General features: G+C 59.2%; 59 protein-coding genes, 1 tRNA gene and 1 riboswitch (1 of these 61 only partly in view). Of the genes, 28 read left to right on the plus strand and 32 right to left on the minus strand.

The features are described 5' to 3' along the window. Positions 1 to 14: 14 nt before the first annotated feature. The 3 genes from ACIPL2_RS23060 to dapA are packed head-to-tail and all read right to left on the minus strand — an operon-like array spanning position 15 to position 2,791. Complete coding sequence (locus tag ACIPL2_RS23060) at positions 15 to 773, minus strand: MBL fold metallo-hydrolase (RefSeq protein WP_401360089.1); 759 nt, start codon at positions 771 to 773, stop codon at positions 15 to 17. A 6-nt stretch (positions 774 to 779) separates the two neighbouring features. Continuing rightward, positions 780 to 1,895: an outer membrane protein assembly factor BamC gene (gene bamC, locus ACIPL2_RS23065; protein WP_401360092.1), complete on the minus strand. Its 1,116-nt coding sequence runs from the start codon at positions 1,893 to 1,895 to the stop codon at positions 780 to 782. A 17-nt stretch (positions 1,896 to 1,912) separates the two neighbouring features. Further along, the gene (gene dapA / locus ACIPL2_RS23070; protein WP_401360095.1) at positions 1,913 to 2,791 is read right to left on the minus strand and encodes a 4-hydroxy-tetrahydrodipicolinate synthase; all 879 of its coding nucleotides are present in this window, start codon (positions 2,789 to 2,791) and stop codon (positions 1,913 to 1,915) included. A gap of 329 nt (positions 2,792 to 3,120) precedes the next feature. Here dapA and ACIPL2_RS23075 point away from each other — a divergent pair, with 329 nt between their 5' ends. Next, positions 3,121 to 3,681, plus strand: a complete 561-nt coding sequence (locus tag ACIPL2_RS23075; protein ID WP_401360097.1) for a glycine cleavage system protein R — start codon at positions 3,121 to 3,123, stop codon at positions 3,679 to 3,681. 10 nt (positions 3,682 to 3,691) lie between these two features. Beyond that, a complete protein-coding gene (locus tag ACIPL2_RS23080) occupies positions 3,692 to 4,165 on the plus strand; it encodes a peroxiredoxin (protein ID WP_401360100.1) in 474 nt (157 codons plus the stop codon). A gap of 146 nt (positions 4,166 to 4,311) precedes the next feature. Here the strand turns inward: ACIPL2_RS23080 and ACIPL2_RS23085 are convergent, their stop codons facing one another. Both ACIPL2_RS23085 and ACIPL2_RS23090 read right to left on the minus strand, forming a co-directional pair. Next, a complete protein-coding gene (locus tag ACIPL2_RS23085; protein WP_401360103.1) occupies positions 4,312 to 5,382 on the minus strand; it encodes an AI-2E family transporter in 1,071 nt (356 codons plus the stop codon). A gap of 31 nt (positions 5,383 to 5,413) precedes the next feature. Next, on the minus strand, positions 5,414 to 5,653 hold the full coding sequence (locus ACIPL2_RS23090; protein WP_401360105.1) for a sulfurtransferase TusA family protein: 240 nt from the start codon (positions 5,651 to 5,653) through the stop codon (positions 5,414 to 5,416). 98 nt (positions 5,654 to 5,751) lie between these two features. Here ACIPL2_RS23090 and ACIPL2_RS23095 point away from each other — a divergent pair, with 98 nt between their 5' ends. Next, positions 5,752 to 7,185 (plus strand): M48 family metalloprotease, encoded by a 1,434-nt coding sequence (locus ACIPL2_RS23095; protein WP_401360108.1) that lies wholly within the window; start codon positions 5,752 to 5,754, stop codon positions 7,183 to 7,185. Between the two features lie 66 nt (positions 7,186 to 7,251). Here ACIPL2_RS23095 and ACIPL2_RS23100 read toward each other — a convergent pair whose 3' ends face one another. The 4 genes from ACIPL2_RS23100 to rpoE all read right to left on the minus strand — a co-directional run bounded on the left by ACIPL2_RS23100 (position 7,252) and on the right by rpoE (position 11,025). Beyond that, positions 7,252 to 8,679: a DegQ family serine endoprotease gene (locus ACIPL2_RS23100; protein WP_401360111.1), complete on the minus strand. Its 1,428-nt coding sequence runs from the start codon at positions 8,677 to 8,679 to the stop codon at positions 7,252 to 7,254. A gap of 181 nt (positions 8,680 to 8,860) precedes the next feature. After that, on the minus strand, positions 8,861 to 9,817 hold the full coding sequence (locus tag ACIPL2_RS23105; RefSeq protein WP_401360114.1) for a MucB/RseB C-terminal domain-containing protein: 957 nt from the start codon (positions 9,815 to 9,817) through the stop codon (positions 8,861 to 8,863). 8 nt (positions 9,818 to 9,825) lie between these two features. Next, positions 9,826 to 10,413 (minus strand): sigma-E factor negative regulatory protein, encoded by a 588-nt coding sequence (locus ACIPL2_RS23110; protein WP_401360117.1) that lies wholly within the window; start codon positions 10,411 to 10,413, stop codon positions 9,826 to 9,828. A gap of 30 nt (positions 10,414 to 10,443) precedes the next feature. Further along, a complete protein-coding gene (gene rpoE, locus ACIPL2_RS23115; RefSeq protein WP_007944079.1) occupies positions 10,444 to 11,025 on the minus strand; it encodes an RNA polymerase sigma factor RpoE in 582 nt (193 codons plus the stop codon). Between the two features lie 556 nt (positions 11,026 to 11,581). Between rpoE and nadB the strand changes: the two genes are divergently transcribed. Next, positions 11,582 to 13,198 (plus strand): L-aspartate oxidase, encoded by a 1,617-nt coding sequence (gene nadB, locus ACIPL2_RS23120; protein ID WP_401360120.1) that lies wholly within the window; start codon positions 11,582 to 11,584, stop codon positions 13,196 to 13,198. Here nadB and ACIPL2_RS23125 read toward each other — a convergent pair. Then, the gene (locus tag ACIPL2_RS23125) at positions 13,167 to 13,619 is read right to left on the minus strand and encodes a protein YgfX (RefSeq protein WP_401360123.1); all 453 of its coding nucleotides are present in this window, start codon (positions 13,617 to 13,619) and stop codon (positions 13,167 to 13,169) included. The two genes, nadB and ACIPL2_RS23125, sit on opposite strands and share 32 nt — an antisense overlap. Beyond that, entirely contained in the window at positions 13,603 to 13,857 is a 255-nt protein-coding gene (locus ACIPL2_RS23130; RefSeq protein ID WP_007944081.1) for a succinate dehydrogenase assembly factor 2, read from the minus strand. Before ACIPL2_RS23130 ends, ACIPL2_RS23125 begins: the two co-directional genes overlap by 17 nt. Before the next feature lie 149 nt (positions 13,858 to 14,006). Between ACIPL2_RS23130 and ACIPL2_RS23135 the strand changes: the two genes are divergently transcribed. After that, entirely contained in the window at positions 14,007 to 14,948 is a 942-nt protein-coding gene (locus ACIPL2_RS23135) for a YgfZ/GcvT domain-containing protein (protein ID WP_401360126.1), read from the plus strand. Between the two features lie 35 nt (positions 14,949 to 14,983). Beyond that, positions 14,984 to 15,805: an HDOD domain-containing protein gene (locus ACIPL2_RS23140; RefSeq protein ID WP_401360129.1), complete on the plus strand. Its 822-nt coding sequence runs from the start codon at positions 14,984 to 14,986 to the stop codon at positions 15,803 to 15,805. A gap of 126 nt (positions 15,806 to 15,931) precedes the next feature. On the opposite strand, the gene ACIPL2_RS23145 is transcribed toward ACIPL2_RS23140, so the two are convergent. Next, a complete protein-coding gene (locus ACIPL2_RS23145; protein WP_401360132.1) occupies positions 15,932 to 17,317 on the minus strand; it encodes a sensor histidine kinase in 1,386 nt (461 codons plus the stop codon). After that, positions 17,310 to 17,981 carry a response regulator gene (locus ACIPL2_RS23150; RefSeq protein WP_401360134.1) on the minus strand — a complete coding sequence of 224 codons (672 nt, stop codon included), beginning with the start codon at positions 17,979 to 17,981 and terminating at the stop codon, positions 17,310 to 17,312. The genes ACIPL2_RS23145 and ACIPL2_RS23150 overlap by 8 nt, the downstream gene beginning before the upstream one ends. A 390-nt stretch (positions 17,982 to 18,371) precedes the next feature. Between ACIPL2_RS23150 and ACIPL2_RS23155 the strand changes: the two genes are divergently transcribed. From ACIPL2_RS23155 to ACIPL2_RS23170, 4 genes are read left to right on the plus strand one after another with little or no spacing between them, the layout of a single operon-like run. After that, complete coding sequence (locus ACIPL2_RS23155) at positions 18,372 to 19,349, plus strand: Bug family tripartite tricarboxylate transporter substrate binding protein (protein ID WP_401360137.1); 978 nt, start codon at positions 18,372 to 18,374, stop codon at positions 19,347 to 19,349. 59 nt (positions 19,350 to 19,408) lie between these two features. Next, positions 19,409 to 19,867, plus strand: a complete 459-nt coding sequence (locus ACIPL2_RS23160) for a tripartite tricarboxylate transporter TctB family protein (protein WP_059406687.1) — start codon at positions 19,409 to 19,411, stop codon at positions 19,865 to 19,867. A gap of 1 nt (position 19,868) precedes the next feature. Next, positions 19,869 to 21,383, plus strand: coding sequence for a tripartite tricarboxylate transporter permease (locus ACIPL2_RS23165; RefSeq protein WP_059406688.1), 1,515 nt, complete (start codon positions 19,869 to 19,871; stop codon positions 21,381 to 21,383). Beyond that, positions 21,376 to 22,416, plus strand: a complete 1,041-nt coding sequence (locus ACIPL2_RS23170; RefSeq protein ID WP_401360141.1) for an AbrB family transcriptional regulator — start codon at positions 21,376 to 21,378, stop codon at positions 22,414 to 22,416. Before ACIPL2_RS23165 ends, ACIPL2_RS23170 begins: the two co-directional genes overlap by 8 nt. 119 nt (positions 22,417 to 22,535) lie before the next feature. Here the strand turns inward: ACIPL2_RS23170 and ung are convergent, their stop codons facing one another. Beyond that, entirely contained in the window at positions 22,536 to 23,228 is a 693-nt protein-coding gene (ung, locus tag ACIPL2_RS23175) for a uracil-DNA glycosylase (protein ID WP_401360144.1), read from the minus strand. Between the two features lie 132 nt (positions 23,229 to 23,360). Here ung and ACIPL2_RS23180 point away from each other — a divergent pair, with 132 nt between their 5' ends. Then, complete coding sequence (locus ACIPL2_RS23180; protein ID WP_401360146.1) at positions 23,361 to 24,464, plus strand: enoyl-CoA hydratase/isomerase family protein; 1,104 nt, start codon at positions 23,361 to 23,363, stop codon at positions 24,462 to 24,464. A gap of 128 nt (positions 24,465 to 24,592) precedes the next feature. On the opposite strand, the gene ACIPL2_RS23185 is transcribed toward ACIPL2_RS23180, so the two are convergent. Beyond that, a complete protein-coding gene (locus ACIPL2_RS23185) occupies positions 24,593 to 25,030 on the minus strand; it encodes a hypothetical protein (RefSeq protein WP_401360149.1) in 438 nt (145 codons plus the stop codon). 167 nt (positions 25,031 to 25,197) lie between these two features. Then, positions 25,198 to 25,443, minus strand: a complete 246-nt coding sequence (locus ACIPL2_RS23190) for a hypothetical protein (protein WP_401360151.1) — start codon at positions 25,441 to 25,443, stop codon at positions 25,198 to 25,200. 278 nt (positions 25,444 to 25,721) lie between these two features. Beyond that, positions 25,722 to 25,822, plus strand: a riboswitch (guanidine-I (ykkC/yxkD leader). A 62-nt stretch (positions 25,823 to 25,884) separates the two neighbouring features. Here ACIPL2_RS23190 and ACIPL2_RS23195 point away from each other — a divergent pair. From ACIPL2_RS23195 to ACIPL2_RS23275, 17 genes are all read left to right on the plus strand, one after another. Further along, the gene (locus tag ACIPL2_RS23195; RefSeq protein ID WP_401360153.1) at positions 25,885 to 26,952 is read left to right on the plus strand and encodes a putative urea ABC transporter substrate-binding protein; all 1,068 of its coding nucleotides are present in this window, start codon (positions 25,885 to 25,887) and stop codon (positions 26,950 to 26,952) included. Between the two features lie 15 nt (positions 26,953 to 26,967). Then, entirely contained in the window at positions 26,968 to 27,783 is an 816-nt protein-coding gene (locus tag ACIPL2_RS23200) for an ABC transporter permease (protein WP_033054095.1), read from the plus strand. Then, complete coding sequence (locus ACIPL2_RS23205; protein WP_401360155.1) at positions 27,780 to 28,568, plus strand: ABC transporter ATP-binding protein; 789 nt, start codon at positions 27,780 to 27,782, stop codon at positions 28,566 to 28,568. The genes ACIPL2_RS23200 and ACIPL2_RS23205 overlap by 4 nt, the downstream gene beginning before the upstream one ends. A 13-nt stretch (positions 28,569 to 28,581) precedes the next feature. Continuing rightward, the gene (locus ACIPL2_RS23210; RefSeq protein ID WP_401360157.1) at positions 28,582 to 29,307 is read left to right on the plus strand and encodes an urea amidolyase associated protein UAAP1; all 726 of its coding nucleotides are present in this window, start codon (positions 28,582 to 28,584) and stop codon (positions 29,305 to 29,307) included. An 11-nt stretch (positions 29,308 to 29,318) separates the two neighbouring features. Next, complete coding sequence (locus ACIPL2_RS23215) at positions 29,319 to 29,960, plus strand: urea amidolyase associated protein UAAP2 (RefSeq protein ID WP_401360159.1); 642 nt, start codon at positions 29,319 to 29,321, stop codon at positions 29,958 to 29,960. A 307-nt stretch (positions 29,961 to 30,267) separates the two neighbouring features. Then, positions 30,268 to 33,900 (plus strand): urea carboxylase, encoded by a 3,633-nt coding sequence (gene uca, locus ACIPL2_RS23220; protein WP_401360161.1) that lies wholly within the window; start codon positions 30,268 to 30,270, stop codon positions 33,898 to 33,900. A 26-nt stretch (positions 33,901 to 33,926) separates the two neighbouring features. Further along, a complete protein-coding gene (gene atzF, locus ACIPL2_RS23225; RefSeq protein WP_401360164.1) occupies positions 33,927 to 35,693 on the plus strand; it encodes an allophanate hydrolase in 1,767 nt (588 codons plus the stop codon). Positions 35,694 to 36,016: 323 nt separating this feature from the next. Continuing rightward, positions 36,017 to 36,235 (plus strand): cysteine-rich CWC family protein, encoded by a 219-nt coding sequence (locus ACIPL2_RS23230; protein ID WP_401360167.1) that lies wholly within the window; start codon positions 36,017 to 36,019, stop codon positions 36,233 to 36,235. Between the two features lie 33 nt (positions 36,236 to 36,268). Further along, positions 36,269 to 36,961: a pseudouridine synthase gene (locus ACIPL2_RS23235; protein WP_401360169.1), complete on the plus strand. Its 693-nt coding sequence runs from the start codon at positions 36,269 to 36,271 to the stop codon at positions 36,959 to 36,961. Positions 36,962 to 37,273: 312 nt separating this feature from the next. After that, positions 37,274 to 38,158 (plus strand): alpha/beta fold hydrolase, encoded by an 885-nt coding sequence (locus ACIPL2_RS23240; protein ID WP_401360171.1) that lies wholly within the window; start codon positions 37,274 to 37,276, stop codon positions 38,156 to 38,158. A gap of 181 nt (positions 38,159 to 38,339) precedes the next feature. Then, positions 38,340 to 38,413, plus strand: a tRNA-Gly gene (locus tag ACIPL2_RS23245). A gap of 560 nt (positions 38,414 to 38,973) precedes the next feature. Next, complete coding sequence (locus ACIPL2_RS23250) at positions 38,974 to 39,378, plus strand: response regulator (protein ID WP_401360173.1); 405 nt, start codon at positions 38,974 to 38,976, stop codon at positions 39,376 to 39,378. A 671-nt stretch (positions 39,379 to 40,049) separates the two neighbouring features. Beyond that, entirely contained in the window at positions 40,050 to 40,301 is a 252-nt protein-coding gene (locus ACIPL2_RS23255) for a hypothetical protein (RefSeq protein ID WP_401360176.1), read from the plus strand. A 12-nt stretch (positions 40,302 to 40,313) separates the two neighbouring features. Beyond that, entirely contained in the window at positions 40,314 to 40,610 is a 297-nt protein-coding gene (locus ACIPL2_RS23260) for a hypothetical protein (protein ID WP_401360179.1), read from the plus strand. 54 nt (positions 40,611 to 40,664) lie between these two features. Then, positions 40,665 to 41,702 (plus strand): hypothetical protein, encoded by a 1,038-nt coding sequence (locus ACIPL2_RS23265; protein WP_401360182.1) that lies wholly within the window; start codon positions 40,665 to 40,667, stop codon positions 41,700 to 41,702. An 82-nt stretch (positions 41,703 to 41,784) separates the two neighbouring features. Beyond that, on the plus strand, positions 41,785 to 42,477 hold the full coding sequence (locus ACIPL2_RS23270) for a hypothetical protein (protein WP_401360185.1): 693 nt from the start codon (positions 41,785 to 41,787) through the stop codon (positions 42,475 to 42,477). Positions 42,478 to 42,583: 106 nt separating this feature from the next. After that, entirely contained in the window at positions 42,584 to 43,618 is a 1,035-nt protein-coding gene (locus ACIPL2_RS23275) for a hypothetical protein (protein ID WP_401360188.1), read from the plus strand. A 34-nt stretch (positions 43,619 to 43,652) separates the two neighbouring features. Here ACIPL2_RS23275 and ACIPL2_RS23280 read toward each other — a convergent pair whose 3' ends face one another. The 16 genes in view from ACIPL2_RS23280 to ACIPL2_RS23355 are tightly spaced (at most 20 nt apart) and all read right to left on the minus strand, a layout consistent with a single transcriptional unit that may run on beyond the window. Next, positions 43,653 to 44,633, minus strand: a complete 981-nt coding sequence (locus tag ACIPL2_RS23280; RefSeq protein ID WP_401360191.1) for a hypothetical protein — start codon at positions 44,631 to 44,633, stop codon at positions 43,653 to 43,655. After that, the gene (locus ACIPL2_RS23285) at positions 44,606 to 45,316 is read right to left on the minus strand and encodes a hypothetical protein (RefSeq protein ID WP_401360194.1); all 711 of its coding nucleotides are present in this window, start codon (positions 45,314 to 45,316) and stop codon (positions 44,606 to 44,608) included. Before ACIPL2_RS23285 ends, ACIPL2_RS23280 begins: the two co-directional genes overlap by 28 nt. Then, positions 45,313 to 45,861, minus strand: a complete 549-nt coding sequence (locus ACIPL2_RS23290) for a DNA-binding protein (protein WP_401360197.1) — start codon at positions 45,859 to 45,861, stop codon at positions 45,313 to 45,315. The genes ACIPL2_RS23285 and ACIPL2_RS23290 overlap by 4 nt, the downstream gene beginning before the upstream one ends. Next, the gene (locus ACIPL2_RS23295; RefSeq protein WP_401360200.1) at positions 45,858 to 46,781 is read right to left on the minus strand and encodes a hypothetical protein; all 924 of its coding nucleotides are present in this window, start codon (positions 46,779 to 46,781) and stop codon (positions 45,858 to 45,860) included. The genes ACIPL2_RS23290 and ACIPL2_RS23295 overlap by 4 nt, the downstream gene beginning before the upstream one ends. Further along, complete coding sequence (locus ACIPL2_RS23300) at positions 46,778 to 47,470, minus strand: hypothetical protein (RefSeq protein ID WP_401360202.1); 693 nt, start codon at positions 47,468 to 47,470, stop codon at positions 46,778 to 46,780. Before ACIPL2_RS23300 ends, ACIPL2_RS23295 begins: the two co-directional genes overlap by 4 nt. A gap of 11 nt (positions 47,471 to 47,481) precedes the next feature. Beyond that, entirely contained in the window at positions 47,482 to 49,377 is a 1,896-nt protein-coding gene (locus ACIPL2_RS23305) for a phage tail protein (RefSeq protein ID WP_401360205.1), read from the minus strand. A gap of 8 nt (positions 49,378 to 49,385) precedes the next feature. Continuing rightward, positions 49,386 to 49,910, minus strand: a complete 525-nt coding sequence (locus ACIPL2_RS23310) for a phage tail protein (RefSeq protein WP_401360207.1) — start codon at positions 49,908 to 49,910, stop codon at positions 49,386 to 49,388. Next, the gene (locus ACIPL2_RS23315; RefSeq protein ID WP_401360210.1) at positions 49,903 to 51,078 is read right to left on the minus strand and encodes a baseplate J/gp47 family protein; all 1,176 of its coding nucleotides are present in this window, start codon (positions 51,076 to 51,078) and stop codon (positions 49,903 to 49,905) included. Before ACIPL2_RS23315 ends, ACIPL2_RS23310 begins: the two co-directional genes overlap by 8 nt. Next, on the minus strand, positions 51,075 to 51,392 hold the full coding sequence (locus ACIPL2_RS23320) for a DUF2590 family protein (RefSeq protein ID WP_401360213.1): 318 nt from the start codon (positions 51,390 to 51,392) through the stop codon (positions 51,075 to 51,077). Before ACIPL2_RS23320 ends, ACIPL2_RS23315 begins: the two co-directional genes overlap by 4 nt. Beyond that, positions 51,389 to 53,374 carry a phage tail tape measure protein gene (locus ACIPL2_RS23325; protein ID WP_401360216.1) on the minus strand — a complete coding sequence of 662 codons (1,986 nt, stop codon included), beginning with the start codon at positions 53,372 to 53,374 and terminating at the stop codon, positions 51,389 to 51,391. The genes ACIPL2_RS23320 and ACIPL2_RS23325 overlap by 4 nt, the downstream gene beginning before the upstream one ends. A 6-nt stretch (positions 53,375 to 53,380) precedes the next feature. Beyond that, positions 53,381 to 53,524, minus strand: a complete 144-nt coding sequence (locus tag ACIPL2_RS23330) for a DUF6890 family protein (protein ID WP_401360284.1) — start codon at positions 53,522 to 53,524, stop codon at positions 53,381 to 53,383. Positions 53,525 to 53,544: 20 nt separating this feature from the next. Further along, entirely contained in the window at positions 53,545 to 53,832 is a 288-nt protein-coding gene (locus tag ACIPL2_RS23335) for a putative phage tail assembly chaperone (protein ID WP_401360219.1), read from the minus strand. Next, positions 53,829 to 54,071: a hypothetical protein gene (locus ACIPL2_RS23340; protein WP_401360222.1), complete on the minus strand. Its 243-nt coding sequence runs from the start codon at positions 54,069 to 54,071 to the stop codon at positions 53,829 to 53,831. Before ACIPL2_RS23340 ends, ACIPL2_RS23335 begins: the two co-directional genes overlap by 4 nt. Positions 54,072 to 54,087: 16 nt before the next feature. Beyond that, complete coding sequence (locus ACIPL2_RS23345) at positions 54,088 to 54,450, minus strand: DUF1353 domain-containing protein (protein ID WP_401360225.1); 363 nt, start codon at positions 54,448 to 54,450, stop codon at positions 54,088 to 54,090. After that, entirely contained in the window at positions 54,440 to 54,670 is a 231-nt protein-coding gene (locus ACIPL2_RS23350) for a hypothetical protein (protein ID WP_401360227.1), read from the minus strand. Before ACIPL2_RS23350 ends, ACIPL2_RS23345 begins: the two co-directional genes overlap by 11 nt. Continuing rightward, positions 54,671 to 54,795 carry the end of a D-Ala-D-Ala carboxypeptidase family metallohydrolase gene (locus ACIPL2_RS23355; protein ID WP_401360229.1) on the minus strand. The gene runs 268 nt beyond the window's last position, so the window shows 125 of its 393 coding nt (coding positions 269-393); the start codon falls outside the window, past its right edge; its stop codon occupies positions 54,671 to 54,673.

The following is a 54,795-nucleotide window of genomic DNA, read 5'->3' on the forward strand; positions in this document are numbered from 1 at the left end:
GCTTAGTAGGTGGGCTAGGCGATGTGTCGCCAGACGAGCCCTGAATCTTGATCGGCCAGTTGCAGCCAGTCCGGGTCGCACCCGAGGGTGTCGACAAAACATTGCCGGGCCAGCTGCGGCAGGTTGTTCTTGCTGCTCAGATGGGCCAGGACCAGGTGTTGCAGGCCTTGCCAGCCCAACTCGGACACCAGGAATGCCGCCTGGTGGTTGTTCAAATGTCCCAGTTCACCGCCCACCCGCTGCTTGAGAAAGTACGGGTAGTGACCGCGAGCCAGCATGTCACGGCAATGGTTGGACTCGATCATCAACGCATCGAGGTCCCGATAGCCGTCCAGCACCTTGTTGCAATACGAACCCAGGTCGGTCAACAGGCCGAAGCGCCGTTCACCGTCACTGAAGACATATTGCGTCGGCTCCTGAGCATCGTGGGCCACGGCAATGACACCGATGTTCAAATCGCCGATCTGCAGTTGCTCGCCGCCGGCCAGAAAGCCCGCGGGTTCAATCGGTTTGCGCATCCCGCGCAGGGTGCCGCGACTGAGGTAGACAGGCAGATTGTAGCGCCGAGACAGCAAACCCACGCCATGCACGTGGTCGGCATGTTCGTGGGTCACGAGTATCGCGCTCAACTGCGCAGGGTTTACACCCAGGCGCAGCAGGCGTTTTTCGGTTTCCCGCAGGGAGAAACCACAATCCACCAGCACATACGTATCAGCGCTGGCTATCAGCGTGCCGTTCCCTTGGCTACCGCTGCCGAGAACGGCAAAACGCATGTGTGATCAGCCCAGGTTGTCTTGAATCACGCTCAACACTTTGCGCGCCACGTCAGCTGGCGCCACGGTATTGATGTTTTTCTCGACGGTAACCTGCACGTTATCACCCACTTTGCTCAGGCGAACCTGATAACGCTCGGCGCGGGCTTCGATTTCTTCCTTGTTCGGCGCGCTGCCGAACAGGCTGCTGAAGAAGCCCGGCTTCTCGTCTTTCTTCTCGGCTTTCTCAGCCAGGTTGATGTAGTACAGGCCCAGGCTGCGGTTGATGTCTTCAACGCGCCATTCGCCCTGCTCCAGCGCACGACCGACGCTCGACCAGGCACGATCCAGGTCCGTACCGACGTTCAGTACCGGGTTGCCGCTGCCGTCTTCGCTCAGGCTGACACGATTGGGCGTATCGGAATCACGCGAAGCCAGCATGGAGACCGAACCGCCCTTCTCCGAAATGCGGCTCATGCTCGCGAGCATGTCGTCGACCAGTGCCGCGTCCAGGCCGGTGTTGACCGAACGGTTGGTGAAGGCCACGTCGGACGTACTGCCGGCAGGACGCTCGGCGGTGACCACATAGACTTCGCTGGTGTTGCGCTGCACACCCGGCTCGATACGGACACGCGCGCGGACTTCGTTGTCCGCACTCACACCGGCGGCGCTCAGGCGCTTGGCCATCGCTGCCGACAGTTCGTCGGAATGTTGCCAGGTGGTGGTGAATTCGCCGGTTTGCGGACGCTGTTCGTCCAGACGGAAACCGTTGTCCTGGAAGAACTGCACCGCCACTGGCCAGACTTCGGCGGGCGGGTTCTGCGCGACGATCCAGCGTGTATCACCGCTCTTTTGCAGCGAGTACGAGCTGATGTCGGCAGCCGCCGACAGCGGTTGCGGACGCGGCACGACGTATTCGCCCTTGACGGTGTCATCGGCCACGTTGCGCGGGATCGGCAGCAGCGGATCCAGACGTTTGGCGGTGCTGACATCGGTCGGCAGTTGCATCGGTGCAGTCTGTTGCGCTTCCAGGTAATCGCTACCACGGTCACGGAAATAACCTTCCGGGCCCCAGACCCATCCACAGCCACTGGTGCTGGAGATAATCAAGGCAAGTGCGGAAAGTCCGGCCATTCGCTTCATGCGTTGTACTTCCTCAATTAAACCAGGACGCCGGACTGGCGCATGGCCTGCCGCAGCGGTTCGTGACAGGCAGCGCTGAGCCAGGTGAGCGGCAGACGGATACCGTCCGGCATCAAGCCCATTTCATGCAGTGCCCATTTCACGGGAATAGGGTTGGATTCGATAAACAGGGTTTTATTGAGTGGCATCAGCTTTTCGTGGATGGCGCGGGCCGTGACGGCGTCGCCTTTCAGAGCAGCGTTGCACAGGTCGGCCATGTCACGCGGGGCAACGTTGGCGGTCACCGAGATGTTGCCCTTGCCGCCGAGCAGGATCAGCTCGACCGCGGTGGCGTCGTCACCGGAGATCACCAGGAAGTCTTTGCTGACGCCGTCGATGATGGCTTTGGCACGAGACAGGTCGCCAGTGGCTTCCTTGATACCGATGATGTTTTTAACGGTCGACAGGCGGATCACGGTGTCGGCCAGCATGTCGCACGCGGTGCGGCCAGGCACGTTATAAAGGATCTGCGGGATGTCGACGGCTTCGGCGATGGCCTTGAAGTGCTGGTACAAGCCTTCCTGGGTCGGCTTGTTGTAGTACGGCGTCACCAACAGGCAGGCGTCGGCGCCGGCGGTCTTCGCATTGGAGGTCAGCTCGATCGCTTCGCGTGTCGAGTTGGCGCCGGTACCGGCGATCACCGGGATGCGCCCTGCCACTTGCTTGACCACGTAACGAATCACTTCGATGTGTTCGTTCACGTCGAGGGTGGCCGATTCACCTGTAGTGCCGACCGCCACGATGGCGTGGGTGCCGTTTTGCAGGTGAAAGTCCACCAGTTTGCTCAAGCTGTCCCAGTCGAGACGACCTTGTGCATCCATGGGTGTGACCAGTGCCACCATACTGCCCGCAATCATGCAACCGCTCCTGCCGGAAAAAGAGAGCCGTAATGGTACTGGCGCCAAGATGCTTGTACAAGCGAAGTACTGCGCTGCTGCCATTCCCCTTGGCGCTGCTTTTCGCTACCCTTCAGACTTTGATCGGTACTGACAAGCTCGTACGCCGGGTTCCAGCCTCCATTTTCGGCATCACAAGCCCCGATCCAGCGTTGCCACCCTTCGCTCCCGCCACTCTGGAGCACGTTGCAACCTTGCGGCTCGGGCTTTCTGAATTCGCATCCGCAGGCTCGTTACCGGTAAAAAAAGCCCGTCGACGTATCGACCGCTCATCGCTTTAGGAATGCTGCATGTCCACCCCCACAGTTCGCGAACAATTCCTTGTCATCAGTGCCCTCGGCGCCAACCCCATGGAGCTGACTAACGTCCTGTGCCGCGCCAGCCATGAAAACCGCTGCGCCGTGGTCACCTCTCGCCTGACGCGTCATGGCGAGTGCAGTGCGTTGGTCCTCGAGATCTCCGGTAGCTGGGACGCCCTGGCGCGCCTGGAAGGCAGTCTGCCGGGCCTCGCCAAGAAGCACGCCTTCACGGTCAACGTGGTGCGCAGCGCAGCCCTGGAGAACCGTCCCCAGGCCCTGCCTTACGTCGCCTACGTCAGCTCGGCCTACCGCTCGGACATCATCAACGAGTTGTGCCAGTTCTTCATGGACCACAACGTCGAGCTGGAAAACCTGACCTGCGACACCTATCAGGCTCCGCAAACCGGCGGCACCATGCTCAATGCCACGTTCACCGTGACCTTGCCGGCCGGCGTGCAGATCAGCTGGTTGCGCGATCAGTTCCTGGACTTCGCCGACGCGCTGAACCTGGATGCGCTGATCGAACCGTGGCGCCCACAAAACCCAATGTAAGGAAGCTTTCATGGCCGTTGCCATCGACCAACCGGTTGCCGACTTCGAAGCACCCGCCACCAGCGGACAGACCGTCAATCTCGCTAGCCTCAAAGGCAAGCAAGTGGTGATCTACTTCTATCCGAAGGACAGCACACCGGGCTGCACCACTCAGGGCCAGGGGTTTCGTGATCAGCTTGAGGCGTTTAAAGCGGCCAACACCGAAGTGTTCGGTGTGTCCCGCGACAGCCTGAAATCCCATGAAAACTTCAAGGCCAAGCAGGCGTTCACCTTCGAGCTGATCAGCGACAAGGAAGAAGCGCTTTGCCAGTTGTTTGATGTGATCAAGCTGAAGAAGCTGTATGGCAAGGAGTACATGGGCGTTGATCGCAGCACGTTCCTGATTGATAAGGACGGTGTGCTGCGTCAGGAATGGCGTGGCGTGAAAGTGCCGGGGCATGTGGATGCTGTTCTGGCGGCTGCCCAGGCGTTGAACAAGGCCTGATTATTTTGGCGTCTGTTTGGACGCCTTCGCGAGCAAGCCCGCTCCCACATTCGACCGAGTTCTTCCAGAAAGAATGCGGTCGAATGTGGGAGCGGGCTTGCTCGCGAATGGGCCATCAGCCTCACTAAAAATATCAGGGCTGCCCGTTAAAGCAGCGGCGCCACCACCGGTTCCTTGCGCGGCCACGCATCCAGCACCGCCTTGAACAGCGTCGCCAGGGGTATCGCAAAGAACACCCCCCAAAAGCCCCACAACCCGCCAAACAACAGCACCGCACAGATGATCGCCACCGGGTGCAGGTTGACCGCTTCCGAGAACAACAGTGGCACCAGCACGTTGCCATCCAGGACCTGGATGATTCCGTAGACCGCCATCAGATAGATGAACTGATCGCTCCAGCCCCACTGGAACAGCGCAATCAGCAGCACCGGCACGGTCACCACCACCGCCCCGACGTAGGGCACCACCACCGACACGCCGACCAGCAATGCCAGCAGCGCCGCGTAGTTGAGGCCCAACACGACGAAACCGATGTAGGTCGCGCCACCACAGATAAAGATTTCGATGACCTTGCCGCGAATGTAGTTGGCGATCTGCCGGTTCATCTCGTGCGCGACGCGGGTGATCAGCGCCCGCTCACGCGGCAGGTAACCACTCACCCACTGGCCGATCATCTCCCGATCCTTGAGGAAGAAGAACACCAGGATCGGCACCAGCACCAGGTAGATCATGATGTTCACCAACAGCGGCAGACTCGACAGCGAGAAGGTCAGCGCCCACTGGCCAAACTTGCCGATCTCGCCCCGCGCCACTTCGATGGCTTGCAGCACCTGCTCGTCCGACACCAGATGCGGGTAGCGCTCCGGCAGCAGCAACAGCAGTGACTGCCATTTGGCGAGCATGCCCGGCAGCTCGTTGAACAGCGTGATCAACTGATGCCAGAGCAACGGCACCAACACCACGATGAACACCAGCAACACGCCCATGAACAACGCGAAGACCAACCCCACCGCGGCCCCGCCCGGTACACGCAGGCGTTCGAGAGTGACCACCAGCCCCTGCATCAGATACGCCAGTACCATCCCGGCGAGCACGGGCGCGAGCATGCCGCCCAGCGTCAGTACGGCGGTAAACGCCAGAAACAGCAAAACCGCCAGCACCACAGCTTCTTCGTCGGAAAAGTAGCGCTGAATCCAGTCGCGTAACACCTTGAACATCAATAATCCTTAGAAACGAACGCAGCAGGTTTCAGGCTTTTTTCAACCAATAGCGGTAAACACCCGCTTCATCTTCTTCACGAAGCAGCGTATGACCAGCCAAACGAGCAAAGGTGCGGAAGTCGCGCTGTGAGCCCGCGTCGGTGGCGATGACCTTGAGTACCGCGCCGCTGGCCATCTTGTTGAGTTCCATCTTGGCCTTGAGCAGCGGCAACGGACAATTCAGACCGCTGGCGTCCAACTCCAGGTCATGGGCTACAGCATCGGTCATCGGGTCACTCCGGATCAGGTGGTTGAGCGGCTTAGAATATCTGGTCCCAAGCTTACTGTCCGGCTACAGTAAGGTCTTTGTCGACTAAGGCTTTGTGCATGACTTTTTTGCGCCCTACCCTGCTGACGCTCGCTTGCCTGCTCGCCTCACCGGGCTTCGCCGACGACCTGCCGTCACTCGGCGACGCCAGTTCTGCCATCGTCTCGCCGCAACAGGAGTACCAGTTGGGCCGCGCCTGGCTGGCGTTGTTGCGCAGCCAGGTTTCCCAGCTCAATGATCCGCAGCTCAAGGACTACGTCGAATCCAGCGTCTACCGACTGGTCGAGACCAGCCAGGTCAATGACCGGCGCCTGGAGTTCATCCTGATCAACAGCCCGCAGCTCAACGCCTTCGCGGCACCGGGCGGGATTGTCGGGGTCAACGGCGGTTTGTTCCTCAATGCCCAGACCGAAGGCGAATATGCCTCGGTACTCGCTCACGAATTGGCTCACTTGTCGCAGCGCCACTTCGCCCGTGGCGTTGAAGCCCAGCAGCGCATGCAAGTCCCGATGATGGCTGCCTTGCTGGCCGGGATCGTGATTGCCGCCGCCGGTGCCGGTGATGCCGGGATCGCGGCCATTGCGGGCACGCAGGCAGCGGCGATTCAGGAACAACGACGCTTCTCGCGCCAAAACGAGCAGGAAGCCGATCGCATCGGCATCCTCAATCTGGAAAAGGCCGGCTACGACCCACGCTCGATGCCGACCATGTTCGAACGGTTGGCGCGTCAATACCGCTTCGACGCCAAGCCCCCAGAATTCCTGCTGACTCACCCGGTCACCGAATCGCGGATCGCCGACACCCGTAACCGCGCCGAGCAAGCCAAACCGGGCGGTATCGAAGACACCCTGCGCTATCAGCTGATTCGTGCACGGGTCCAGCTGATTTATGAAGAAACCCCGGGGCTGGGCGCCAAGCGTTTTCGCGCCCTCCTGGATGAAAACCCGAAGAACGATGTTGCGCGCTACGGCCTGGCGATTGCCCAGATTAAAGGCGGTCAGCTGAACGAAGCGCGGGAAAACCTCAAGCCGCTGCTGGCCAAATCGCCGAACGAGATCATCTACAACCTGGCGCAGGTCGACCTGGACATCACCAACAATCACCTGCCGGATGCCCAAACCCGGGTCGACCGGTTGCTGACCCAGTATCCGGGCAACTATCCTCTGAATCAGGTACGCGTCGACCTGCTGCTCAAGCAAAACCGTGCGCCCGAAGCGGAAAAGGCCCTGGAGAATTTGCTTAAGAGCCGCCCGGACGATCCCGACGTCTGGTACATGGTGGCCGAGACTCGTGGCTTGTCCGGCAACATCATCGGCCTGCATCAGGCCCGAGCCGAGTACTTTGCGCTGGTCGGCGACTACCGCCAGGCCATCCAGCAACTGGACTTCGCCAAGCGCAAGGCCGGCACCAACTTCCCGCTGTCGTCGCGTATCGACGCCCGTCAACGGGAGCTGATGGAGCAGGAACGCATGATCAAGGACATGATGGGCTGACGCTTTTGCGCAGGCACAAAAAAACCGCCTCTTTCGAGGCGGTTTTTTATTCAGCCAACAACCGGTTTATTCAGCCAGTTTGAAGGTGATGAAGCTGGCGCGATTTTGACGCAGGACCCGCATCGACACCGAGCGGTTCTTCGGCAGCGCCTTGGCGATTTCCGTGAACTCCTTGGTGGAACCAATCGCCTGATTGTTCAGATGAGTGATCACATCGCCTGGCTGCAAGCCGATCAACGAAGCAGGACCGTCCTGGACTTCCTTGATGACCACGCCGCCCTTGAGGTCGTAGGTTTTCTTCTGTTCTTCGGTCAACTCCGCCACGGAAACACCCAGGCGATTGCTGCTGCGCTCAACACCGGATTTTGCCAGGGCATCCAGCTCTTTGCCTTCTTCTGGAATAGCGCCGACCGTCAACTCGACTTTCTTGCGCTTACCATCACGAATCACTTCCAGATCGGCTTTCGAGCCGGCTTTCAGCGCGCCCACAAGGTGCGGCAGATCGGCAGACATAATGATCGGCTGGCCGTTCATGCTCAGGATCACGTCGCCTACTTGCAAGTCACCCTTGGCAGCCGGGCCATCTTCCTGGATCTGCGCCACCAGCGCACCGGCGGGCTTCTCAAGACCGAACGACTCGGCCAGATCCTTGTTCACTTCCTGGATGACGACACCCAACCAGCCACGACTGACTTTGCCGCCGCTTTTCAGCTGATTGGAAACGTCCATGGCCACGTCGATCGGAATCGCGAACGACACGCCCATGAAACCGCCGGAGCGGGTATAGATCTGTGAGTTGATCCCCACCACTTCGCCGGCCAGGTTAAACAGCGGACCACCGGAGTTACCCGGGTTGATCGGCACGTCCGTCTGGATGAACGGCACATAGTTTTCGTTTGGCAGACTGCGGCCGACGGCGCTGACGATGCCTTGGGTCACGGTATGGTCGAAGCCGAACGGTGAGCCGATCGCCACGACCCATTGACCGGCTTTCAGGTCCTGGGATTTGCCGAGCTTGAGGACCGGCAGATCCTTGCCTTCGATTTTCAGCAAGGCCACATCGGACCGTGTATCGGTGCCCACCAGCTTGGCTTTCAATTCACTGCGGTCGGAGAGACGAACGAGAATTTCGTCGGCATCGGCGATCACGTGGTTGTTGGTCAGGATGTAGCCATCAGACGAGATGATGAAACCCGAGCCCAAGGACTGGGCTTCACGCTGACGGTCGCCGCGAGGCGAACGCGGCTGTGGAAAGCCACGCTCGAAGAACTCGCGCAGGGCTGGAGGCAAGCCTTCAAGATCAGGCATGTCCTGGCTCGACACTTTACGGTCCGGCAATTTTTGCGTGGTACTGATGTTCACCACCGCGGGCGAGGCTTGCTCGACCAGTTGCGTGAAATCAGGCAACTCGACTGCTTGCGCAGTGACCGCCTGACCCAGCACCAGCACAGTGGCGACAATGGACAGATAAGACTTCAAGCGTGGTATCGACATACGGCTCCCGTTACGACGAGCATGGTTAAGCGATATGGAGCAAGGAACACCGGGAAAGATACGCCGGTATTTTTGTTCCGGGAACAACAAAACAAGGCCAGAGCCGAGGGCTCTGACCTATAAAAAATTTTGGGATTTTTTGCAAACTGAAATGCTCACCAAACATTTCGATCTCGATTCACTACTTGGTTGCAGTGGCATCGGTGCGCATGGACAGCGCAATCCGTTCTGCGGTCCCGATCGGAATCTCGCCAACCACTGTGACCATCATCTCGCCTTGCGGTGTCGTCAAGCGCCGGGACACGGCAACGGTGGGCCCCAACTGGGTGCGAGTGTCGGTAACAGTGCCACCGTTGAGTGGCTCCAGAAACACCGAGAAACGCGCCAGGCCGTCGTCATACATCAGACTGTTGACTTGGGTTTTGGTCTCTGGGTCCTTGCGCGCACTGCTGCTGGTCAGCTCGAATCCGGGTGGCAACCAGTCCGAATGCCAGGCTTGGGCGACCTTGGCTGCAGAAGCCTTGTCGACGTCCAGCGTGACAACTTTGCAATCGTCACCGGGTTGCAAGTCGCTGTCGGATGGAACATCGGCAGTGTCCAGTTGCGTGAACTGGAATCGCTCCAGCAACTGCCCCTTGTCATTGAGCAGCAATGACTTGAGCGGCAGGCCGGTTTCTTTATCCAGATGCAGTTCAAAACCGTAGCGGTGCTGGTCGCGGGGCGTCAGTGAAACGATCACTGCCGAACGCCCGGCCACACGCGACTTGCCGATGACGGCAAGGTCGTACCAATTCTTGAGTTTTTGTGGATCGAGTGCACGAGCAGTGGAATTGGGGGAATCCCCAAGCCCTGCTATCAGGGTGCCGCTGACGCATTGAGTATGCCCATCAATGCGCACGACTTCCTGTGCCGAGCCGTCGAGCTGGAGTAAACGCTCGCGGACCTTGCCGTCCTGGACGCGGTGCCAGATGTTATGGGTAGAAAAACTACCGTTACGCTCGTAAACAAAGGTGCCTTGAAAGCTTTGCTGTTGCTCGGCTTGGCCCAGACGGGTCAACCAGTTCTGGGCTTCATCAGCATGGGCTGGAACAACGAACCAGCCACCGAGCAGAAGCGAAAGTAGAGGGATGGCGCGCATGATCCTCCTTAACGGTTTTCCAGGCTTGCTGCACGAGCGTAAGGCAGAGCGCTCTCAGTACCTTTCAGTGCAGCTTGTTGAGCATGTTGGCGCAAGTAACCTGGCAGACGCTGATCGTGCCAGCCTGGTTGACCTTGCAATACGCCGTTGGCCATAGGGCCAGTGGCATCCGAACTCTCATTGTAGCCTGCTAATACAGCTGGACCCTTGACCTGAGGAACGGCCAGGCTCGATTGGCTGGATTGCTGTGCCAGTTCGACACCGGCGATTTCGTCCTGGTTGTACAGACGAACACCTGCCAATACAGCAACGGTGACCGAAGCAGCCACTGCCAGACGACCCAGGCTGCGCCATGGACCACGGGAAGCTTTTGCCGGTACAGCCTCGTCAGCCAGCGCAGCGGAAACTGCCGCGGCGATGTCCAGGCGTGGAAGCAGCAGATCCTTGTGCATTACTGCCCGAGCGATCTGATAACGAGCCCATGTATCACGGGTTTCAACATCGTCAAAGGCATTCAACACCCGACGCAATTCCAATTCGTCCGCTTCGTTATCCATCACTGCGGACAGCGATTCCTGCAGGGCTTCACGACTCATGGCGTTCCTCTCTTGGCTGTCGCCGCTGTCTCAGTTTTCCTGCAACAACGGCTGCAGGGCTTTATCGATGGCTTCCCGAGCGCGGAAGATCCGGGAGCGCACGGTACCCACCGGACATTGCATGACGGCCGCAATGTCCTCGTAACTCAGACCATCGAATTCACGTAAAGTTAAAGCCGTACGCAAATCTTCTGGAAGTTGCTGAATGGTTCGATGGACGGTGCCTTCGATCTCATCCCGCAGCAAAGCCCGTTCTGGCGACTCGAGATCCTTGAGGCCATGATCGCCATCGTAGAACTCTGCATCCTCGGAACTGACATCGCTATCCGGCGGCCGACGGCCGCGTGAAACCAGATAGTTTTTCGCCGTGTTGATGGCGATGCGGTAAAGCCACGTGTAAAACGCGCTGTCCCCGCGAAAATTTCCAAGTGCACGGTAAGCCTTGATAAAGGCTTCCTGCGCCACATCCTGGGCTTCATGGGTGTCGTGCACGAAACGCACGATCAACCCGAGAATTTTGTGCTGGTATTTCAGCACTAGCAGATCGAAAGCTCGCTTGTCGCCACGTTGAACGCGCTCGACCAGCTGCTGATCCTCTTCCTGGGTTAGCATGAACACTCCTCGATAAGCTCGGAGGAGGCTTGCATAACTAAACGACCAGACTTGCAAACATAGACTCGGGCTTTTCGCAAAAGTTCTCCCCCTCCAAGCAAGTTTCCTGCGGGCTCTGATTTGGCACGCACGAAAAGCGCAGCGCGGGTTAACCCGGCTGCGCGAATAATCTTGTCATCGGATTCGCCAGCAAGGATCAAACCGCAATCCTGCACTGAAGCCGACACTGTCCCTTGATTCAGGCAACGGTCTATTGATCTTGGCCTTTTGGCAAAAGTTCCAAATATTTATAGCTGCACGAACCGACATTGTGCGCATGTGAGCAGAAAAAGACTGTTAAATCCACGATACAGTCCCCGTGTCGCCGAACCGGCTAAAAAAACATCCGACGAAGCGTTCGGTCTTTTCAGTCACAGTAGTTTCACAATGCCATGTGGGCTCGGCTATTGTGCCGCTCCCCCCCTCTATATACTAGTGGGCTGTGTGGCTGCCTGACTCGCCGATCCAGGTGTTTGGCGCCAACCCCGACCCGGGTCGCTTTGAGCGGAATCCTGAAATGAGCCAACAGTTTCAACACGATGTTCTGGTAATTGGCAGCGGCGCTGCCGGCTTGAGCCTTGCGCTGACCTTGCCCGGTCATTTGCGCATCGCCGTACTGAGCAAAGGCGACCTCGCCAATGGCTCGACTTTCTGGGCCCAGGGCGGCGTCGCTGCCGTCCTGGATGACACCGATACCGTGGAATCCCACGTCGATGACACGCTTAACGCCGGTGGCGGCCTGTGTCATGAAGACGCCGTGCGTTTCACCGTCGAGCACAGTAAAGAAGCGATTCAATGGCTGATCGACCAAGGCGTGCCCTTCACCCGCGATGAACAGTCGGGCACCGAAGATGGCGGATTCGAGTTCCACCTGACCCGCGAAGGCGGCCACAGCCATCGGCGCATCATTCACGCCGCCGATGCCACGGGCGCAGCGATTTTCAGAACCCTGCTCGATCAAGCCAAGCAAAGGCCGAACATCGAACTGCTGGAACAGCGGGTCGCGGTCGATCTGATTACCGAAAAACGCCTGGGCCTTGAAGGCGATCGCTGCCTCGGCGCCTACGTACTCAATCGCGCCAGTGGCGAAGTCGACACCTACGGCGCGCGCTTCGTGATCCTTGCGTCCGGTGGCGCCGCCAAGGTCTACCTCTACACCAGCAACCCCGACGGCGCCTGCGGTGATGGCATCGCCATGGCCTGGCGCTCGGGCTGCCGCGTGGCAAACCTGGAATTCAACCAGTTCCACCCAACCTGCCTGTATCACCCGCAAGCCAAGAGTTTCCTGGTCACCGAAGCCTTGCGTGGCGAAGGTGCGCACCTGAAGCTGCCCAATGGCGAACGCTTCATGCAGCGCTTCGATCCGCGCGCTGAACTGGCCCCACGGGACATCGTCGCCCGGGCCATCGACCATGAAATGAAGCGCCTGGGTATTGATTGCGTTTATCTGGACATCAGCCACAAGCCCGAAGCGTTCATCAAGACGCACTTCCCGACGGTGTACGAACGCTGCCTCGAGTTCTCCATCGACATCACCAAGCAGCCGATTCCGGTGGTGCCGGCGGCGCACTACACCTGCGGTGGCGTGATGGTCGATCAGCACGGTCGCACCGACGTGCCGGGCCTGTACGCGATTGGCGAAACCAGCTTCACCGGCCTGCACGGCGCCAACCGCATGGCCAGCAATTCGTTGCTGGAATGCTTCGTCTACGCGCGCTCGGCGGCGGCGGACATTCTTCAGCAGTTGCCCCAGGTGTCGATTCCCATCGCCCTGCCCGTCTGGGACGCAAGCCAGGTCACCGACTCCGACGAAGACGTGATCATTGCGCACAACTGGGATGAACTGCGGCGATTCATGTGGGACTACGTGGGTATCGTGCGCACCAACAAGCGCCTGCAACGGGCACAGCACCGCGTGCGGCTGTTGCTGGACGAAATCGACGAGTTCTACAGTAACTACAAGGTCAGTCGGGATTTGATCGAGCTGCGTAACCTGGCCCAGGTGGCCGAGTTGATGATCCAGTCAGCGATGGAACGCAAGGAAAGTCGCGGCCTGCATTACACCCTCGACTATCCGAACATGCTGCCGGTCGCCCTGGACACTATTCTGGTGCCGCCCACCTACGCCGACTGAACGCGAGCCGAACCCGCAGGCGTCGGTGCACATCCGCCGCCTGCGAATCCCGAGGCACGCAAACCGCCCGGACCCGCCGCTCGCCGCGCAAACGAAAGCGCAGCACCACGACCAACGGCAGCGCCAAGCTGTCCGGGCGTAGCTGCACCGGTTGCCAACCCGCCGCCTGATTCCACAACTGCCAGCCATCGGCATCGCGACGCAAGCCGCGAAATGCCTGTGGGTGCGTCAGCAGAATCTGCCGCGGCAACGCCCAACAGGCGTGCGCCAGGCACAGCACGACGCCGGGCAGACTGGCCCAGATCGGTATCGAGAGAAGATAAAGCGAACCCAGCGCGAACAGCTGGGCCAGAAGATACGCCGCCAGCAACCGCCGTGAGGCATGCCAGCGGCATTCGAACGAATTACTTGGGCTGGACACGATCCAGGATCATGCGAACCATGCGCTGAAGCTCCGGATCTTCCGATTCGGCGCGTTCCATGAACCAGCCGAACATGTCCTGATCTTCGCATTCGAGCAGCTTGCGGTAGCAATCGCGGTCGACATCATTGAGGTGTGGATAGACCTCTTTCACGAACGGCACCAGCAACACGTCAAGCTCAAGCATGCCGCGGCGGCTGTGCCAGTAGAGGCGATTCAGTTCAACATCTTCGACCATGGAGCGCTCCTCAAATAGGCGGCAAGTATACAGCCCCCCGCTCCGTCGAACACTCGGCTTTGGTCGGGCATTACCGATCCTTTGTGAACTACCCATTTCATGGGCGCCCCCTTATGATGTCCACCAGACTCTTTACCCTGCGATGACCCATGGCCGATTCTGCTTTTTTCTGCACCCTGTCTCACGAAGGCGTTCTCGCGGTCCGCGGCGCGGATGCCAGTAAATTCCTGCAAGGCCAATTGACCTGCAACCTCAATTACCTGAGCGACGCCCAGGCCAGTCTCGGCGCCCGCTGCACGCAGAAAGGCCGGATGCAATCGAGCTTCCGTATCCTGTTGCAAGGTGACGGCGTGTTGATGGCGATGGCCACCGAACTGCTGGAGCCACAACTGGCGGACCTGAAAAAGTACGCGGTGTTCTCCAAGTCCAAACTGACCGATGAAAGCGCCGCCTGGGTCCGCTTCGGCGTCGATCATGGCAATGCCGCCTTGACCAGCCTCGGTCTTGACCTGCCGGCAGACACCGACAGCGTCGCGCGCAACGACGGCCTGATTGCCATTCGTGTCTCGCCCGACCGCGCCGAACTCTGGGTTGCCGCTGATCAAGCCGACGCCATCAAGGCCAAGCTGTCCGCGCTGATCGCTGAAGGCGATCTCAATCAATGGCTGCTGGGCCAGGTCCGCGCAGGGATCGGCCAGGTCATGCCGAGCACTCGCGAACTGTTCATCCCGCAGATGCTCAACCTGCAAGCCGTTGGCGGCGTGAGTTTCAAGAAGGGTTGCTACACCGGCCAGGAAATCGTCGCGCGCATGCAGTACCTGGGCAAACTCAAGCGTCGCTTGTATCGCCTGCAACTGGATGCCAGCGAATTGCCGGAACCCGGCACACCGCTGTTTTCCCCGACCCACGGCAGCTCCATCGGCGAAGTGGTGCTGGCCGCCCGCACCGAACAAAACATTGAACTCCTGGCCGTGCTGCAAGCCGAAGCAGCAGACGCCGGCGACATCCACGTGGGTGCCCTGGAAGGTCCCGCCCTGCAACTGCTCGACTTGCCTTACCAACTGGATCGCGATCGCGAAATCCAGCGTTAATTGCCGTATTGGTTGCAACACCCTAGAGAGTAGAAATGAGCGAGCTGGCGGAAAAGGTCCAACAGGATTTGGTTGAGGCCATCGATAACGATGACCTGGTTCTGCCAACACTACCGGAAGTGGCCCTGCAGATTCGCAAGGCCGCTGAAGACCCGGAAATCAGTATCAGCACCCTGAGCAAAGTGATCGGCCGCGATGCCGCGTTGTCGGCGCACCTGATCAAAGTGGTGAATAGCCCGCTGCTGCGCGCCACCCAGGAAGTCACTGACCTGCACACGGCGATCACTCGCCTGGGCATCAACTACAGCAGCAACCTGGCCATCGGCCTGGTCATGGAACAGATTTTCCATGCCCGCTCCGAGGTGGTGGAACAGAAAATGCGCGAAGTCTGGCGCAAAAGTCTGGAAATCGCCGGTGTCAGCTATGCACTGTGCCGCAGCTACACCCAACTCAAACCCGATCAGGCAGCCCTTGGCGGACTGGTGCATCAAATCGGCGTGCTGCCGATCCTGACCTACGCCGAAGATCACTATGAGTTGTTGTCCGACCCGGTCAGCCTCAACCATGTGATCGACCAGATTCATCCGCTGCTGGGCGACAAGCTGCTCAGGGTCTGGGAGTTTCCAGAGAAGCTGGTGGAGGTGCCGGGACTGTATCTGGACTTCAAGCGCCAGTCGGCACGGGTCGATTATGTCGATCTGGTGCAGGTGGCCAGCTTGTATTGCCACAAGGGCACCGACCATCCCATCGCGCGTATTGATGCGTACAGTGTGCCGGCCTTCAAGAAACTGGGGATCGACCCGGAGAACGAGTCGATGTGCCGCGACCTGGAAGAGTCGCGGTCGATGTTTTATTGATTGAGACCGCGTCGCGCCCTTCGCGAGCAAGCCCGCTCCCACATTTGACCCGGTTCTTTCATGATAAACGCGGTCGAATGTGGGAGCGGGCTTGCTCGCGAAGAGGCCGGTCCAGACACCACATACCTATCCCGCAATAAAACTCACCCGCACCTTCAACCCCGCCTTTTCACCATCATGCAAACTGATCTGCGCCAGGTGTGCACGGCAGATCTCACCCACAATCGCCAACCCCAACCCCGACCCCGCTACCTGCTGGTTACGCCGATAAAAGCGTTCGAACACCCGATCCCGCTCATCAACAGGAATCCCTGGCCCATCATCCTCGACTTCCAACACCGCTGGCGCCGACACCCGCAGAATCACATTGCCGCCCGGTGGTGTGTGGGCCAGTGCGTTGTCCACCAGATTGCTCAACAGTTCATTCAACAGCGTCGGCTCACCGCGCAGCCACACCGGCTCGTCCGCTTCCAGCGCCAGGGCCACGCCGCGTGCGTGGGCCAGTGGCGCCATGGCCATGCCCAGTTCCCGGGCCAACTGACTCAGATCCAGCAACTGCGCTCCGCCTTCGGCGATGGCCCGGGCGCCGTTTTCGACGCGGGCCAGCGACAGCAATTGATTGGCCAGATGGGTCAGGCGGTCCGTGCCTTGGGCGGCGGTTTCCAGGGTGCTGCGCCAGGTGTCGGGTTCGCTTGAACGCAGGCCCAATTCGAGACGCGCCTTGAGCGCCGCCAGCGGTGTGCGCAGTTCATGGGCGGCATCGGCGATGAATTGCGCCTGCCGCTCGAACTGCTCGCGCAAACGCTCGGTAAAGTGATTGAGCGCGCGCACCAGTGGCCACAACTCGTGCTGCACTTCCACCAATGGCAACGGTCGCAGATCGTCCGATTGGCGCTCTTCCACCGCCGTGCGCAAACGCTCCAGCGGGCGCAACGCCGCACTGACCGCGAACCACACCAGCAACAACGCACCGACGGCCAGCATGCCGAGGCGCAGTAGTGTATCCGCCGCCAGGCTGCGGGCCATGCTGACCCGCGCTTCATCGGTTTCGGCCACGCGGATTTCCGCCATACCGTTCATGTTCGGCTCGCTCACGGGCTTGAGCAGACTCACCACGCGCACGTTTTGCCCCTGGTACTTGGCGTTGTAGAAACGCGCCAGCGCCGGATAGTCATCGGTGCGCGGCGTGCCGGGCGGCGGTGGTGGGAGGTTTTCGTAACCGGAGATCAGCTTTTGGTTGATGTCGTTGACCAGGTAAAAAATCCGCCCCGCGCTGTCGTAGGCAAACGTATCGAGGGCCACGTAAGGCACGTCGGCACTCAGCGTGCCGTCGCGCTGGGAGACACCCGCTGCGATGGTCCGCGCCGAGGCCAGCAAGGTGCGGTCGTAAGCGGTGTCGGCGGCTTCGCGACCGTTCCAGTACGCGCTCAAACCACTGGCCAGCATCAACACCACCAACAACAGCGCGAGGTTCCACAGCAACCGCCAGCGCAGGCTGCTGGGCTTATGCATCGCGGCTTTCCAGCAAGTAACCGAGGCCGCGGAACGTCACGATGGCGACCGGTTGGCCGTCGAGCTTCTTGCGCAGACGATGGACGTAGATCTCGATGGCATCGGGACTGGCTTCTTCGTCCAGGCCGAACACCTGGGAAGCCAGTTGTTCCTTGCTCATCACCCGACCTGGGCGGGCGATCAGCGCTTCGAGCACGGCCTGCTCGCGGGAGGTCAGGGTCAGCAACTCTTCGCCGAGGGTGAAGCGCCGCGTGTCCAGATCGTAAGACAGCACACCGCAGGTCTGCTGGCGTTCACCACCGAGCACACTGCGGCGCAGCAAGGCTTTGACCCGCGCTTCGAGCTCGGTCAGTTCGAACGGTTTGGCCAGGTAGTCGTCGGCCCCGAGGTTCAGGCCGTGGACCCGATCCTTGACGTCGCTGCGGGCGGTCAGCATCAGCACCGGCAGGTTCTTGCCCCGGGCCCGCAGGCGCGCCAGCACTTCGAAACCATCCATGCGCGGGAGGCCGACGTCGAGGATCGCCATGGCGTATTCCTCGCTGCTCAATGCCAGGTCGGCCGCCACGCCGTCGTGCAGCACATCCACGGTCAGCCCGGTGCTCTTGAGTGCCTGGGCGACACTGTCGGCGAGCTGCAGATGGTCTTCGACGAGCAGAACACGCATGGATCTTTACCTCATTCAGGGATGTTCGACGCCATTCTTTGGCGCGGAGTTTACAGCCGCATCCGCCGCTGTGAAGCCCGAAAACCATGAAAGCCTGCTGAAAGGTTAGTGAAAGGTTCGCCCGTTAGAGTCGGCCCACGGATGGTTTCGTCTGCAAGCCATCGAATCGTGCTTTGAAATGTAGCTCCCGAAAAACGCCTTGATGCGTTTTCGCCAATAAGAACAATAACGAGGTACTGCACCATGCTGTCCACACAGCTCCAGGCTTGCCCGCCACACCCTTTCCCCCGATGTTCATCGTTTACGCTCGCCAGCGCCGAAGCCGGGCGCGCAGCGCAAAACCGACGCATCTGAAACATCCCCAAAAACAATAACTCCCGTGGAGACACCATGAACCGATCACTGCGCCGTTTCGCCCTTGCCGCCAGCTGCGTGCTGTTTGCCGGCCAACTGATGGCCGAGCCTAAACGCCCGGAATGCATCGCCCCAGCCTCGCCGGGCGGTGGTTTCGACCTGACCTGCAAACTGGCGCAAAGCGCGCTGGTGAACCAGAAATTGCTGACCAAACCGATGCGCGTGACCTACATGCCCGGCGGTGTCGGCGCAGTGGCGTACAACGCGGTGGTGGCGCAGCGTCCGGCCGACGCCGGCACGTTGGTGGCGTGGTCCAGCGGTTCGCTGCTGAACCTGGCGCAGGGCAAGTTCGGGCGTTTTGATGAATCCAACGTTCGTTGGCTGGCCGCCGTAGGCACCAGCTATGGCGCCATCGCGGTGAAAAGCGATTCGCCTTACAAGAACCTCGACGACCTCGTTCAAGCGCTGAAGAAAGACCCGAGCAAAGTGGTGATCGGTTCCGGCGGCACCGTCGGCAGCCAGGACTGGATGCAAACCGCACTGATCGCCAAGGCGGCCGGGATCAACCCGCGTGACCTGCGTTACGTCGCCCTCGAAGGCGGCGGTGAAATCGCCACCGCCCTGCTCGGCGGCCACATCCAGGTCGGCAGCACCGACATCTCCGACTCCATGCCGCACATCCAGAGCGGCGACATGCGCCTGCTGGCGGTGTTCTCCGAGAAGCGCCTCGACGAGCCGGAAATGAAAGACATTCCGACCGCCAAGGAACAAGGCTACGACATCGTCTGGCCGGTGGTTCGCGGCTTCTACCTGGGGCCAAAAGTCAGCGATGAAGACTACGCCTGGTGGAAAGACGCCTTTGACAAGTTGCTGGCTTCCGACGAGTTCGCCACGCTGCGCGATCAGCGTGAACTGTTCCCGTTCGCCATGACCGGCCCGGAGCTGGACACCTACGTGAAGAAGCAGGTCGCGGACTACAAAGTGCTGGCCAAAGAGTTCGGCCTGATTCAGTGATCGTCTCTGTCTAGCGGCTGCGGCTCCGTTCTACGGGGGCCGTGGCACAGGAGTTCCCCATGCTCTTACAACGCATTTTTGCTTCGGTGCTGTTGCTGGCCTGCCTCAGCCTGGTGCTGATGGCCTGGCCTTACCAGGCGCCTTTTTCCTACGAACCGATCGGACCACGGGCCTTTCCCCTGTTGATGCTGGGGCTGATGGGTTTGGGGCTGGTGTACATGGTGTATCGCCCCTCGCCGATCAAACACACCGATGAAGACCCACCGATGGATCGCGAAACCCTGACCAAGATCGGCCTGTGCGTGGTATTGCTGCTGATCTTCGCCGGGCTGTTCGAACCCTTGGGCTTCATCCTCAGCAGCATGCTGATTGGCATTCCAATGGCGCGCCTGTATGGCGGACGCTGGTTGGCGAGCGCAGTGATCATCAGCCTGATGAGTATCGGCCTGTACCTGCTGTTCGACAAAGTCATGGACGTGCCGCTGCCTCTGGGCCTGCTCGACGTTCTGGAGAACTGATATGGATACGCTTGGTTATTTGAGTCACGGCTTCGGCGTCGCATTGACCCCTTACAACCTGGTGACCGCACTCTGCGGCACGCTGATTGGCACCGTCGTCGGCCTGCTCCCGGGCCTGGGCCCGATCAACGGCGTGGCGTTGCTGATCCCGATCGCCTTCGCCCTCGGCCTGCCACCGGAGTCGGCGTTAATCTTGCTGGCAGCGGTTTATCTGGGTTGCGAGTACGGCGGCCGGATCAGTTCGATCCTGCTGAACATTCCGGGCGAAGCCTCCACCGTGATGACCACCCTCGACGGCTACCCGATGGCCCGTCAAGGCATGGCGGGCGTTGCGCTGTCACTGTCGGCGTGGAGTTCCTTTATCGGCGCCTTCATCGCCACCTGCGGGATGGTGGTGTTTGCACCGATTCTGGCGAAATGGGCGATTGCCTTCGGTCCGGCGGAATATTTCGTACTGATGGTGTTCGCGATTGTCTGCCTCGGCGGCATGGCCGGCGATCGACCGTTGAAGACCTTTATCGCAGCGCTGATCGGGCTGTTTCTGTCGACCGTCGGCATTGATGCCAACAGCGGCGTCTATCGTTTTACCGGGGACAACATCCACCTCACCGACGGCATTCAATTCGTGGTGCTGGTGCTGGGTCTGTTCTCCATCAGCGAAATCCTGTTGCTGCTGGAAAAAACCCACCGTGGCCAGGAAGCGTTCAAGGCCACCGGCCGCATGATGTTCAACTTCAAGGAGGCCGCGTCGGTGTTCTGGGTGAACATGCGTTGTGGTGTGCTTGGCTTCATCATGGGCGTGTTGCCCGGTGCTGGCGCGACACTGGCCAGCGCCGTGGCTTACATGACCGAGAAACGCATCGCGGGTCCAAGCGGAAAATTCGGCCAAGGCGACAAGCGTGGCCTCGCCGCGCCGGAAACCGCTATCGGTGCTGAAGCCTGTGGCGCGCTGGTGCCGATGCTGACGCTCGGCGTTCCCGGCTCGGGTACCACGGCGGTGATGATCGGCGCACTGTCGCTGTACAACATCACCCCTGGTCCACTGCTGTTTCAACAGCAGCCGGACATCGTCTGGGGCCTGATCGCTTCGTTGTTTATCGCCAACATCATGCTGGTGATCCTCAACATTCCGATGATCCGCATCTTCACGCGCATCCTCGCCGTGCCGAACTGGGCGCTGGTGCCGATGATCGCGATCATTACCGCCATCGGTGTGTTCGCGGTGCATGCCACTACCTTCGACCTGTTCCTGATGATCGGCATCGGCATCTTCGGCTATATCCTGCGCAAGCTGGATTTCCCGTTGTCGCCGGTCCTGCTGGGTTTCATCCTCGGTGGTTTGATGGAACAAAACCTGCGTCGCGCCTTGTCGATCTCCAACGGTTCGCTGGAGATTCTCTGGTCAAGCGGGATTACCGTCGGGGTCTGGGCATTGATCGCGGTGATGCTGCTGGTGCCGATTGTGCGGATCTGGCGCAAGCGCTCGGTCGCGCGGCGTGTTATCGCCGATGTCTGATCGAACACCTTTCAACGCCTGGTGGGGCACGCCGCTGGTGGGCGCGCTGGGCGGTTACCTCGCCAGCCAGGTCGGCTGGCCGCTGCCATGGATGGTCGGCTCGCTGCTGGCGATCATCCTTGTGCGCTGTTTGACGCCCTGGCAATTGGCGGAAATCCCTGGCGGTCGCAAGTGCGGCCAGTGGATCGTCGGCATCGGTATCGGCCTGCACTTCACCCCGGTGGTGATGGAGCAGGTGCTGAGCCACTTCGGCCTGATCTTCTTTGGTGCGCTGGTCACCAGCCTCTCCGCGATCGTCGGGGTCTGGTTGATGCGGCGTACCGGTGAAGATCGCGCCACCGCGTTCTTTTCCAGCATGCCGGGCGGTTCCGGAGAGATGGTCAACCTCGGCGCCCGCAACGGTGCGGTGCTCAGTCGCGTGGCGGCGGGGCAAAGTTTGCGGGTGTTGGTGGTGGTGCTGTGCGTGCCGGCAGCCTTCAAGTATTTGCTGGGCAATGGCGCACCGGTTTTTCATCCGAGCGTCGTCAATTGGTGGTGGCTGGCGCTGCTATTCCCGGCGGGCGCATTGGCGGCCTGGCTCTGGGAACGTCTGCGTCAACCCAATCCGTGGCTGTTCGGGCCGTTGCTGGTGAGCGCAGCGGTGAGCATTGGCTGGGATCTGCACATTGGTTTGCCGAATGGCGGCAGCCAGATCGGCCAATGGTTGATTGGCAGTGGGTTGGGGTGTCACTTCAACCGGCAGTTCTTCCGCCGTGCGCCGTCGTTCATGGGGCGGACGTTGATCGGTACAGTGTTGACCATGTTGATCGCCACACTGGCCGCACTGGGCTTGAGTGCGCTGACCCACCTGGATCTGCGCTCGCTGACGTTGGGCATGATGCCCGGCGGGATTGCGGAGATGAGCCTGACGGCGGAGACGCTGCAACTGTCGGTGCCGTTGGTGACGGCGATGCAGGTGATGCGGTTGTTGTTTGTGTTGTTTCTGGCGGAGCCGTTGTTCAAGTATTGGAACCGGGATTCGGAATCCCCTTGATAGACCGAGTCGCCTCATTCGCGAGCAAGCCCGCTCCCACATTTGACCGAGGTGTCCAGACAGACTCGGTCAAATGTGGGAGCGGGCTTGCTCGCGAAGGGGCCCTTTCGGTCATTGCATCAAACCGGCGGCAGCCGCCACTCGATTGGCGTCTCGCCATTCTGCTCCAGAAACTTGTTGGTCCGGCTGAAGTGCCCGCACCCGAGAAAACCGCGATAGGCGGACAGCGGTGACGGATGCACCGAGGTCAGGACCAAATGCTTGGTCGCATCGATGAGTTTCTGCTTGCTCTGCGCATGGGCGCCCCACAGCATGAACACCAGATGCGGTTGCTGTTCACTGACCACTTGAATGATTCGATCGGTGAAAAACTGCCAGCCCTTGTCCTTGTGCGCATTGGCGTTGCCACGCTCCACGGTCATGGTGGTGTTGAGCATCAGCACGCCCTGCTCGGCCCAACTCTGCAGGTAGCCGTGGCTCGGAATATCGATGTTCAGGTCGCGCTTCAACTCTTTGTAGATGTTCACCAGCGACGGCGGCGCCGGCACGCCCGGTTGCACCGAGAAGCACAAGCCGTGGGCCTGGCCCGGGCCGTGGTACGGGTCCTGGCCGAGGATGACGACCTTGACCTTGTCCAGCGGCGTGGAGTTGAGTGCGTTGAAAATCATCGGGCCTGGCGGATAGATTTCCTTGCCCGCCGCACGTTCCTCTTGCAGAAAGGCGCGCAATTCTGCCATGTAGGGCTGGTCGAACTCGGCACGCAGTGCCTCCTTCCAGCTCGGTTCGAGTTTGATACGGTCGTCAGCAGTCATGGTTACATCCGGCAAAAACAATGGGGCGAACCCTAGGAAAGCCCATCACGCTTGTCAATTGATCTGACGCAGATCCGGCACTTTCCGATATAGCGATCATACTGAACGCTCAAATTCCCGATCGAGGTCACGATGAATCTGCACTTCGAAGAACTCACCGGCACCGACGGTGCCCGTATCGGCATCGCCAGCCTGGATGCCGAAAAGTCGCTCAATGCGCTGTCCTTGCCGATGATCAACGCCCTGCGCGATCAACTGGACGCCTGGGCCAAAGAGCCGCAAATCGTCTGCGTGGTGTTGCGCGGCAACGGCAACAAGGCCTTTTGCGCCGGCGGTGAAGTCCGCAGCCTGGTGGAAGCCTGTCGCGCCCATCCCGGCGAGGTGCCGCCCCTGGCCGCGCACTTCTTTGCGGCGGAATATCGTCTGGACTTCAATCTGCACACCTACCCCAAACCGCTGATCTGTTGGGGACATGGTTATGTGCTCGGCGGCGGTATGGGCCTGCTGCAAGGGTCGAGCATTCGCATTGTCACGCCGAGCAGCCGATTGGCGATGCCCGAAATCAGCATCGGCCTGTACCCGGACGTCGGGGCCAGTTGGTTCCTGTCGCGACTGCCCGGCAAGCTCGGATTGTTTCTCGGCCTGACCGGCGCGCATATGAACGGTCGCGATGCGATCGATCTGGGCCTGGCCGACCGTTTCCTGCTCGATGAACAGCAAGAAGAGCTGATCGAAGGCTTGCTGCAATTGAACTGGCAGGAACAGACACCGATGCAGCTCAACAGCCTGCTCAAGGCCCTGCAGCAGGAAGCCGTCGGACAGATGCCCGAAGCGCAATGGCTGCCGCGACGCCAGCAGATCGACGAGTTGCTGGATGTCAGCGACGTGCGCTGCGCCTGGAAAGCCGTCAGCCAGTTGCGCGACAGCACGGATATGCTCTTGAGCCGCGCCGCGAAAACCATGAGCGAAGGCTCGCCGCTGACCGCTCATCTGGTGTGGGAACAGATCATCCGCGCACGGCACATGTCGCTGGCTCAGGTTTTCCAGATGGAATACACCATGAGCCTCAACTGCTGCCGTCATCCGGAGTTCAGCGAAGGTGTGCGAGCGCGGTTGATCGACAAGGACCAGAAACCTCACTGGCACTGGCCGGACATCAATAATGTGCCGGATGCGGTGGTGGAGGCGCATTTCCAGAAGGTTTGGGAAGGCCGGCATCCCTTGGCGGATTTGTAACAATACAAAAAAATGTGGGAGCGGGCTTGCTCGCGAAAGCGGTGTGTCAGACGACATTAATGCTGTCTGACACACCGCCTTCGCGAGCAAGCCCGCTCCCACAGGTATTGCATTTTAACTAATTGGTTTTAGCGGCGGCCGCCTCGGCCATCGTGATCGCCACGACCGTTGTGGTCGCCTCGTCCGCCATGATTGTTGCGTCCATCGTGTCCGCGGTCGTCATTGTTCCAGTTGCCGCGATTACGGCCATCCCAGCCGTGATTCTGATGAGCCCGGTAGTCGCCTCGTTGCGACTGGTAATAACGCGGAGACGGTTGATAAACCCGCGGCTGGTAGTAATACCGTGGTGTTGGCTGGTAATACCGCGCAGGCGGTGCGTAGTACCGACGAGGTTGCGTGTAGTACCCACCGCCACCTGAGTAGTAAGGCCCGCCGCCGGAGTAATAGGCTGGCGCTGGCGAGGTGTAGACCTCGGAACTGTAGTAGCTGGCTCCTCCATCGGAATAGGGCACGCACGCGCCAAGAGACAATCCCAATACAGCAATCAGAAGAATTCGAGAGAGCATGGCGGCCTCCTGGACCGCGAGTGAGCCACACCAGCGACGCTGGCAGGCGACAGTCAATTATTCGGTGGCTGTCGAAAGATCAGACATCGAATTCGAAATCTGGTGCGTTTCTGAAACACATTGAAACAAGTCGCCGATGAAAGGTTTTTCATCTATTCACGCGCTGATTAGTGGTGGCCACCACGATATCCACCGCCGTAATAACGGGGCGAATGACCGCCCCAATAATAATAGCGATAACCGCCATAGAAGCGCGGGCCATAGTAGTAGCGCGGGCCGTAATAGTAGGAATAAGGCGAATAGCCGGGGTAGTAATAAGGCGCGGGATACGCAACGTCGTAACCCCCGGCGTAGTAATAACAACCGGACAATCCGAGCCCCAGCGCAGCGGCAAACAACAGTCGACGAAACATGGCGGCCTCCTGAAAGACCCGCAGCCGGTACAGGCCGACTGACACCTTTTTTGACTCGTAAACCACGACCAAGTGCGCGGCCAGGACGACCTTCGGATCAGTGGCCATCACGTCCCATTGCGGTGCGTCGGCGCACCATCACAAGGCAACGGCGCGGTTGCCTGCCTTATCATCAAACGGGCAATCCCCCACGCTAGAGCGCTCCAACCGACTTGGCACGGCTCTCGCTTTAGTAAAAGCGTGCAGGAGTCATCACAGGTTCGCGGCACCACAATTTGCAAATGGCTGACTAGGGTTCCGGCTCGCTTAGGCGAGTGGCTGGTCCGAGAGTTGGCGACCTCCAGTTGAGGTTACACGGCGGGACAAAAGCCCGGGAGACAAGCCACCGTTCGCGGTGCCGCGTTGACTCCTGCCCGCCCTTGATCAACTGGAGAACCACCCATGCTCAAGCTTCGTTTACCCGCCCTGCTCGCCGCTGCGTTCGCCGCCCTCGTGAGCGTCTCGTCCCAAGCCGCCCAGAAAGACCACTTCAGCGTCTGCTGGACCATCTACGCCGGCTGGATGCCCTGGGAATACGCTGGCAGCCAAGGCATCGTCGACAAATGGGCGAAGAAGTACGGCATCAAGATCGATGTGGTGCAGCTCAACGATTACGTCGAATCCATCAACCAATACACCGCCGGCCAGTTCGACGGCTGCACCATGACCAACATGGATGCACTGACCATCCCGGCTGCCGGTGGCGTCGACAGCACCGCGCTGATCGTCAGCGACTTCTCCAACGGCAACGACGGCATCGTCCTCAAGGGCGACGGCAAGACAGTCACTGACCTCAAGGGCATGGACGTCAATCTGGTCGAGCTGTCGGTTTCCCACTATTTGCTGGCCCGAGCGCTGGATTCGGTGGACCTCACCGAGAAAGACCTGAAAGTGGTCAACACCTCCGACGCCGATATCTCGGCCGCCTTCAACACCGATCAGGTCAACGCCGTCACCACCTGGAACCCGATGCTCTCGGACATCAGGGCCAAACCCGGCGTGACCGAAGTGTTCAATTCCAGCCAGATCCCCGGCGAAATCATGGACATGATGGTGGTCAACAGCGCCACCCTCAAAGACAACCCGGCGCTGGGCAAAGCGTTGACCGGCGCATGGTTTGAAGTGGTCGAGTTGATGAACGCGAAAAGCGCCGCCAGCAAAGTCGCACTCGAACACATGGCCAAGGCCTCGGGCACCGACCTGGCCGGCTTCCAGGCGCAACTCGACACCACCAAGCTATTTGCTACTCCGCAGGAGGCGCTGGCGTTTTCCACCAGCAAGCAACTGCCGGAGACCATGCGCAAGGTCGCCGAGTTCTCGTTCCAGCACGGCTTGCTCGGTGAAGGCGCCAAAGACACCAGCGCCGTCGGCATGGCCTTCGCCAACGGCGTGACCAGCGGCGACAAGAGCAACCTCAAGCTGCGCTTCGACCCGAGCTACGTGCAGATGGCCGCCGACGCCAAGCTGTAACAGGAGGACGTGGCCATGCGCCTGATCAATCGCCACCCGGATCGCCCGAGTCGCCTGCTGTTGGTGATCCTGCCGTTCGCCCTGGTGCTGTTTGCCTACTTCATGGGCTCGGCCGAGCGGCTGACGGACAACCCTAACGACAAGCTGTTGCCGAGTGCCGTACAGATGACCGACGCGGTGAAACGCCTGGCCTTCACCGCCGACACCCGCACCGGTGAATACGTACTGTGGCAAGACACCGCGTCCAGCCTGCGCCGACTCGCCATCGGCCTCGGTATCAGCGCGTTGGCCGGGCTGTGCCTGGGCATCGCCGCCGGCACCTTGCCGCTATTCGGCGCACCGTTATCGCCGTTGCTGACGGTGCTGTCGATGGTGCCGCCACTGGCGATTCTGCCGATTCTGTTCATCGTCTTCGGGCTGGGTGAATTGTCGAAAGTGATGCTGATCGTGATCGGCATCACCCCGTGCCTGGCGCGTGATCTGGAACAACGTGCTCGTGAAATTCCCGTCGAGTTGCTGATCAAGGCGCAAACCCTCGGCGCCTCGACCTGGACGCTGATGCTGCGGGTGGTGCTCCCGCAATTGCTGCCGCGCCTGCTGATTTCGCTGCGGCTGATGCTCGGCTCGGCGTGGTTGTTCCTGATTGCCGCTGAAGCCATCGCGTCCACCGACGGTCTCGGCTATCGGATTTTTCTAGTGCGCCGTTATTTGGCAATGGACGTGATCCTGCCGTACGTGGTCTGGATCACCCTGCTCGCCTGGCTGATGGATTGGGGCCTGAAACGCCTGACCCAGCGTGCGTTCCCTTGGTATGAAGGAGCACGGGCATGAGCTTCATCACGGTGAAAAACGTCTGGCAGCAATACGCTGATCAGGTGGTGCTCGAAAGGCTGAACCTGAACGTCAACGAGGGTGAGTTCTGCACCTTGGTCGGCGCTTCCGGTTGCGGCAAATCGACCTTCCTGCGGCTGTTGCTGGGCCAGGAAAAAGCCAGTCGCGGCGAGATTCTTTTAGACGGAAAAGCCTTGGCCGGTGAACCGGATGCCAGTCGAGGCGTGGTGTTCCAGCGCTATTCGGTGTTCCCGCATCTGACGGTGCTGGACAACGTCGCCCTCGGCCTTGAACTGCCACGTTCGCCGCTGCTCGGGCGCTTGTTTGGCAGCGCTAAAAAAGACGCCCGCGAACAAGCCTCGGTGCTACTGCACAAAGTCGGCCTCGGCCACTCGCTGGATAAATACCCGGCGCAGCTTTCCGGCGGTATGCAGCAACGGCTGGCCATCGCCCAGGCGCTGATCATGAAGCCCCGCGTGTTGCTGCTCGACGAGCCCTTCGGTGCGCTCGATCCGGGCATCCGCAAGGACATGCACGGCTTGTTGCTGGAGCTGTGGCGCGAGACGCAATTGACGGTGTTCATGGTCACCCATGACCTGTCCGAAGGCTTCAGCCTCGGCACGCGCCTGCTGGTGTTCGACAAGGTCCGCGTCGACCCGCACGCCCCCGGCGCCTATGGCGCACGCATCACTTACGACATTCCTTTGAACAGCGACCGCCGCACCACCCGTGCCGCCGTCGACGCCTTGCCGGCTCAGCTGGCGGGCACGCTTCGCATTGCTTAAGAGGATTTTGCCCATGACTGATTCGACCCAACTGTTCCCGCCCTTCGCCGAAGAAATGCTTCCCGGCGGCGGTCATCGCTCCTTCGTTTTAAAGCGCGGCCAATTGCTGCGCCTGACCGATCTGCGCGGCGGTGTCAACGTCAGCCTGACGCTGCTGAACGCCAACGAAAAAACCGAACGCCTCAACCTGCCCGACAGCCTCAAATGCCAACACACGGCCAAGCTCACCGCCGGCCATTGCCTGTACTCGGACATGGGCCGCGTACTGGCCGCCATCACCGCCGACACCTGCGGCTGGAGCGACAGCCTCGGCGGTGTGCTCTGCGCTGAAGAAGTCGCGGAAAAATACGGCGCGGGCCGTTATCAGGAACTGCGCAATGGCTTCTTCCGCAATGGCACCGACAACCTGCTGGTGGAACTGGGCAAGTGGGGTTTGGGCCTGTCTGATTTGCTGATGACCCTCAACCTGTTCAGCCGGGTGAACGTCGATGAGGCCGGACGTTTTCACTTCGTCGAAGGCAACTCCAAGGCGGGCGATTACATCGAGCTCTACGCACCAATGGACACGTTGGTGGTGCTCACCGCGCTGCAGCATCCGATGGACCCGTCGCCGGAATACGCCCCCAAACCGCTGAAGCTCAGCTGGATGAACGCCGACGCCAGCGTCGCCGAACACTGCCGCACCTCGCGCCCGGAAAACGAGCGCGGCTTCATCAACACCGACCGTTTGTTCGCCTGAGGATTGCTGCCATGTCACTCGCTATCGCTACTGCTCATAAGCAACCAGAAGCTGCGGTGTACCGCGCCACCATCCCGGCCGGTGAACCTTGGCTGATGGAGGTCAAGGCCGGCCAGACCCTGCGCATCCTCGATCTGGAAGGGAATCAGGCGGTCGATACCTTGTTCTACAGCGTCGCCAACCCAAAGGAACGCTATGACGTGCAACGCACGCTGCGCCGGCAGAACAGCGTCTACCTGAGCACCGGCAGCGTGCTCTATTCCAACCTCGGCAAACCGATGCTGACCCTCGTCGCCGACACCTGCGGCCGCCACGACACCCTCGGTGGCGCTTGCGCGCAAGAGAGCAACACCGTGCGTTACGCGCTGGAGAAACGCTACATGCACAGCTGCCGCGACAACTACCTGCGGGCCTGTGTCCACGATGGGCGCTTGGGGAAAGGCGACATCGGGCCGAACATCAACTTCTTCATGAACGTGCCGGTCACGGCAGATGGCGGGCTGACCTTTGAAGACGGGATTTCCGCACCGGGCAAATACGTCGACCTGCGGGCCGAGATGGACGTGATCGTGCTGATCTCCAATTGCCCGCAACTGAACAATCCGTGCAACGCCTACAACCCTACGCCTGCGGAGCTGCTGGTATGGAACTGACATTAACGCGGTGGCGCAGATGGTTGTTCACCCTGTGCCAGGCCCGTTCCGGCCAGTGCCTGAAAAAGTAAGAACACCACACATCAAATGTGGGAGCGGGCTTGCTCGCGAAAGCGGAGTGTCAGTCGACATCAATGTTGGATGTAGCGGCCCCTTCGCGAGCAAGCCCGCTCCCACATGAGTCCAGTGGTGTTTTCAAGTCTGGTGATTCTGCCGTCGAGGACGACCTCGGCGCTTATCGAAAAACTGCGGGACGGCCCGCATCCCAGGTCGAGGCTGATGCGCTATCGCCTCCGGGGGTTATGCCATGTTCGAAAAAGTCCTGATTGCCAACCGTGGCGCCATTGCCTGCCGCATCCTGCGGACCTTGCGCGAATTGCAGGTCCACGGCGTTGCCGTTTACTCCGAAGCCGATGCCGCGAGCCTGCACATTCTGCAAGCCGATGAAGCCCACAGCCTCGGTGAAGGCGCGGCGGCCGGTACTTATCTGGCTGTCGATAAAATCCTCGCTATCGCCCAAGACACCGGCGCTACGGCGATCCATCCCGGCTACGGTTTCCTCTCGGAAAACGCCGCATTCGCCGAAGCCTGCGAAGCCGCCGGCATTGCCTTCATCGGCCCGACGCCTCAGCAGCTGCGGGTGTTCGGTCTCAAGCACACCGCTCGCGCGTTGGCCAGGCAACATGGCGTGCCGATGCTCGAAGGCACCGAACTGCTCGACAGCCTCGATGCGGCGTTGATTGCCGGCGAGCAGGTCGGCTACCCGGTGATGCTCAAAAGCACCGCTGGCGGTGGCGGCATCGGCATGCGCGTGTGCCGTAGCGCCGCCGAGTTGAGTGAATCCTTCGAGGCGGTCAAACGCCTGGGTCAGAACAACTTCAGCGACGCCGGTGTGTTCATCGAGAAGTACATCCAGCGCGCCCGCCATCTGGAAGTCCAGGTGTTTGGCGATGGTCAGGGTGAAGTGATTGCGCTCGGCGTACGCGACTGCTCGGTGCAGCGACGCAACCAGAAAGTCCTCGAAGAAACTCCCGCGCCGAACCTGCCCGACGGCATGGCTGAAGAACTGTGCGCCGCTGCGATCAAACTGGCGAAAGCTGTGAATTATCGTAGCGCTGGCACCGTGGAATTTGTCTTCGACAGTGAGGATCAGCGTTTCTACTTTCTGGAAGTGAACACCCGTTTGCAGGTCGAACACGGCGTCACCGAACAGGTGTGGGGCGTGGACCTGGTGCGCTGGATGGTGGAACTGGCGGCCGGTGATTTGCCGCCATTGAGCGAGTTGAGCCAAGGTCTGAAAGCCGAAGGCCATGCGATTCAGGCGCGGCTTTATGCGGAAGATCCGGGGCGGGATTTTCAGCCGAGTCCTGGCTTGCTCACTGCCGTGAACTTTCCTGTTGCCGATGGCAAACACCTGCGCATCGACACGTGGGTCGAGGCCGGTTGCGAGATCCCGCCGTACTTCGACCCGATGATCGCCAAGGTCATCAGCTGGGCACCGACCCGCGAAGAGGCGCGCGCCGATCTGCATCAAGCGTTGGGCGACAGCCTGCTCTACGGGGTGGAAACCAACCGCGATTACCTGCGACAGATTCTGCTTGATACGCCCTTTGCCAGTGGCCAGCCGTGGACCCGTTGTCTGGAAGGTCTGGTTTATCAGGCCCGCACGTTTGAAGTGCTCAGCGCCGGCACACAAACCAGTGTTCAGGACTATCCCGGCCGTCTCGGTTATTGGGCGGTGGGCGTGCCACCGTCGGGGCCGATGGACAGTCGCGCGCTGCGGTTGGGCAACCGCTTGCTGGGAAATGACGAAGGTGCCGCGGCGCTGGAAATTACCATGAGCGGGCCGTTGCTGCGCTTCAATTGCGAGGCGGTCGTGACGGTGACCGGCGCGGTGATTCCATTGGCGCTGAACGGTGAAGCCGTGCCGATGAACACTGTGCTGCTGGTTCCGGCAGGCGCTACTTTGAGCCTCGGCACGATTGCCGGCACGGGCGCGCGCAGCTATCTGTGCCTGCGCGGTGGTTTGCAGGTGCCGGATTATCTGGGCAGCAAAAGCACCTTCACACTGGGTCAGTTTGGCGGTCATGGTGGTCGCGCGCTAAGAGCCGGGGATGTGTTGCATATCCCGGCCTTGAACGATCGCAGCACGGGAGCGCAACTACCTGAAACTCAGATCAGCGAACTGCCGGCCGTGCGACAGATCCGGGTGATCTACGGCCCACACGGTGCACCGGAATACTTCACCGAAAACTACATCGGCACCTTCTTCGCCACGCAGTGGGAAGTCCACTTCAACTCCAGCCGAACCGGCGTGCGCCTGATCGGACCGAAGCCTGAATGGGTGCGCGCCGACGGTGGCGAAGCCGGGCTGCATCCGTCGAACATTCACGACAATCCGTATGCTATCGGCGCAGTGGATTTTACCGGCGACATGCCCGTGATCCTCGGTCCGGACGGCCCGAGCCTCGGTGGGTTTGTGTGCCCGGTGACAGTGATCGAAGCTGACCTCTGGCAGCTCGGTCAGCTGAAGGCCGGGGACAAAGTGCAGTTCCACCCCGTCGACCTGAAGAGCGCCCGCACCCTCGCCTTGAAATGGGATCAATGTGGGAGCCGGCCTGCCAGCGATGGGCCCCGACCAGACACCGCATCAACTTCATCGCTGGCAGGCCAGCTCCCACAGGGGGTTGTGTCGCCGGTGGTGTTGGATTTGGGTCAGGGCGATACGCGGCTGGTTGCACGACTGTCGGGGGACACTCACCTACTCCTTGAAATTGGCGCTCCGGAACTCGACCTCGTTCTGCGCTTCCGCGCCCACGCCCTGATGCAGGCGCTGGAAAGCAAACACCTGCACGGCGTGATCGACCTGACGCCAGGCATCCGCTCGCTACAAGTGCACTACCAACCCGAGCAGCTGCCGCTGGCCGATTTGCTTGGCATCGTCGCTGGCGAATGGGACGCGGTGTGCGCCGCCAAAGACCTGCAAGTGCCCTCGCGCATCGTCCATCTGCCGTTGTCCTGGGACGATCCGGCTTGCCAATTGGCCATCGAAAAATACATGACCACCGTGCGCAAGGATGCGCCGTGGTGCCCGAGCAATCTGGAGTTCATCCGCCGCATCAACGACCTGCCGAACCTCGATGAGGTGCAGCGTACAGTGTTCGACGCCAGCTACCTGGTGATGGGTTTGGGCGACGTGTATCTGGGCGCTCCGGTCGCCACTCCACTCGATCCACGCCATCGCCTGGTGACCACCAAGTACAACCCGGCGCGCACCTGGACCGCGGAAAACTCGGTGGGCATCGGTGGCGCCTACATGTGCGTGTACGGCATGGAAGGTCCTGGCGGTTATCAGTTTGTCGGTCGCACCTTGCAGATGTGGAATCGCTACCGCGAGGTCGCCGCGTTCGACGGCAAACCGTGGCTGCTGCGCTTCTTCGATCAGATCCGTTTCTACCCGGTGAGCGCCGACGAACTGCTGCGCATTCGCCGGGATTTCCCCCTCGGGCGCTTCGATCTGAACATCGAGCACAGTCAGTTAAACCTCGCCGATTATCAGGCGTTCCTGACGCAAGAAGCCGAGACCATTGCCGCGTTTCGCGATCAGCAAAAAGGCGCGTTCAACGCCGAACGCGAGCGCTGGATCGCCAGCGGCCAGGCACATTTCGACAGCGAAGAACTGGCCCCGGAAGTGACCGAAGACGCACCGCTGGCCAACGGTCAGCAGAGCGTCGACAGCCACATCGCCGGCAACCTCTGGCAGGTTCAGGTCGAGACCGGCAGCCGGGTCGCCGCCGGTGATGTGCTGGTGATTCTGGAGTCGATGAAGATGGAAATTCCGCTGCTCGCGCCCATCGCCGGCGTGGTGCGTGAGATTCGCGTGCAACCGGGTTCGGCGGTGCGCGCCGGACAGCGCGTCGTGGTGCTGGAACTCGACTGAACCCATTTTGAAAAAGGATTAACGCCATGAACATCAATCTGCAACTCGACGCCCTGCGCAACGCCTACCGCCACGGCAATATCACGCCTCGGCAACTGCTGCTGAGCCTGCGCGATAAAGCCGCGGCGCTGAACCCGGACTATCACCTGTTCATCCACTTGCTCAGTGTCGAGGAATTGGAACCGTACCTCGCCGCCCTCGACGGTCGCGACCTCGACAGCCTGCCGCTGTTTGGTGTGCCATTCGCGATCAAGGACAACATCGACCTGGCGGGCATTCCGACGACGGCAGCGTGTCCTGATTTTGCCTATGTCCCGGAGCAGTCAGCAACCATCGTCGAGCAACTGCTGGCACTCGGTGCGATCCCGCTGGGCAAGACCAATCTTGATCAGTTCGCCACTGGTCTCAACGGCAGTCGCTCGCCCTACGGCGCCTGCCCGAACAGCGTGTTGCCGGAGTATCCATCGGGCGGTTCCAGCGCCGGTTCGTCGCTGGCAGTGGCGCTCGGCGTGGCGAGTTTTTCGTTGGGCACCGACACCGCCGGCTCCGGGCGCGTGCCGGCGGCATTGAACAATCTGGTCGGGTTGAAAGCCAGCAAAGGTCTGATTTCCACGGCGGGTGTGGTGCCGGCCTGCCGCACGCTGGATTGCGTGACGACCTTCACCGCCACCGCCCGGGAAGCCAGTCAGTTACTGGCGCTCACCGCGCACCTTGATCCACGGGATGAGTACAGCCGCAGCAACCCGCTGTGGAACGACGGCTCGGCGTTCGGTACGCCTCGCTCGTTCCGCTTCGGCGTACCACGTGCGCAGGACCTGGAATTTTTCGGCTGCCCTGAAGGGCCGCTGTTGTTTGGTGATGCCATCGATCAGCTCAAGGCCTTGGGCGGCGAAGCGGTGGAACTGGATCTGTCGCCGTTCCTCGAAGCGGCGCGTTTGCTCTACGAAGGGCCGTGGGTGGCCGAGCGCTACAGCGTGGCCGGCGAGTTGATGGCGCAAAACCCCGAAGCCGTGCTGCCGGTGATTCGCGCGGTGCTGGCCAAGGCGCCGGCGGTGAGCGGCGTGCAAACCTTCCGTGCCCAGTACCGGCTGCAAGCGCTGAAAGCGCTGTGCGACAAGGCGCTGGAAAATCTTGATTGCGTCGTCACGCCGACCATCGGCCGTCCCGTTACGCTGGCGGAACTGGACGCCGAACCGGTGCTGCGCAATTCGGAACTGGGTTATTACACCAACTTCATGAACCTGCTCGATTACGCCGCCGTCGCCGTGCCCAGCGGATTTATGGGCAATGGTTTGCCGTGGGGCGTGACGCTGTTTGGGCGGGTGTTTACCGATCAATATTTGTTGGGGGTAGCGGATGCCTTGCAGCGTACTTCACCCACGCCGACTGCCGTCGCTCGCAATGACCGAGCGCGACTGGTGGTGTGTGGCGCGCACCTGGACGGGCTGGCGCTGAACTGGCAACTGAAGCGACGCGGGGCTCGGCTGGTCGAGAGCACGTTGAGCTCACCGGACTATCAACTGTATGCACTGGCTGGCGGCCCACCGTATCGTCCCGGCATGGTTCGAGTGAAGGATGGCGGCGTGGCAATCGCAGTGGAAGTGTGGGAGCTGCCGAGCAGCGAGTTGGGTTCGTTCCTGACCGGGATTCCGGCGCCGTTGGGATTGGGCAAGGTGCAACTGGCGGATGGGCGCTGGGAGAGCGGGTTTATCTGTGAGGGGTATGGGTTGGAGAGGGCGGTGAATATCAGCCATTTCGGCGGATGGCGGGCGTATCTGAAAGATTTGCGTTGATCTGACGATTCGCGGGCAAGCCTCGCTCCTACAGGATTAACGCAAGACCTGTAGGAGCGAGGCTTGCCCGCGAAGGCGTCAGCCCAAACGCCACCTAACCCTGATCCCCACCGATTCACCCTACAAATCCAGCAGTTATTTCCCCGCCGTGCCATTAGAATGCCCGCCATCGGATTACTGCCAACGGAATTGCACACGTTGCTGTCGCGGGCCGATCATGCGATGTACCGGGCCAAGCAAGCTGGCCGTAACCGCACCTGCGTGGAAATGCCTCACTCCAGTTATGAAGTCCTACATGAATAGTCCTACATGAATAGTCCTACATGAATAAACCTGACCTCTGCCCGGCATGCGGCGCTTCCAACAACTGCAGCCTGGCCGACCCGCGAACCGCCGATCGCGCATGCTGGTGCTACAGCGTCAGCATCGATCCGGCCGTGCTCGAAGCGTTGCCGGCCGGACTGCGCAACCTCTCCTGCTTGTGCCCGAGCTGCGCTCAGGTCGAGGCGCAGTTGCAAGCAGCCGCCCGGCCAATCACGTAAGATGCGCGGCCCTTTTCCCACCGATCTCTAGCCATGCGTGTTGACCGTTTCCTCAGCAATCTGCCGCGCTTCAACCGTAAGCAGGTACGTCTGTTGCTGGTGGAAAAGCGCGTCCGGGTCGACGGAAAAATCGTCAGTGACCCGCACGCCGAGGTGCTGGAGTTCAGCCGTGTGGAGGTCGACGAGGACGTGCTGCAAGTCGGCAAACCTGCCCGCTACTTCATGCTGCACAAACCGGCTGGGTGCGTCAGCGCCACCCGCGACCCGCAGCACCCGACCGTGCTCGATCTGATCCATGAGCCGGACAAGGACGAGCTGCACATCGCCGGGCGCCTCGATTTCAACACCACCGGTCTGATGCTGATCACTAATGACGGCAGCTGGTCGCGACGCCTGACTCAACCGCAGACCAAACTGCCCAAGGTCTACTACGTCGAGACCGAGCAGGACATCGGCCCCGAATATGCAATCAAGTTCAGCGAAGGGCTGTATTTCGCTTTCGAAGACCTCACCACCCAACCCGCCGGGTTACAGCTGCTGGTGCCGAAGTCGGCGCGGCTGAGCATTGTCGAGGGTCGATACCATCAGGTGAAGCGCATGTTCGGCCACTTCGACAACAAGGTGCTGCGCCTGCACCGCGAATCCATGGGCCCGCTGGTGCTCGACAATGCGCTAAAACCGGGCGAGTACCGCGCCTTGCGCACCGAAGAGATTCATTTGATCTAAGCAGGCGACCGCTCAGCAGAAGTTGTCGAACAATTTACGAATGACACTTGCGCGATGACGTGACCCCTGCTTGAATCAGGACGTCGGCCGAAATGTGACCGATGAGTCACAACATACTTCTAAGAAACTTTTTGCCGGTAGAGAACCCTCAGGTTCCGCCTTCCCCCGGCAGACTGCCCGCCAATAACAATACCCGTCGACCGGTCTGCATTGGATCGACATGGGCTCCAAAATTCCAGGCGTATGCCTACCTGTCACAAAGCTCGTGCAATCTCATTTGCGCGCATACCCGCTTGCTTGGAGTCTTATGACATGAGGCCAGAAATCGCTGTGCTGGATATACAGGGTCAGTATCGGGTTTACACGGAGTTCTATCGCGCAGACGCCGCAGAGAAGACCATTATTCTGGTCAACGGCTCGATGGCCACGACTGCATCGTTTGCGCAAACCGTCAAAAACCTGCACCCGCAATTCAATGTCGTCTGCTACGACCAGCCCTACGCGGGCAGGTCCAAAGCCCACAACCTGCATGAGAAATTGCTGACCAAGGAAGTCGAAGGGCAGATCCTCCTGGAGCTGATCGACCACTTCGCCGCCGAACACGTGCTGTCGTTTTCCTGGGGTGGCGCCGCGACCCTGGTCGCCTTGGCCCAACAGCCTCGGCGCATTGAAAAAGCCGTGATCAGCTCGTTCTCGCCGGAGATCAACTCGCACATGCTCGATTACCTCGAGCGCGGTGTCGATTACCTTGGTAGCCGGGACGGCGACCGCGTTGGCAACCTGGTGAACAGCACCATCGGCAAACACCTGCCGACCCTGTTCAAGCGCTTCAACTACCGGCACGTCAGCAGCCTGGCCGATCATGAATACGGGCAGATGCACTTCCACATCAGCGACCTGCTGCACAGCGATCGCCAGTGCTTCCTGAAGGCCGCCGAGAAAATCAAGGTGCCGCTGCTGTTCATGAACGGCGAATGGGACGAATACACCGCTGCCGAAGGCGCGCAGTTGTTCGCCAACCATGTGCAACACGCCACGTTCACCACCCTTGAGGCCACCGGCCACTTTCTCGACATGGAACACAAAGCCGCCTGCCGAGACAGCCGCAACGCATTGCTGGGCTTCCTGAAACCGGCGCAACACGAAAGCCGGCCGCGTTACCACTACGTCCAGGACCAACATGCACTGGCCATCTGAAACAGAGTCATCGCGAGCAAGCCCCGCCCTACAGCGTTAACGCATTCCTGTAGGCGCGAGGCTTGCCCGCGATAGACCGTCATGCGGTCCCTGTTTGTGCTTCACCCGACGATAAAGCTGTCCCGCGCAAAGAAAAACTTCATTTCCACGCGCACATCTGGTACAAAGTCAGCCGCTCTGAGCGGGTGTCGTATAATGGCATTACTCCAGCTTCCCAAGCTGATAACGAGGGTTCGATTCCCTTCACCCGCTCCACGTATTTCAAGGCCTGCAGCTCTGTTCATCCCTTACCGCATCCCTCTGGGGGCCGTATTGGGGACCGTTTGATAAGAGTAGACGCAAACAGCCGCACAAGCCGAGCCCAACCCCCGTATAGGTGCCAATCCTAAAATCCGTGGGGGTTCGAAAAAAAAGTAATATTAGTAATATCCCCTCTGAAAAACAGCCACAGCCCTTGTAGATCAAGGCTCTCAGCATTTTCTGGAAAAGGCGATATTTGAGCGATAGGAAGGCGATAGTATTACCTTTCTTAAAAGCTATATTTCTATTCCTTAAAACCCAATGAATCCGGGGGTTTGCTGGAAATATTACTTTTCATATCGCTTCATATTACCTTCCCTTGTAATACCCAAAGCCCAGTAAAACCGGGGCCTCTAGACGCATTGGCACCCCCGTATAGCTGTTATCGCTCTTTTTGAAACGACCACCCTCCCCTTAAGAGTCACTCTCGATAAAACAAGCGCAACTCCTCGAAAAAAAGCGCCTACACTGGGATTTTCTAGATGATCGGATTCGCCCGATTAAGGAACCGGTGAGTGAACGCAGAAGAGCTATATCTTGTCGCAGGACAGGTGATCATCTTGGAAGACGATCCAACGCTGCGCATGTTGATGGTGGAAATGTTGGCCGAGATTGGCCTTGACTCAGCCGCTTTTCGAACAGCCGATGATGCGTTAATGCATCTGTTAGAAACCCATGAAATTTGCCCGTTGGTAATCGCAGACCAGGGACTGCCAGGTCAAATCCAAGGCGCTGAGTTCATTGAGATCGTTAAGGAAAAATGGCCTTCAATCGCTTCAATTCTGACATCGGGGTCTGAGCTTGAACCCGCTACGGTGCCCTCCTCGACAATCTATCTGCAGAAGCCTTGGACCATGAACTCACTGATAGACGTGGTCGCGGGCCTCCTTCAGCAGGGGCAATCTGATCGAAAAACTTGATTACCGATGTCCTCAGTTCCACGTAATCCAAAGGCGTAGCTATGAGTGAGAAAGGCTTCATTGGCCTGCTGTTCGGATTAAGTGCGCTATGGATTGCGGTTGTTTACGGGGTTGTGTATTGGCTCGCGTAGAACGATGCCCCGCGTGACATGCCGTGAAATTCCGCAATTCCTCTGAAAGGTCCACCCACCGTCATTTATAGCTCTGCTGAAGGTTTCTTCAGTCGAGCCAAAAAGCGTGCCCGGGCGAGCTGTTCAATATTCGAAAACCTCCAAAAACCCGCGTTTTCAAAGTTTCCCCCCAATGAAACCCGGTACTCCAGCCATATCCCCTCCGTGACCACCCCGTGCTCCGATGTGCAACCGCGCTGCATTTCCCTTCAAAACTTTGCACTCTGTGCAATGGCCGGTCCCCTGCAGAGCCCCAAGGCCCGCCTGGGCTGCAGGTTCATTTGCACTACATCGGGAATTGCACAAAAAACGGACACAAAGCCCGTCGGCGGGAGGGGGATAAGTGCTTTTTCCGACGATTTTTTCTTAGCCCGGCAGTTTTCAACTCGCTTCCTAATGACGCTATCTGTCCAGGTATTTCATCGGCAGGCGGTAGGCAGAATCAGCTCGATCGATATACTGTTCATACATACAGTTGTTGAGCTAAATAGGGTGTGACAGATGAACAGAGAACATACCGGAACGGTAATTCCCAAATCTGCAGCACTGGCGCAGTGGAACGCCATGCTGAGGGACGACGCTGCGTTACTCGCGATGCCTGGCGCTCACCACAAAACACTGCTTAGGCAAGCCTATGCGTTGCATCAGAATCAGATTATCGATAGCGGGGGTTTAAGCGATCTGCTGGAGTTGGCCGATAGCGCCCTGGCTTTCGCCGTGGAAGCATCACTCGACATCGACAGCGACGAATAATAGAGGCACAGCATGCACCTTCTGGTTACCCCGATGCGGTTGCGAGGCGTTCCTCTCGATGCGAAAGCGAGGCGGCGCTATCCTGCGATCAAGGCTAACGTGATGGTGAATTCAGCGGTCAGTCGGGAGCTGGGCCGGGCTACGAATATCGCCCGCGCTGTAGTGGGTATGCCCCTCGAGCCTGATCCTTTACCGCCTCTGCTCGATGCCACGCTGGCAGGCATGGCAGTAACCGGGTTTGTTCTGAGCGGTATCGAGTACATTGACGGCTGTGCTTACGCGCAGTCTTGGTGGTGTCGAGAGGGATGATCTTCAGAAGAGCAACCGACAAACTGACCACTTCATCAAAAAAGGATTTTCATAGTGAAGTATGAAAAAACACTTATAAAGTTGTGCGGATACCCAAAGCTAACGCCGGATCTGATAGTCGCTGCTTTCAACAAACATGAAGATAAGGACGTAGATGTTAGTGCTAAAAATCTTGAAAAACCAGGGTTTGAAATAGCCACTGACGAAGGTTTGTGCTTTGTAACAGAACGGCCAATTTCTTATTACAACGAAAAATGGGGGAGAGTGACGGGAACGCAGGAAGTAGCATTATCCCTGTCTCTGCCCGTACCATTGCATATAGTAGGCGAGGGTCAGTTTATACAAGAACTCTTCACAATGCGTAATTCGAAAAACCCAAGGGGTGCGGCAGACTATTGGCTCAATGAATATTTTGCCCCGGAAATTGCAGCGGCGTACTTTAATAAATATTTCTCGACCAGCAATTCCCTCAAAGAATACAAGACCATTGTATTCGAAGCGATTGAAGCGTATTACCTTGGAATGGACCACATAGCGATTATGTCTCTGATCCCTGTATTTGAGGCGGGACTGCGAAATATCCAAGATTCCAAACTCAGCACTAAACCTAACAATGTAAGCGCGGTAGTATTTGAGCAAAACCTGAAAGACATCATAAAACAATGGGGCCGACGAAGATTAAAAGCGTATGCCTGGCATCCAGGAAAAGATTACAACTCAGCGATTGAAATAGATTTCCTTACTCATATCTGCCCGCAATCTGACGTCATGAATGCGTTCAGGATATTTTTTAAAGAAGTGCTCTACAAATCAAACAGCGGAAATAATGATGGCTTCAATCGCCATCTTATCATCCATCTGCTAAAGAATGACTTTAAAAACCCAGCAAACTTTGTAAGAATATTTATTTGTTTGACACACATCGTATTTATTGAAAGTCTCGAAAATCCGAATGTGCCTTTCTCCTGGCGTGGAATCGATGCCAAGGATAGGAAATTCGCACAATATTTTATTGAGATATCGGAGAAGCTGGGTAGTCCACGTCGCCCAATATTAAAATCTTTGGGCATCGACGGATATGACTCCCTATGAATCACAATTCAACAATGACAAGGGCAAAATCTTGAATGCAATGGACTTTAAGAAAAACAACCTATTAATTTAAGGATCAACAATGGAAGCGAGAGAAATGTTCATGGCAATTTTTTCGACCCTCAGCAACTTAGTTTCGAAGGAGATATTTAGCGCATTCCTTGGCGCTATAATCGGCGGATACTTTACTAGTCGAGCCACAACCAAAGCCCACGAACTGAATAACGACAGACAAACCGAACAAGAAAAAACGATTACGAACAATACTCTTCGACTCATCCAGGTCGAACTAAATACCGCTTGGGAATTATACAACGAAGAATACGTCGACACTTTACTAGCTCTACCTCCTGGCACTCCTCATCTCTATACCTTCCCGATCGGCGACAACCCATTCCCTATCTATGATTCGTCTCCTCCCCACCTTGCAAATGTTCCCTCAGCTATCTCTGGAAAAATCGTAAGAATCTACATGCGTACGAAAGGACTTATAAAAATGATCAATGAAAACAATAGGGACTGCGAGATAGTATTTGAGTATGCGAGAAACAAATGGAAAGAGGCTTTTGAAAGTGTTACTGCCTCAGGACGACCTGTACCAAAAGAAATCCAAGATATAGTGGATCATATTTTTGATAAAGAATCGCAGAATATGTCGCGTCAAATGGGAATGGGTGCATCTGCGGAAGGATTAAAAGATTTGACACGGGAGTTGAGAGATAGCATTCTCACCATAAGTAAAGACATCGATTCTTACCTAAAAGAGAATTTGTAAAAAACTTCGCAATCAAAGTTTTGTTATTAGTTTTACCTTAGCTAGGGAATTGGGAACCCAATGCGACACGGCACGCACTTGAATGCCGCCATTTGCAAGGACGAACATGTTGGAAATCGCACAACTGAGTGTACTATTGCTCGCGCCATTTACCTTGAGCTTGATAGTAGTCCTATCGGTTTTTCATAAAGGTAAAGTTGGGGCCAAAGAATTACTAGACACTCTTCACCTGCACCCCGACAATGGTTTGGTCAAGCAACCCTTATTTTGGCTCAGCATTTGCGCACCTGCCTTTTATTTCATCGCTACAGGCGCAGTATGTTGGCATGGGTATGAAGTATCTATTTCGGCTCAAGGCTTTAGCAAATTCATCAGTATTAGCGCTCTCCCATTAGCGCTGTTATCTTTGGCGATTCCGTTAGGCGTTACTGTCGCTAGATTCCACTCGACGGAGCAAACTGCCAAACAGATTTCTATTGCGGCCAACCAGCTCTCAATAGCCCAACTAAAAAACAATGCTGATGCATTCTATTCTCACCGAAAAGAATTTTTCGCATACTTCGACAAAATCGGAACTATAAATTTCTTAGATTCCATCGAAGTAAAATACCAAATAAACCCCAGGCTCCACGGTTTGATTTTCAAAGGCAACCCTGAAACCGGCACGCCAAAAATTAACGCGGAACTGATTTCGGAACTTGTCAGTAAAATAAAATTTATTAGAAACTGCCTTGACCACGTTCTACAGAATCTAGAACCGGAACGGACCTTGACCTGGTACACGACTGCGGCAAGTGATATCTACTGGATAGCTGTGACGCTAGGAATCAGCGAAATAAATAAAGACTTGAATAATGCCAGCGTCACTTTGACTGCATTTTATCAAGATGGAACGGCAATGCGTCAGCGGTCTATCGGAACTACTACCGTCCAAGCTATATCCGCATACCGGTGCGCCAAAAGCTACATTTTAACAATTCTGCACTTTGCTGGAGACGAAAAGTCTATCGATGAAATTTATGATGGTGCACTTCCCCATATCGATACAACCAGTGCGTATTTGCGGATCAATACTAATGGCTTGGTTATTGACCGCAACTTTTCAGGCGATTCCGAAACCCCCTGGAATGTAGCCGACTGAGTCACTGTATCAAATGCTAGGAGGGCGGCTTACTTTATTGCTTCGTGACCTGTTTTAACTTTACTGCTAGCGCCAAAGATTGAGCCGCTTTCGCAGTAAAAGCCGTTGCATCTGATGGGCTCGGTGTCGGACCTGGTACGTGTGAGTGAGCAGCCAACTGTGTATTCATCTGCTGTAGCAAGTCGAGCATCTCGCACACCACCTGAAACAGGTTCACGCTCCCAGAGCCGATCCAATTCTTCGGCGCCTGCAGGTGCTGACTGACACCAGCCACGCTCTCACGCAGCCCTTGAATCCGTTCCTGCATGTCGCCGCCCACCGTCGCGTTGTGCTTCTGCCCCACCACCAGGTTCAGATCGCGGCCGGTGGCCTGATGCAGATCGTCCACGGCCGCCAAGCACGCGGATCCACCCGACAACAGCTTGAGCGCGCCCAGCGCCTCGATCTTTTTAATCCCCCCCACTAACTCGGTCGAATGGTCGTTCACCGTCCTGATGTGATTTTGGAAGCTCTCGGTGTTGTCCAGGGCTTCGACTTCGCGCTCGATCGCCTTGTCCTGGATCTTGCCATCGGTCTGGCGCAGCCAGTTGCCATCGGCATCGACACGCTGCTGACAGGCCTCGCTGTGCTGCCACACCTGGTCGCCCTTCGGTACCCGGGGCAGGCTCAGACCGTGCGGCAGGATCTGCGTGATAAAGGGTTTGTTCGGTAGGCCGTAGGCGAAGCTGATCACCACCGTGGTGCCCTCCTCCGGAAAGCCGAACATACCTGCTTCTTGCCCGCCCATTGGCGCCGGCAACGGCAAGCTGGTCAGGATCGGCAGGGTCGGGTCGCGCTCGCCGTCGGGCAGTAGGACCTCGACGTCGACACCAAAGCGCGGCCGGAAGTCGTCACACAGACCTGGTGCTGCAGGCGCGTCAGGAACGGCCACCACGCGGCCAAAGCGCGGCAGGTGGTAACCGCCACTCAGCTCAGGGAATTGCCGGTCTACTGCGCGGCGGATTGCGTCTTCCATCGGATGGCCATCTGGTTGCCGGCGAGCGTCACGGACGTGATTCGGTCGCCTTGGTTGATTGATGCACCAGGGCGCAACCCGGGAAGGGCCGCGACCATCGCGCTTTGATTGCTCTGGTAGCCGTCGAACAATTCGGCCGGCAGCTGCAGCGGCTCGCGGGTGCCGAAAAAGCTATCCGCCCAACTGCCGACAAACACCTCGCCGTCACCTTGCTGCTGCCAGATGAAGTCGGGGATGTTGAACACCGTGGCCAGGCTATCCATTGCTTGATAACCGGTGGCCAAGCCGTAGAAGTACGGTGCCTTGACCTTGGCGTAGGGTTGATCCGGCACCCGAAAGCGCAATCCGGTCTTTGTGCTGATTTCGGCAAGCACGGCCTGCAGATCTACATGGCGCAGATTCAGCGGCAACGGGTTGGCCAGGATCGCGGCCAGTTCGCGACAGGCCAGCACCTGCTCTGTACTCGAGGCCGTGGTCGAGCGCTCGACATAGCCGATGAAGTGGCGCTGCAGCGGGGCATCGTTGTATCCGACATCCAGCATGACCAGGCCTTTTACAGCAGCTCCGGCCTGGATGGTGAACGTCGCCCGGCCGGGGCTTTTCAGATCGAGCCGAACATCCTCTTTGACCAGAGGATAAGCGGTGCCGTTGATGGTCAGCACCTTATGCAGCTTCATGCTCATTGCGCCGTTCCGCCCAGGTAGTTGTCGAGTTTCTTCAACGTTGCTTCAAAACCCGACAGCTCCTCTCCCCCGCCCTTGCCAGCACCGCCGGCACCTTCGCCGGCGACGGCTTGTCCTGGTGCTGATTGCGAGGTCACGCTGTTGCCGGCGCGGCGGTTTTCCACGCGTTCAGAGTTGGAGAGTTTTTCGGACAGGGTGAACTGCACCAGCCAGGCGTTCAGTGAATCGTCCTCCCGGGCGCTGACACCTTCCGCAAACTCAACCTCACGAATCCCGAACGCGGCGGCGGTGTCATTGACGATGCGGTATTTCTTGAGCTGGCCACCACTAGCCGTGGCTTCCGCCAGGCGCATCAACGTGCGCAGCTGGTCCTTGTCCACAAAGGGGATCATCAGCGTGACTGCCAATGTCTTGGGTTTGAATCCCTTGTGTCCCTTGTCCGTGTTGCTGGTCTGCCCCGACATATCGTCGGCTTCGATGCGCAGGTTGGCGGTGACCTTCATTTTTTTGCCGAGGATCTGTTCGCCGTCGAGAAGTAACGTCATAGGCCCACCAGTTCACGCACAAAACTCAACCCTTCGAGCGATCCAACCAGCAGCACGCCGGCGGACAGCACCCATTCGTGCCCCGGGGCATCACCCTCAAGCAGCAATCGGCGCAGCTCGGTGACGTCACCCGGACCGATCAGCCGTGCGCGCATGCTGCCGTCAGGCGATCCACCAGCGAGCAAGGCCTTGAGGTCGTTCATCTGCTGATCGCGGTCCTGCTGCTGAGCGGCCTTGCGCGTGGCCAATGCGGCGAGATCGCCCATCGGCGAACTGTCGGCGGCGTAACCCTCCAGCACTGCTAGTTGACCCGACATCGATTGCTTGGCGGCCTTGACCACCGTGCAGCGCTCGAGCGGTAGCGATTGCCAGCGTGGCAACGGGCCAGAATTGGGGATCACCCATTTTTCCGTTTCCAACGTTGATAGATGTCGAGCTCGACGTTCAGCCCGCACCAGGTCCGAAATCGGCAGCAATGCATTGAAACGCGACAGCGTGTCAGCCCACTGGGCGAAGTTGGTGCCCAGGAACAGCAGCGACAGCGCGTATTGCGGACCAGTGGGACGACCACCATCGGTCCCGTCAGTCAACTTGCTGGCCAGCTGTTGCAGCAGGTTGGGAGCCGACAGAAAACGCTGGTTTCCACGGCCCTGACCGATACCGGGTTGAAATGGCGTCACGACCAGGCAGGCAGGTGCCTCCCCCATTTGTCCATCCAACGCCGCCCGCCCCGCCTCGATCGCGACTTTCGCCGCAGCCCCGACCGGGCCCGGGTTGGTGCTGGTCACACCCTCGAGACTGGTCAGGCGCAGTGAGGTACTGGCCAGCTCCCCGCTGGCCAGTACCTTGGCTATTGAAAGGTCATCCATCCACTGCGTCGCCTGGTCTGGCCAGCGCATGGTCACCGGTGCCCAGGTCATAGCTGTGAATCCGACCAGGCCACGGCAGCCAAGGCCGCGCAGTCACTGGCGGCAAGCGCCAAGTCCAGCTGTTGCTTCAATGTGTTCGCTCGCTGCAGCAGCTGCAGTTTGAACACGGTGAAGTCATCCCCCACACGTCGCACCTGGGCAAAGGTGTGCGGTCTGAAGTCCTTCTGCCCTTGTTCATCACGGCAGGCATAAAGGCTGTCCAGACCACCCAAAATCACGCCCGTCAGGTTCAGTTGATCGTCCAGCTGGCTGCTGTAAAAGTGGCGGGCGCCCAGCGCCGACGACCAGAACCCGGCGGTGATCGCACCCTCGCATTGACCATTGATTTCGACTGTCTTGGCCGCATGCAGCGTTGAAGCGTCTTGAACCCATGCCCCGGCCTCCCAGCGGTGAGTGGGCGACGGCCGGGGAATATGAGTCAGGCCTACAGGCAGTTCGCCCAATTGATCAAAATGCGATGCCGCACCTGTGGTGGTGTTGTAGACCTCGCCGCGCAGGTCTGGCAGTTCTACCGGGGCACCGTCGACGGCGCACCAGGTGTGACCAGTTGCGGCTGGCGGCAGGATATTGGCCAATTCCATCGCGTTGAAAGGTATTTGCACGCCAAGCCCTGGAACGACCGGTAACTCAACCGGACCGTCCAACGCTCCAGACTTCTGAATAAGGTAAATAGCTGTCATGGCGGTGGCTCTCAAATCAACTTTAGTCGGCGGGGATAGGCAAGGTTAGAGGGCCGCGTCTCGCCGGCGTTGCCTACCACCGGGCCGGCAACGGCGACGATGGAGCCAGATACGTACTGACCGTTTGCCAGGTTGAGCGTATTTGTAAGCGATCCCGCCAACTGACCGGCTGCCATGTTGGTGTTGAAGCCTTGAAGAGACGCAGTCGCCCGGCCTGCGTCGACACCGCGACCTTCGTCCGCTGTTCTGACGAACATGCCGCGCACATCGAGCAAGCGGAAAGTAGTGGCGCCGTCGCCGGCGGAAAAATAACTTTGGTAGCTGGGCCAGTTGGCTTCGCTGGTCATCATTCCTGACGCTGCCGCGTAGTCAAAAAGCCAAGGCAAATTGCCGCGACTTTGAAGGGTCCCGTTGGGAATGCCGTAGCCGCCTGGTGGAATAACTGTCGAGGACATCGTAGGCATGGCGCCCAACGGCGTGGTGTCAAGTCTGGCGATTGGCAACCAGCCACCATTACCGTCTGAGCGTAAGTGCCACCAGTCACCGCCTCCCATCAGCAGCAAATGCGGGTAGCCGACACCGTTCAGATGTACGTGAAACCGAATTTTGTCCCCGGCCTGAGTGTTGACGATAAGCAGATTGCCGCTGTTGTCCAGACGTCGCACCAGGATGTCGATCACCCCGACCTCGACTGACGACGGCAGCGTGATGAAACGCGTGCTGGAATTGGCATCGATGTTGACGATGCCCCGATGGTCTGCGGTCAACACGGTGTTTACGGAAAACGCCGTCACCTTCTGGCGTGTGGCTGACGTGACCAGACCACGCTTGTTCACCAGCACGCGATCGTAGAAGCCTTGTTCAACGCCCGTTTCCGCGGTGACCAGAGCGATCGCAGCCGCGACCATTTTGGCGGTGGCCAGGATCTCGCTGTCAGTGACGGTCGGGTCATCGGTCTTGGCATTCGGCAGGTTGCCCAGGTCGACGTCGTCCTTGGTGGTTGCCCGCGCCCGTAAATCGGGGTAGTCACCAATACGGGCGGCAAACTGTGTCACCAGCGGCCCGGTGATCGGCTCCACTGAGCGCCGATCGGTCACGGTGTTGGCATTGGGCAGATCCGCGACGGCAACGCAGTAATGCCGGGCTCCGGCGCTATCGGTGTAGTCCGCTCTGTTGGCACCGAAAACCACCGTCCAGTTAGCTGCTACATCGCTCAACTCGCGCTGCAGGCAGACGTCCAGCCAAGCCGTGGCGGGAAATGCTGGCGGTACCACGGGCAGTGCGGCAATGCGCGCCAGGCGAATACCCTCCACATAAGCGGTGCCGGGTTTGAGCTGATAGACGCCGCCGACCTTTTCCAACTGCAGCGAACTGCCGAAGAAACAGGCACGCCCGTAGATGTCGCGGTTGCTCAGGCGTTCACGCTCATCGATGCCGGCTAGGCGCACGGTGAAGTCATGCTGCCAGGTGCTGGCATCTATGCTGATGCCCGTCAGTGCCTGGGCGCCGTCGAACACCACCAGGAAGTTGCGTGTCAGGTTATTGCCGATCTGCAGCGGCGGAATGTTGCGCCGCTTGATCTGCAGTGGCACGTAAGCCACGGCGAACAACACACCTTCTGCCGACTCGAGGCCGATCCAGTTGAAATCCCAGTCGCCGACGTCGGAGCCGATCTGGGCGCTGTACACGACCTGGTTGGGGTTTACGAAGCCGGCGTTGTCCTCGGGAATGTCGTAGACGTACATGATCTGGCCGGCGGCTGGTTTCGGCGCGGCACGGTCGACAGGGCCGCCAGGGTCAAGGCCGGGGACGTTGGCAAAGATGAAGCGTGCCACATTAAGACTCTGCTGGGCGGCATGTTTCTCGGCGATCAGGCTTTCACCCGCAAGGGTAATACTGGCTCCCATGGGGGCTCCTAGAGGCTGGCAACCAGCGTCTGCTGGTCGTCATTGAAGTCGACCACTGCGATGCGAAACGGCACCGGTGTGATGGTCACGAAGTCATAACGACGGCACGTTCGGCCGTACTGTTGGATCAGCACCCGCAACAATTCCGGGTTTTGCGCTAGTTGGGTGTCGGATAAACGCAGCAGCACCACATCCCAATCCCGATCGGGCATGCGCTCCTCGATCTCGACGTAACCGACGCCGAGGCGCTGCAGGATGCGTTTCAGGCCGGCGGTGCTGCCCGCGTCCACCGCGTTGATAAAGGCGTACTTCACCCGCAGGCGATAAAGAGCCTCGGGTTCGTCCTTGAAGCGCGTGATGTCGCGCTGCCAGGCCAGCAGGTCGAGCATCACCAGGTGGCAGCTGTCGGCGTCAAGCTGCAGCAGTGGCCAGCGCAACCAACCCTCGACTTTTTCCCACCAGGACTGTGCGGCGGCGGTGAGCTTTGCCAGCTCGGTACCGCCAAGCCAGAAACGCAGACTGAGCTTAATCATTGGGCACCACCTGCAGACTCTGAATGCGGGGGATGTTCAGCTCCGAGAGGATGTCGTCGTTGTCGAAGTGCAGCGACTCGATGCCCGGGAATTTCTGATGCAGCTCTTCGCCGAGACGGCTAAATGAAAATCGAGACTGCGGAAAGGTCAGCGTCGGCTGATAGTCCTTGGTTGTGCTCTCCCGAAAGGCCGCACGAATGAATAGAGCGACTTCTTCCAGGAGGGTTTCGCGTTGGGCTGTAGTCAAGGTCGAGCGTGGCCAGAGGGTAACGCGCAGCGCGTGCTGGGTTTCAGGCATGACCATGACCAGCATGTCATCGCCGTGGCCATGGTTGCCCAGGTCACGAATGTGCGCGTTGATTTGCTCCAGGTATGTCGTCGCCGGCACGTCCGCATCGAACAGCACAAAGGCGTTGGCACTGCCGGGGCCACGCGGGGCCCCGTGCTCGAAATACACACCGTCGGGACGCACGCCCGGGAAGGCGGAAATCATCGCCCGATACACCGCATCGGTGTGCCATTGGTTGACCGCCGAGAACTGGTTGCGCACGCGCAGGCGCAGCTCGTCGTTGGGTTCCTTGTCCGCCCCGGGGATGGTCAACCAGCCGTCGGCGTTTGCCACCTGGGCGATGCCCGGAATCGGCACCGGCAACACGGCGTAGTAACCCGGCGCCAGGTTGAAGCCGCTGCCAACGTCCACCGCTTCGACGGGGATCTGCAGCTGCATAGCGCCGTCGGTAAACGTGCCGACCGCCGTGGTTACCAGCTGGTACACGTGGCCATTGATCGCGGCCGATTGCACCACCGTGCCCTTGGCGACCTCAAGCGCGCCGCCGGCGGCAACCCGGGTAAACAGCAAAACGCCCTGGGCCTTGGTCGCGCCCTTGCGCTCCACGTTCACGCCCCAGGCCAGCATGTCCAGCCAGGCATCCACGGCGGTCTTGACGAAGAAGTTCGGCAGCACCGTGGTAACGAAAAAGTCGAGGATCCACATCACAGGCTTGGTCACCAGCGCCGTGACTACGCGCCAGAACGGTGACCAGGTGCTGGTGTTGCTCAGCTTGCTGCCCTGGGCGATCACCTCGGCCTCCCATGCTTCGCGCAAGCCGTCTTCCGTGGTCGGAATGCCGGCGTCCGCCAGTGCCTGCTTGAAATCTACGTCGCTCACACCGCTACCTCGATCGTGCCGAACTTCATGGTTTTTGCCGTCACTAGGTATCGCCCGGGCTCGAGCTGGGTGATCAGTGCCGTTCCGGGTACAAGACGTGTGTCCGCCTCCACCAGCAGCTCTAATTGCTGGATGCAATCGCGCTGTTTCAAACTGTTGCGCTCGGCGACCAGAGTCACCAGCAGGCCGCTGTCGCGGATCATGTGCGCGATATCCTGGGCGATGCTGGCCCGGTCATCGACCAGCACCGGTTGCCGCGATGGATCGAGCACCAGGTCGTTGTCGACGATCAGCAAATCGATGTATTCGCTCATCCGCCGACCGCCATGCTCATCATGTTTTCCATCTCCAGCGGGGTCATCGGCTTGTTGTTCTGGATGGTCAGGTTCTCCACATGGGTGCCCTTGTTCTGGCTGCTGGTGTTGTTCTGAATACTGCTCAGCAAACCGCCAGGGGGCACGGCCGAGGCTCGAGTCGGGGACAGGCTCGGGATCGCCGAGTTAATGGATTGCTGGGTGGTTTGTGCTGCGCTGGCCGAGCTGGCCGCGCTCACGGCGGCGTCAGCACCTGGTACTTCCGGCACACCGCCAAAATGCGCCTCGATGTTCACCCCGGGGATGCTGTTGATCATCTCGATCAGGCTGTTGATGGCCTTGTAAAACACATTGACGATGCTGTCCCAAGCGCCCTTGGCCATGCCGGACCAGCCGCCCATGGAGTTAAACCAGTCGGCTAGCACCTTGATTTGATCGCTGACCCATTTGAAAGCCTCGCTGTTCATCAGGGCGGCGGTCCATTCGTCCCAGTAGTAGACGGCAGCAACGAGCACCGCGACCAAGGCGACAATACCCATCACGATCAACATCACCGGGTTGGCCAGCAACGCCGCGTTGACCAACCAGATCGCACCCTGCCAGGCCAGCATGGCGCCACGAACGACCAGCATCGCCGCCCCTACCAGCGCAAGCACCGAGAGATAAGCCAGCATGGCCAGCTTCTGCAGCACGAAGCCGGCGACGGTGCGCAGGTTCAGCAGCTGCACCACCTTCCAGACCGATACCAACCCCAACCAGGTCATTTTGCTGATGCCGATCACGAGGGTCAGCGCGGACATTGCGAAGATGATCCCGAAGATCGTCAGCGTAACGATGCCGATCACACGAGCAATGTTCGGGAACAGTTGTGTCCAGCGGGTCAGCGTGGCCCCGATCGCCACCAGCTTGTCCATCAGCGGCGCCAGGATCGGGATCAGCACCTGGCCAAATACCACGCGCAGCGCCTCGACGGCGGCAGCGAACTGCTGCCACGGGTCCACCATGGCCTTGGCCATGTTCTCGGCGTTCTCCAGGCCGCGAACCTTGCCTAACTGATCCATGCCATTGCGCAGGCGATCAGTGTCCTTGGTCAACGCGGTGATGACGCGGGCACCTTCGCCGCCGAAGGCCTCGATCAGCTTGGCACCGGTGTCTGCGCTGTTCAGGTCGCCGAACTTGCCCTCGAGCTTGCTGAGGATGTCCATCATCGGCAGCAATTTGCCGTTCTGGCTAGTGAACTTCATCCCCAGCTTTTCCGAGGCGGCGCCGATGTTTTCGAAAAACGCCTTGTAGATCCCGCCGGCATCCCCGCCTTCCATGGTGCTGCTGAGCGAGCCGATCACCGCGAACTGCTCAGCCAGGTCGACGCCGAAGGTGGTGGCGATCGAGCCGACTTCCTTGAACGCGTCCTTGAGCTGGGCGCCGTCGGTGCGGAACAACTTCACCGCCAGCGCAGTCTGGCCACCGAGTTTTTGAACCCACTCGGCTTTGCCCATGGCGTCGGCTTGGCCTTTGAAAAGGTTGTACATGGTGCCCACGTAGGCGCCCATGGTTTCCGCATCGCCCTTGGTCGCCTTGGCCAGCAGGTTGCTGGTGTTGGTGAACGTGGCCAACTGGTCACCGGTGAGCCCCTTGATCGCACCTTCGATGCTGTACGCCGACGCGACAAAATCCCGGGCGTTTTCACCGTAGGCGACGGAGAACTCCAAGGATTTGCGATTCAGCGCGTTCAGCGCGTCCTCGGCCACGCCCAGTGATCGGACTTCACCCAGGGCGCGATTCATCTCCAAGGCCGGGGCCAACGATTCGGTGATGGCCGCGCCGGCACCGATCATGCCGCCCAGCCCCATACCCATCGTCTTGATGTTCTTTTCGCTCTTCTCGGCAAGGTCGGAAAAACTCATTTTCACCTTGCCCAGGGGCGCGGTGACCTTGTCGGTCAGACTCAAAATGAAGGCCAGGCGGGCAGCGCGGTCAGCCATGCGTATTTATCCGTTCAATGCCTGGGCGATGCCGTTGGCAACGGCGATGCCCATGCGATGCCAATATTCGTCCTCCAGCCACTTGGCGGTACCCATCACCTCGGGTGTGGGCGCGTCACCAGGAAACCAGCGACTGGACAAGGCCAACAGTTGGCCTAGCCCGTCCTCTTTCAGGCGCTCAGCGTGCTCGAGGGCTTTTTTACGATGACTTCAACGTCAGGGCCGTACTCCTCGACCAGCGCGCCGGCGAGTTGCATCACCATCACCGGGTTGCCCAGCAGCTCCTTCAGCCTGGCCCGCTCTTCCTGCTTGACGGTGTTGACCAACAGGTTGTTGGCCGGGGCGACCTTGTTGTTCTGGGTCAGGCTGTTGAAATACTTGGTCACGTCCTGCGGCGTCAGGGTGAAAGTGAATTCTTTGTCGCCGACTTCCAGGGTGATATCGCGTGTTTCGCTCATGATCTTTTCCGTTGTGGTGGTTGGTTAAAAAGGTGCTGCAGCCGCTGCTCCAGCCGGTCTTCCAGCTTTTCCATGGCCTTATCGATGTGCTCGGCCCGGACGTATCGCTCAGCGACCTCGATGCGAAACTCGAGGTGTTCACGGCGGGCCGCGCTGATCTGTTTAAAGAGGTACACCTGAAACCCCGCGACACCGGTCAGAACCAGCTCGGTCAGCATCAGCAGTACGCTCACGGTCATGGATGAAAGCTCCATTTCATGCGCTCCAGTTACCACGGCCGCCAATCCGGACGGCGGTGTACATCAACCAGGCCAGAGGCTTGGGCATGCCCTCCTCGAGCAGGGCGTCGTAAAACACCTGGTCGGCTTCGGCCTTGGTGAATCGGTCGGTGGCGTTGGTGTAGATGAAGTCATGCACCACCGACGGCCGGCGGGCGCATTCATCGTCACGCGGAATCAGCCACCAGACCGGCCGGGGTACGCTGGCCAAGTCGGTGCGGTAGCACTGCGGCACCGTTACCCACTGGTTGCCGGTTGTCAGGTACATCAGCGGCCGCACCAATTGCCACTGCTTGGTGCCCATCACGGCCTTCACGACCAGGGAGGTTTTAAAGGGCATCGGCGGCGCACTCCACACGGATTCTGTTCGGGGCGGCGCTCACGTCGATCACCTCGCGAAGCGCCAGACGCATTGGTTCCGGAGCCATGCAGTAGGCGCCGGCGATCGCAGCGACTTCCTCGCCATACGATCGATCAAAGGCGAGGGCAATGTTCTCCAGCTGGCTGCCGAACAAAGCAGCGCCCAAGGCAACCAGGGCATGGGTGTACTGCAGGCGCATTCAGTAGCTCCAGATCGCGGGGCTGGGGAATCGGCCACCGGCCGGTGCCATGCCCAGGTGTAGGAAACGGGAATTGCCGCGCTGGCTGATGCCGAAGCGGGTGAACTTCAGGTTCATCGCCAGGC

Origin of the sequence: Pseudomonas sp. NPDC086251, from assembly GCF_044746405.1 — a bacterium.
In the GTDB taxonomy this organism is placed as follows: Bacteria; Pseudomonadota; Gammaproteobacteria; order Pseudomonadales; family Pseudomonadaceae; genus Aquipseudomonas.

Excerpts from the sequence above, each read along its gene's own strand:
- ACIPL2_RS23060 (WP_401360089.1), bottom strand. The coding sequence starts at position 773 with ATGCGTTTTGCCGTTCTCGGCAGCGGTAGCCAAGGGAACGGCACGCTG.
- bamC (WP_401360092.1), bottom strand. The coding sequence starts at position 1,895 with ATGAAGCGAATGGCCGGACTTTCCGCACTTGCCTTGATTATCTCCAGC.
- dapA (WP_401360095.1), bottom strand. The coding sequence starts at position 2,791 with ATGATTGCGGGCAGTATGGTGGCACTGGTCACACCCATGGATGCACAA.
- ACIPL2_RS23075 (WP_401360097.1), top strand. The coding sequence starts at position 3,121 with ATGTCCACCCCCACAGTTCGCGAACAATTCCTTGTCATCAGTGCCCTC.
- ACIPL2_RS23080 (WP_401360100.1), top strand. The coding sequence starts at position 3,692 with ATGGCCGTTGCCATCGACCAACCGGTTGCCGACTTCGAAGCACCCGCC.
- ACIPL2_RS23085 (WP_401360103.1), bottom strand. The coding sequence starts at position 5,382 with ATGTTCAAGGTGTTACGCGACTGGATTCAGCGCTACTTTTCCGACGAA.
- ACIPL2_RS23090 (WP_401360105.1), bottom strand. The coding sequence starts at position 5,653 with ATGACCGATGCTGTAGCCCATGACCTGGAGTTGGACGCCAGCGGTCTG.
- ACIPL2_RS23095 (WP_401360108.1), top strand. The coding sequence starts at position 5,752 with ATGACTTTTTTGCGCCCTACCCTGCTGACGCTCGCTTGCCTGCTCGCC.
- ACIPL2_RS23100 (WP_401360111.1), bottom strand. The coding sequence starts at position 8,679 with ATGTCGATACCACGCTTGAAGTCTTATCTGTCCATTGTCGCCACTGTG.
- ACIPL2_RS23105 (WP_401360114.1), bottom strand. The coding sequence starts at position 9,817 with ATGCGCGCCATCCCTCTACTTTCGCTTCTGCTCGGTGGCTGGTTCGTT.
- ACIPL2_RS23110 (WP_401360117.1), bottom strand. The coding sequence starts at position 10,413 with ATGAGTCGTGAAGCCCTGCAGGAATCGCTGTCCGCAGTGATGGATAAC.
- rpoE (WP_007944079.1), bottom strand. The coding sequence starts at position 11,025 with ATGCTAACCCAGGAAGAGGATCAGCAGCTGGTCGAGCGCGTTCAACGT.
- nadB (WP_401360120.1), top strand. The coding sequence starts at position 11,582 with ATGAGCCAACAGTTTCAACACGATGTTCTGGTAATTGGCAGCGGCGCT.
- ACIPL2_RS23130 (WP_007944081.1), bottom strand. The coding sequence starts at position 13,857 with ATGGTCGAAGATGTTGAACTGAATCGCCTCTACTGGCACAGCCGCCGC.
- ACIPL2_RS23135 (WP_401360126.1), top strand. The coding sequence starts at position 14,007 with ATGGCCGATTCTGCTTTTTTCTGCACCCTGTCTCACGAAGGCGTTCTC.
- ACIPL2_RS23140 (WP_401360129.1), top strand. The coding sequence starts at position 14,984 with ATGAGCGAGCTGGCGGAAAAGGTCCAACAGGATTTGGTTGAGGCCATC.
- ACIPL2_RS23145 (WP_401360132.1), bottom strand. The coding sequence starts at position 17,317 with ATGCATAAGCCCAGCAGCCTGCGCTGGCGGTTGCTGTGGAACCTCGCG.
- ACIPL2_RS23150 (WP_401360134.1), bottom strand. The coding sequence starts at position 17,981 with ATGCGTGTTCTGCTCGTCGAAGACCATCTGCAGCTCGCCGACAGTGTC.
- ACIPL2_RS23155 (WP_401360137.1), top strand. The coding sequence starts at position 18,372 with ATGAACCGATCACTGCGCCGTTTCGCCCTTGCCGCCAGCTGCGTGCTG.
- ACIPL2_RS23160 (WP_059406687.1), top strand. The coding sequence starts at position 19,409 with ATGCTCTTACAACGCATTTTTGCTTCGGTGCTGTTGCTGGCCTGCCTC.
- ACIPL2_RS23165 (WP_059406688.1), top strand. The coding sequence starts at position 19,869 with ATGGATACGCTTGGTTATTTGAGTCACGGCTTCGGCGTCGCATTGACC.
- ACIPL2_RS23170 (WP_401360141.1), top strand. The coding sequence starts at position 21,376 with ATGTCTGATCGAACACCTTTCAACGCCTGGTGGGGCACGCCGCTGGTG.
- ung (WP_401360144.1), bottom strand. The coding sequence starts at position 23,228 with ATGACTGCTGACGACCGTATCAAACTCGAACCGAGCTGGAAGGAGGCA.
- ACIPL2_RS23180 (WP_401360146.1), top strand. The coding sequence starts at position 23,361 with ATGAATCTGCACTTCGAAGAACTCACCGGCACCGACGGTGCCCGTATC.
- ACIPL2_RS23185 (WP_401360149.1), bottom strand. The coding sequence starts at position 25,030 with ATGCTCTCTCGAATTCTTCTGATTGCTGTATTGGGATTGTCTCTTGGC.
- ACIPL2_RS23190 (WP_401360151.1), bottom strand. The coding sequence starts at position 25,443 with ATGTTTCGTCGACTGTTGTTTGCCGCTGCGCTGGGGCTCGGATTGTCC.
- ACIPL2_RS23195 (WP_401360153.1), top strand. The coding sequence starts at position 25,885 with ATGCTCAAGCTTCGTTTACCCGCCCTGCTCGCCGCTGCGTTCGCCGCC.
- ACIPL2_RS23200 (WP_033054095.1), top strand. The coding sequence starts at position 26,968 with ATGCGCCTGATCAATCGCCACCCGGATCGCCCGAGTCGCCTGCTGTTG.
- ACIPL2_RS23205 (WP_401360155.1), top strand. The coding sequence starts at position 27,780 with ATGAGCTTCATCACGGTGAAAAACGTCTGGCAGCAATACGCTGATCAG.
- ACIPL2_RS23210 (WP_401360157.1), top strand. The coding sequence starts at position 28,582 with ATGACTGATTCGACCCAACTGTTCCCGCCCTTCGCCGAAGAAATGCTT.
- ACIPL2_RS23215 (WP_401360159.1), top strand. The coding sequence starts at position 29,319 with ATGTCACTCGCTATCGCTACTGCTCATAAGCAACCAGAAGCTGCGGTG.
- uca (WP_401360161.1), top strand. The coding sequence starts at position 30,268 with ATGTTCGAAAAAGTCCTGATTGCCAACCGTGGCGCCATTGCCTGCCGC.
- atzF (WP_401360164.1), top strand. The coding sequence starts at position 33,927 with ATGAACATCAATCTGCAACTCGACGCCCTGCGCAACGCCTACCGCCAC.
- ACIPL2_RS23230 (WP_401360167.1), top strand. The coding sequence starts at position 36,017 with ATGAATAAACCTGACCTCTGCCCGGCATGCGGCGCTTCCAACAACTGC.
- ACIPL2_RS23235 (WP_401360169.1), top strand. The coding sequence starts at position 36,269 with ATGCGTGTTGACCGTTTCCTCAGCAATCTGCCGCGCTTCAACCGTAAG.
- ACIPL2_RS23240 (WP_401360171.1), top strand. The coding sequence starts at position 37,274 with ATGAGGCCAGAAATCGCTGTGCTGGATATACAGGGTCAGTATCGGGTT.
- ACIPL2_RS23255 (WP_401360176.1), top strand. The coding sequence starts at position 40,050 with ATGAACAGAGAACATACCGGAACGGTAATTCCCAAATCTGCAGCACTG.
- ACIPL2_RS23260 (WP_401360179.1), top strand. The coding sequence starts at position 40,314 with ATGCACCTTCTGGTTACCCCGATGCGGTTGCGAGGCGTTCCTCTCGAT.
- ACIPL2_RS23270 (WP_401360185.1), top strand. The coding sequence starts at position 41,785 with ATGGAAGCGAGAGAAATGTTCATGGCAATTTTTTCGACCCTCAGCAAC.
- ACIPL2_RS23275 (WP_401360188.1), top strand. The coding sequence starts at position 42,584 with ATGTTGGAAATCGCACAACTGAGTGTACTATTGCTCGCGCCATTTACC.
- ACIPL2_RS23280 (WP_401360191.1), bottom strand. The coding sequence starts at position 44,633 with ATGGAAGACGCAATCCGCCGCGCAGTAGACCGGCAATTCCCTGAGCTG.
- ACIPL2_RS23285 (WP_401360194.1), bottom strand. The coding sequence starts at position 45,316 with ATGAGCATGAAGCTGCATAAGGTGCTGACCATCAACGGCACCGCTTAT.
- ACIPL2_RS23290 (WP_401360197.1), bottom strand. The coding sequence starts at position 45,861 with ATGACGTTACTTCTCGACGGCGAACAGATCCTCGGCAAAAAAATGAAG.
- ACIPL2_RS23295 (WP_401360200.1), bottom strand. The coding sequence starts at position 46,781 with ATGACCTGGGCACCGGTGACCATGCGCTGGCCAGACCAGGCGACGCAG.
- ACIPL2_RS23300 (WP_401360202.1), bottom strand. The coding sequence starts at position 47,470 with ATGACAGCTATTTACCTTATTCAGAAGTCTGGAGCGTTGGACGGTCCG.
- ACIPL2_RS23305 (WP_401360205.1), bottom strand. The coding sequence starts at position 49,377 with ATGGGAGCCAGTATTACCCTTGCGGGTGAAAGCCTGATCGCCGAGAAA.
- ACIPL2_RS23310 (WP_401360207.1), bottom strand. The coding sequence starts at position 49,910 with ATGATTAAGCTCAGTCTGCGTTTCTGGCTTGGCGGTACCGAGCTGGCA.
- ACIPL2_RS23320 (WP_401360213.1), bottom strand. The coding sequence starts at position 51,392 with ATGAGCGAATACATCGATTTGCTGATCGTCGACAACGACCTGGTGCTC.
- ACIPL2_RS23325 (WP_401360216.1), bottom strand. The coding sequence starts at position 53,374 with ATGGCTGACCGCGCTGCCCGCCTGGCCTTCATTTTGAGTCTGACCGAC.
- ACIPL2_RS23335 (WP_401360219.1), bottom strand. The coding sequence starts at position 53,832 with ATGAGCGAAACACGCGATATCACCCTGGAAGTCGGCGACAAAGAATTC.
- ACIPL2_RS23340 (WP_401360222.1), bottom strand. The coding sequence starts at position 54,071 with ATGACCGTGAGCGTACTGCTGATGCTGACCGAGCTGGTTCTGACCGGT.
- ACIPL2_RS23345 (WP_401360225.1), bottom strand. The coding sequence starts at position 54,450 with ATGCCCTTTAAAACCTCCCTGGTCGTGAAGGCCGTGATGGGCACCAAG.
- ACIPL2_RS23350 (WP_401360227.1), bottom strand. The coding sequence starts at position 54,670 with ATGCGCCTGCAGTACACCCATGCCCTGGTTGCCTTGGGCGCTGCTTTG.